Raw genomic sequence first — 57,046 nt, 5'->3', positions numbered from 1 at the left:
ATATTTCACCGAGCTGCCGCCCATATCCTGCAGCATCGCGATGGCGGTTTCGACCGGTACGATCCCGTCACGCTGTTTTGCGCTGCGCGGGCCGGTCGAGATTTTGACCTGACCCGGCGTGCCGGTCGGTGAGATCAGGCCATTCACCACCGTCTGCGACTGGCCCAGCAGGGCGCGGCTGGTGGCGACGCCGGTAAAGACCTGGTTTACATGCTGCGGCTGCAGCACCGCCGCGATCTCACTCACCATCTGTGACTGATTGGGATCGCCCGCGCCCAGCCCGATCGAGAGCGCGTTATCGATCAGCGCCGCGTACTCACGCATATCGGCGATCGCGGCCGCGTTGCTGCTGTAGTTTTTCGACAGCACGCCCACCAGCACATGCCCTTCTGCCGCCTGCCAGATGGCGCGCGCATTCTCTTTTGATCCTGCCAGCACATTGAGGCAGAGACGATCCTGATAAAAATGGGGGGTCAGCGTCATGCGTGGTTTTCTCCGTTTAACAGCGCCTGGATGCGGGTAAAGATGGTATTGAGCTGATCGGCGCTGACGCTGCGGACGTCGGCTTCGATAATCCCCTCGTTGGCTTTGTAACCGCGGAAGTAGATCGCCACGTCGCCCGTTTTCAGCGCCTGTACCAGATCGCCGGTGCGGTGCGGGATCGCGGCCTCATCGAAGGCGATCTCCGTGCGGGCGATATCGCGCCCGGCCCCGTCCCACACCACGCGGGCCGTCACGCCGTGCAGGCTGTTGAGCTGTTCGATGAACGGCGTCATTTTCTCCACCATCTGCGCGCCGCTGATCTTCGGCTGCGTCAGGTAACTTTCGATGGCCTGGGTCAGCCCCAGAATGCCCTCTTTGCCGACTTTCATCGCACGCCCAATGCCGTTGGTCTGACGCTTCACCCATTCGACATACTGATGCCTGCCGATCACCAGTCCGCTGGTCGGCCCTTCGATCGCTTTGGCACCGCTGTAGATCACCAGATCCGCACCCGCCGCGTAGTAGCAGTGCAGATCCTCTTCTGCGGCGGCATCGACGATCAATGGTACGCCGTGCTCGCGCGCAACGGCGGTAGCCTGCTCCACATCGAGATGGCTCTTCTGCACGCAGTGATGCGATTTCACATAGAGGATGGCCGCGGTCTGCGGCGTGATCGCGGCGGCGAGCTGGGCGGCTGAACATTCGTTGCTGTAACCGGCCTCGACCAGCGCTCCGCCGCCCAGCGCCACCATACTTCCTACCGGCGCGCCATAGTTCACGTTGTGCCCTTTCGGCACCACAATCTGATGCGGAACGGTCAGCGGCGCGGCATGCAGATTATCCAGCAGCCAGTCGTTGTCTTTAACAATCACCGCCGCCACGCTCTGGGCGATACCGGCCGAGGCGCAGGAGACCACCAGCGCGTTCTCCACCTTCAGCAGATCGGCGATAAAGGCGCCCGTCTTATCCACCAGATCTTTCATCTCGAAGTAGTGATTGAGGCCATATTTCACCGTATCGATCACCTCACTCGACGGCGTGGAGACGCCGAGGATCGTCATACGGCCAGAGGCGTTAATCACCGGCTTCAGGCCATACTTTTCATAAACTGAGTTCATGCGCGGCTCCTTCTTCAGTCGTAAACCACTCTCCGGCGACCACGGCCGCCAGCGGGATCAGATGTTTGTCACCGGCCACCTGTTCACCTTCTGAATCAATGAAGGGCCGGCTCTCCTGTTTAACGCTAAACACCGTCAGATCGGCGTCGTAACCCACTTTCAGCTGGCCCTTGCGCGTCAGGCGAAGTCCTGCGGCCGCCCTGACCGTAACGCAGTCGATTACCTGCGGCAGCGTCATGCCGACGCTGAAAAACTTCGACATGACATGCGCCAGACTGTGCACCGGCCCGGCCAGGCGATTGCGGCAGTAGATGTCCGAGCTGATGGTGTCGGGCAGAATGCCCTGCGCGATGGCCGCGCGGGCCACCGCAAAGTTGAAACTGGCGCTGCCGTGGCCGACATCGAGCCGGACGCCGCGCGCAATGGCCTGTTTTACCGCCACTTTCAGTTCGCCCTGCGGCGTGAGGATGCGGTTGGGCTTGCCGTTAAAGCAGTGCGTGATGATGTCGCCGGTGGTGAGCAGATCCACGATCTGATCGAGATCGGGCGGATTGTTACCGATATGCACCATCAGCGGCAGGCCGCCGCTCTCCTGCTGGATCGCCTTCGCCTTTATCAGCGGCTGCACGCCGTTTTTACCGACCACGCTGCTGCTGATACGCGCCTTGAGGCCGACAATAAAATCAGGCAGCCGCGTCACCGCCTGCTGCACTGCTTCGCCATCGATCTGTGTCATATCGGCCAGCTCGTTCTGGGTGACGATGCCGGTGCGGGCGATATTGATCAGCGCAAAGACCTGCGTCGTGGCCGTGCGCGTCAGCCGGTAAAAGTCATCAATATGATCTGCGCCGGTGCTGCCCGCATCGACCACCGTGGTGACGCCGTGCGCCACGCCAATCGCGTCCGCCTCATCATGATAAATCGGAGATTTGGGATAGCAGTGAACGTGGGAGTCGATCCAGCCTGCGCTGAGATAGAAGCGGCCCGCCAGGTTGCGCTCGTGCCGGGCGCTGCCCTGCACGCAGCCTATCGCCGCGATGCGGCCATCCTGCAGCGCAATATCGACCACCTGCTCATCGCAGAGGCGTGCGGCGCGGATAATCAAGTCGTACATGGTTTCTCCTTAACGGCAGCCCGCTGCCGGGCTGCCGGTGAGATCAGAGCGCAATCGGGTAAATCGCACCCAGGATCATTGCGCCCAGAATCGCGCCGCCGGTAATTGGTTTGTTCCAGAGATAGAACAGCAGTGCGCCCAGCAGCGACCCCAGCCCAATCGGAATAGAGGCGCCCATCGCGGAGAGAATGATGAGCGGCCCCAGGAAGCGCCCGGAGGCGTTACCCGCGCCCATCATCACGTCAGCGCCGTAGGTCGAGTCGCTCTGATTGATGGTGAATTTACGCGCCAGAATAATCAGGTAGCCAATGGCCAGGCCGATCACCAGCCCGGTCGCCAGCGAGGCGGCGAAGTTCGCCACCGGAAAGATGATGCCTGCGCCCAGCAGCAGCGCCGGAACACCCAGCCCGACGCCGGTCTGAATCGCGCCGCCGATGTCCAGAATACCCACCAGCGAGCCTTCGATAATGCGGGCAAAGAGGAAGCTGGCCCCAAAGGCGGCGACCGCGCCATAGACGCCGGTTTCCATGCCTGCTCGCAGCATCGAGACAAACGCCACTTCGTTAAACGCGCCGATGCCATAGAGGTAATACATGTGAGTCCCGGCAAAGACGCCCGCGGAGAGCAGACCAACAAAGATCGGGAAAGACCAGTCGGCGTACCAGAAGCCTTTATTTTCGTTCATCGCATCGCCCTCTATTTGCCGCTGACGGCGTTGTGGATCAGGTCAAGCCAGCCAGGAACGCCGAGCTGGAATGACTGCAGCAGTTTCATGTCGAATCCCCGGAAGAAGCCGCTCAGCACAAACAGCAGCACGATCGCGGTCATCATGACTTTGGTGACCCGGTTCCAGCCGCTCTCTTCCACGCCTTTACCGATCAGAATCCCCAGCACCAGGCCCGGCACGGCGTTGCCCATGATCAGCTGCGCCAGACCGCCAAAAATGGTGGCCCAGAAGCCCGACTTTCGGCCCGCGTCGATCGCCGCCAGCCAGAAGATGACCGGCATGACGGTGTTCACCAGCAGGTTTGCGGCGGGCACCAGCACTTTAACCGCCGTCACCTGCAGCGCAGCCGGTACCGCCGAGGCAGTCGAGTTAAGGAAGGCGACCACGATCATGCCGATGATGCCGCAGGCGATAGCCATTTTTTTCGGGTTGTGCAGCGTCTCCGCCACGTTGCGATTCTTCACCATCAGCGCCGCCGCGCCCCAGTTCGGGATGATGCGGTGATCCACATCCTGCGTGAAGGAACCGGCTGCAACAGAAGATGCCCAGGCATTGAAAAAGAAGCCAAGACCAAAGGAGAAGTGGGATGCCGGATCGCCTTCGCACGAGTTCAGCTCGCCCAGTGTGCGAAACGCGCCCATCCCCTGGGTCGTCGGCGCGTGGAACATGCGCGCGGCGCCTGCACCCACGCCGACGCCGACCAGCCCGCCAATGATCAACGACTTAAACAAAATGATTAAAAACATGTTGTTGTACCTTATTGTCGTTTTTTTACCCGTCCGGCCTCAGCCGCCGCCTCGCCCTGTCCGCCGCACAGTCGCGACAGCAGAAACGTGGCAGAACGGCCTGACGCTGACAGGCTTATGATGTTGTCGCGAACGCCACCTGCTCCGTGTCGAAAACGGTGACGCTGACGGTGATCTCCAGCGTGACGCTGAAGCTCCGGCGCTGGCGCGCCAGAAAGAAGAAGAGAAACTTCTCGGTTCTGACGCTCTCCTGCGCGCGCACCACCCGGATATCCTGAGGTTCGATGCGCAGCAGAATTTTTTGCGTTGCGCGCAGAACCTGGTTCTGCACACGGCTCAGGGCATCGGCAAAGGCTTTCGCTTTGGTGTCGCCTTTGCCGTCGACCGTCACCTGCGTCACGTAGTGTTCTTTCATGATCCGCTGCCGTGTTTCCTGTTCCAGGCCTGCACCAGCCGTTCGCCCAGCTCCTCCTTGTCCATAAAACCAAAGCCCAGCACCGTGGCGCCTTCGTTGATGGCGGTGACGCCCTCATCGACCGAACGCATACCATGTTTTGCTTTGTAGCCATGCTTGTTCTGCGCGGTGATCGCGCCTGCACCGCCGCTGCCGCAGAAGGAGATGCCGAAATCGGCGTTTTCAGCCTTCATGACGTCACCCAGCTTCATATCGGCCGCCACGCCCGGCACCACGATGGCCCGGCCACCGGCTTTTTCGATGCCAGCTGCCACTTTCTGCCCTTTACCTAACCGATCGCCAATAACGACTGTGACCATGTTCTGTTCCTCTTCAGTTGTTGGATCGCGCGACTTCAATATGGACTGACAGCAGCCACGCCTCTTCACGGGGCAGATTGCCAAACAGATCCACCACCTGCTGCGCCAGCGCTAACGTCTCCGGCGGAATATCCTCAAACAGCTCCGCTTCCACGTCCGGCAGCGGCTCCCCGCTCAGTGAGCGTGACGCCATTGCGGTGACATGGGACTGCAGCATCTGCTGCTGCACCGCATTCGGCTGAATGCCATGCTGCTGGTAAATCGCCTCGATCTGCCTCATCACGCGCTCAGCCAGCGCCTGCACTTTCTCCGGTGACGCTTCATACACCGGGACGCCGTTATTGCTCACCTTGCTGCTCCTTTAAGCCGGATAATTCGCGTTGAAAATAAATTAGCCCTCATCGCCCCGGCTGTGGAGAGGCAACATTTCCAGCAGCAAGTGGAAATCGAGGTGAAGGTTGTGCGTCAGATCGCAGCCTGCACGCTTAGTGCGGCAGATGTCACAGATTGCACAGAACGTGACGCGGAGCCGTCCTGAAACGGAAGGTTGTGCGGCACCGTGGCGCGCAGGCGGTCAGAGAAGAGGCGGTAATAAGCAGAGGTGATGATAAAAACCGCCGGTCAGGCTGACCGGCGATCTGATTAGCGGAATTTCTTATGGTTGGTATTGCGGATGTCATCAAATTTGGCGGCTTCGCGCTTTGCGCCATCCACGTTGTTCGCCTTCGCCAGCGCATTGACCACATCGATCTGAGCAATCAGCGAGTCCAGACCGGCGTGATACGCTTTTACCTGCGCGCTGTCAGCAGGCTGACCTTCCAGCTTATCCGGCGTGGACTGCTTCGCATCCTGCGCGGCGGTGCGCATCTTCGCTAACGCCTGCTGCATCTCCTGAGCATTGTCCGTTTTTTTGACGATTTTCAGGTTCGCATTCAGCGTGCCCATATCCTCTTCCAGATCCGCCGCAAAGAGGCTGACACTGGAGAACAGCAGAGAAGCCGACAACATTGCAATCACATGTTTACGCATCATTATTTCCTTTTTTATTGTGATGAAAAAAAAGCAGCCAGCTGGCTGCTTCAGGAATCCATCTTATTGTCCCGCTATCTTCATTTCAGGCAGCAATACGGAACCGCACTGAATGTTGCTGCGGGTTTCGATGTCGTCACCGATGGTCACCATGTTGCGCCACATCTCTTTGAGATTGCCCGCGATGGTGATCTCACTGACCGGATACTGAATCACGCCATTCTCAACCCAGAAGCCGGCTGCCCCGCGAGAGTAGTCGCCGGTAATGGCGCTGACGCCCTGACCCATCAGCTCGGTCACCACCAGGCCGGTGCCCATCTGCTTCAGCAGCGCATCGAAACTGTGCCCCTGCCCCGCGATACGCCAGTTGTGGATCCCGCCAGCGTGACCGGTGCTGGTCAGGCCCAGCTTGCGCGCCGAGTAGCTGGTCAGCAGCCAGGTCTGCAGGACGCCCGCTTTGATAATGTCGCGCGACTGGGTACGCACGCCTTCGCTGTCGAAAGGCGTTGAGGCCAGCCCTTTCAGCAGATGCGGCTGTTCATTGATGGTCAGCCACTCCGGCAGAATCTGCTGCCCCATCGCGTCCAGCAGGAAGGTCGATTTACGGTAGACGCTGCTGCCGCTGATCGCCCCCACCAGATGACCAAACAGGCCGGTCGCCACTTCGGCGGCAAAAATCACCGGGGCCTTCATGGTCGGCAGCTTGCGCGGCGCCAGACGGGAAAGCGTGCGGCGCGCGCACTCTGCGCCCACCCACTCCGGGCTTTTCAGATCCTCAAACGCGCGGCCGATGGTGTAGGCGTAGTCGCGTTCCATGTCGCCATCCTGCTCGGCAATCACGCTACTGGAGAGCGAGTGGCGGCTTGAGCAGTAGCTCTGCAACATGCCGTGGCTGTTGCCAAAAACTTTGATGCCGACGTGGCTGTTGAAGCTGCCGCCTTCGGTATTGGTAATCCGCTTGTCGGCACGCAGCGCGGCCTCTTCGGCCTGCGCCGCCAGCTCGATAGCGCGGTCGGCATCAATCTCCCACGGATGGTAGAGATCGAGATCCGGCGCATCATAGGCCAGCAGTGCTGCGTCGGCCGGACCGGCAAACGGATCGGGAGAGGTGTAGCGCGCGATATCAATCGCCGCCTGCACGGTACGTTTGATCGCGTCCGGGCTGAGGTCGGTCGATGAGGCGCTGCCTTTACGGTTCTGATGATAAACGGTGATGCCCAGCGCACCGTCGCTGTTGAATTCGACGTTTTCCACTTCGCCATAGCGGGTGCTGACCCCGATGCCGGTGGTTTTACTGACCGCGACTTCCGCGCTGTCAGTGCTTGCCTTAGCCAGTTCAAGTGCCTGCGCAATCGCCTGCTCCAGTACTTTTCGCTGTTCTGCAACCTGAGTAGATACGTTCATCGACCTGCCGTCTAATCTTATGTGTGAATGATTTGAGTCTATCAGAGTCAGAGAACAATTTCGCAGTCACCCGATAAACTGGTAGGATTAGCCTCTTTTTTTTGGGAGCCCGGAAATGACCAGAAAGCCCGATGAGTGGCTCGACGATGTGCCAGATAATGACGAAGAAGAAGATGAAGAGATTATCTGGGTCAGTAAGAGTGAAATTAAACGCGATGCCGAAGAGTTAAAGCGCCTGGGTGCCGAACTGGTCGATCTGGGGAAAAACTCGCTGGATAAGATCCCGCTGGATGAGCGCCTGCGCACCGAGATCGAACTGGCACAGCGCATTAAGAAAGAGGGTCGCCGCCGTCAGCTGCAGCTGATCGGTAAACTGCTGCGCAGTATCGATGTCGAGCCAATCCGCGTGGCGCTGGATAAGCTCAAGAACCGCCACAACCAGCAGGTTGCGCTGTTCCACAAGCTGGAAATGTTGCGCGATCGTCTGATTGAGGAGGGGGATGAGGCGATGAGCGACGTGATCGCGCTCTATCCTGACGCCGATCGTCAGCAGTTACGCAGCATGATCCGTAACGCGCAGAAAGAGAAAGCGGGCAACAAGCCGCCGAAATCTGCCCGTCAGATTTTCCAGTATCTGCGCGAGCTGGCCGAAGCCAACTAAAGCCCGGACTGACCGCGATCTCTGGCAGGTGAACGTGCGCCCGGATCGGTGCACACCGATCCCCTCTGTATATCGACGGCAAAAAAAAGCGCCCGATGCGGGCGCCTGTCGTGTTACTTCAGCCTGTCCAGCAGCTTCTGATGAATCCCCCCAAAGCCGCCGTTGCTCATGACCAGGATCGAGTCGCCTGGCTGCGCGGCTTTTGCCACCATCTCCACCAGCGTGTCGATATCCGCACTCCAGTGGGCTGGCGGGATACAGGCTTCGGCAACATCGGACACCTGCCACGGGATATGGTGCGGCTGGAACAGAAAGACCTCATCCGCGCGCGCCAGTGACGGTGCCAGGTCGTTTTTGCTGACGCCCATCTTCATCGTGTTAGAGCGCGGCTCCAGCACGGCCAGGATGCGCGCCCGGCCGCCGACCTTGCTGCGCAGTGCGGCCAGCGTCGCCAGAATCGCGGTCGGATGATGCGCAAAGTCATCATAGACCTTGATGCTGTTCACTTCGCCACGCAGCTCCAGCCGGCGACGGGCATTGATAAAGCTGTTCAGCGCCTGCCCGGCATCTTCCGGCCGGACACCGACATGACGCGCGGCCGCAATCGCCATCAGGCCATTGTGCATGTTGTGCTCGCCCACCAGCGCCCAGTTCACTTCACCCACTTTTTCGCCGTCGAGCCACACTTCCCAGTGTGAGGCGTCGGGCGTCAGTTTCTTCGCCTGCCAGCGTCCGTGGTCGCCCACGCTCTCCTGCTCGCTCCAGCAGCCCATCGCCATCACCTGCCTGAGGTTAGCATCGTGTTCCGGCAGCAGGATCTTGCCCTGCCCCGGTACGATCCGCACCAGGTGGTGGAACTGCTTCTGGATGGCGCGCAGATCGTCAAAGATATCCGCATGATCAAACTCAAGGTTGTTGAGGATCAGGGTGCGTGGCGCGTAGTGGACAAACTTGGAACGCTTATCGAAAAACGCACAGTCATACTCATCCGCTTCGATGACGAAGAATGGACTTTTTCCTAATTTTGCCGAGACATCGAAGTTTCCGGGCACACCACCAATAATGAAGCCCGGCTCCAGGCCGCAGGCCTCCAGAATCCACGCTGCCATGCCGGCTGTGGTGGTTTTGCCGTGGGTTCCGGCGACTGCCAGCACCCAGCGGTCGCGCAGCACGAAATCATGCAGCCACTGCGGGCCAGAAAGGTAAGGAATGTTACGTTCCAGCACCGCTTCCACACAGGGATTACCCCGCGTCATCGCATTGCCGATAATCACCAGGTCGGGTGCCGGGTCAAGCTGGCTCGCGTCGTAACCTTCAGTTAATTCAATACCTTGCTGTTCGAGCAGCGTGCTCATTGGCGGGTAAACGTTGGCATCTGAACCGGTCACCTGATGACCCAGTGAGCGAGCCAGCACCGCCAGACCGCCCATAAACGTGCCACAAATCCCGAGGATGTGAATGCGCATAACATGATCCATTACTCAAAAGTTCGGCGCACAGTGTAACCCTGCTCGCAGACGGAAGAAACGGATTAGGACTATGGTTTTTGAAGTTCAATCGGCTAAACTGCGTACGCATCCGTTGGCAGACTGTTACGCGTGCTGCCACTCCATCGCAGATTCAGGGAATGTGTTATGAAAACGTTGGGCGAATTTATCGTCGAGAAGCAGCACGACTTTCCGCACGCCACAGGTGAACTGACGGCACTGATCTCAGCTATCAAGCTGGGTGCCAAAATTATTCACCGCGACATCAACAAAGCCGGGTTAGTGGATATCCTCGGTGCCAGTGGTGTGGAAAATGTTCAGGGTGAACAGCAGATGAAACTGGATCTGTTCGCCAATGAAAAACTCAAGGCAGCCCTGAAAGCGCGTGGCATCGTCGCCGGTATCGCTTCTGAGGAAGAAGATGAGTTCGTGATCTTCGAAGGTGAGGAGAACGGCAAATATGTGGTGCTGATGGACCCGCTGGATGGTTCATCTAACATCGACGTGAACGTGTCCGTCGGCACCATCTTCTCTATCTATCACCGCGTCAGCGAACCGGGTACACCGGTGGTTGAAGCGGACTTCATGCAGCCGGGTAACAAGCAGGTCGCTGCGGGCTACGTGGTATACGGCTCCTCCACCATGATGGTCTACACCACCGGTGCGGGCGTGCATGCGTTTACCTACGATCCGTCGCTGGGTGTGTTCTGCCTGAGCCACGAACGCATGACCTACCCGGAGACCGGTTACACCTACTCTATCAACGAAGGTAACTACATTCGTTTCCCGCAGGGCGTGAAGAAATATCTGAAATTCTGCCAGGAAGAGGATCTGCCGACGCACCGTCCTTACACCTCGCGTTACATCGGTTCGCTGGTCGCGGATTTCCATCGTAACCTGCTGAAAGGCGGCATCTATCTCTATCCAAGCACCGCCAGCCATCCTCAGGGCAAGCTGCGTCTGCTGTATGAGTGCAACCCGATGGCCTTCCTGGCCGAACAGGCGGGCGGTAAAGCCAGCGATGGTCAGCGACGCATTCTGGATATTCCGCCGGTCACGCTGCATCAGCGCTGCCCGTTCTACTGCGGCAATGAGGCGATGGTGAACGACGTTGAGCGTTTCCTGGCTGAGTTCCCGGATTGCCGTCAGGGCTAATCCGGTCGCGGTTTAAGGCAGAAAAGCAAAAAGCCAGCGCGCGGTTAACGTGCGCTGGCTTTTTTGATCCGGCGTAACGATGGCCCGATCGGCAGACCGCCGCCGTTCGGGCCCGGAGGGCGGGTTGCTCCCCTGATCGTTATGCCGTCTGCAGCCTGAACTGCGCCATCGTGGCCTGAAGCTGATCGGACTGCGCTTCCAGCGACTGCGTCGCCGCAGTCGCCTGCTCTACCAGCGCGGCGTTCTGCTGCGCTGCCGCATCCATCTGCGTCACGGCCTGATTGACCTGCTCAATACCGCGACTCTGCTCGTCGGAGGCCATAGAGATCTCTTTCATCAGTGAGGTGACGCGCATCACCTCGCCCGAAATCTCATCCATGGTTTCTCCGGCGCGCGTCGCCATCTCGCTGCCCTCTTTCACCCGTGACTGCGAGTCGCTGATCAGCGTGCGGATCTCTTTGGCGGCGTTGGCGCTGCGCTGCGCCAGCGTGCGCACTTCGTTTGCCACCACCGCAAAGCCCCGTCCCTGTTCGCCCGCGCGCGCCGCTTCCACGGCCGCGTTAAGTGCCAGGATGTTGGTCTGGAAGGCGATGCCGTCGATCACGCTCAGGATATCGCCAATGCGATTGGCGCTGTCGGTGATCTCATGCATTTTTTCCATCACGTAGCAGACCACCTCAGCGCCGCGATCGGCGGTGTCGGAGACGGCGTTCGCCAGCTTGTGCGCCTGCTGAGCATTGCTGGCATTCAGGCGGACCGTCGCGGTGAGCTGTTCCATGCTGGCCGCAGTCTGCTCCAGCGATGCGGCGGACTCTTCGGTGCGCTGCGACAGGTTGACGTTGCCCGCCGCCAGTTCACGGCTGCCGATGTCGATCTGCATACTCGCTTCACGCACCTGGCTGACCGAGGTGCGCAGCGACGCCTGCATGTCGGCCAGTGCATGGTTAAGCCGTCCCAGTTCGTTGTTGCTGGAAGGTGGCAGCGCCTGTGACAGGTCGCCCATCGAGATCTGCTCAAGATGCACGATCGCCTGGTTCAGCGGCAGCAGCAGCATCCGGCGCAACAGTTGCCAGGCGAGAACCAGCAGCATCAGGGTTAAGATCACCGCCACGGCGATCAGGATTTTCATTTTGGTTTCGTTGTGGGCCGCCTGCGCCAGCTGGGCCTGCGTCACCTGTTCAGCGAACTGGCTGAAGTCGGTGACGGCCTTGTTGTATCCGGCCGCCAGCGTCGCCAGGTTGCCTTCCAGCAGCTGGTAATATTCGTCGGTGTACTGCTTATCCAGCGCGGTCATCATCGGCTTAATGCCCTGGTCGAGATAGGCCTTGTAGCTGGCCGCAATCGCATCCGCCAGCATTTTTCCGTGCGCCGTCACCGTTCCCGCATCCACAAAACGTTTCAGGTTCTGCTGGGATGACACCACATCGGCCTGCGACAGCCTGGTCACGGCCGCGCCCTCCTCCAGCATACCAATTTCGATTTTACGCACCGCCAGCGCCGCGTTGGCGCGGGCCCGCATCAGATCGGCGTTACTCTGATAAAGGCTGTTCAGCTCAATCCCCTGAATGCGGTTGATCACATCCAGCGAGCGGTTGCCTTTATTAATTGCCACGATCCCCATAAAACTCACCGCCAACAGCAGCAGTGTCATAAATGCCAGCAGTGCCAGCAACCCCGTGCGAAGTGATATCTGTTTCATCCTGATGATTTCCATGTATGAGAAAAGGCGAAAATTTAAGCGGCCCTAATGCGGAAGAGGTATCGGCAATAACGCTCCGAAACTTTAACCCTGATTAATAGAGTGTTAACGCCTTGATCATCCTGGAAACATCCAGCAAGCTGAACGCCGCCCTTTTTTATCCGGAGAAACCGATGAAATCAGGATTGTTTCTGATGCTGCTGCTTGTGAGCACCGCGACGATGGCCGAAGATCTGAAAACTGATGCCTCCCTCGACCGCTGCCTGGATAAGGCCTCGACCACCCTTGCCATGAACCAGTGCTACGCGGCGGCGACACGGGCCTGGGATCAGGAGATGAATGCGCAGTACAACACGCTGATGACACGCCTCAGCGGGGAGGAGGAGACGACGCTGCGGCGCGCACAGCGTGCGTGGCTGAGCTACCGCGATAGCTGGCTTGAGGCCAGCCGGAGCCGGCTCAAGACCCAGGGTTCGCTGGGCAGCGTGGCTCTGAGCGCCCAGGGGCTGAGCCTGGTGCGCAATCAGGCGCTGATGTTGCAGTCGCTGGGTAAAGGCAGCTGCGCTAATCCGGATGATTGCTGACCTCAGCGGCTTTGACGCTGGCGAGTCAGTGCGCCCACTCACTTTCAGGAAGACACCATGGCAGCTTACGCCTCGACCCTTATTCTTATCGGCCTCGCCCTACTGAGTTACTTCGTTCACAACACTGCGGTCACGATCTCCATTCTGGTACTGCTGGCGATCAAACTGACCCCGCTCTCCCAGTTTTTTCCCTATGTGGAAAAACAGGGCATTACCCTGGGCATCATTATCCTGACCGTGGCGGTGATGGCGCCGCTGGCCAGCGGTTCGCTGCCCGCCTCGTCGCTGATTAAGTCGTTTGCTAACTGGCAGTCGATCGTCGCGATTCTGGTCGGCATTTTCGTTGCCTGGCTGGGCGGACGGGGCGTGAATTTTATGAGCGCCCAGCCTTCGGTGATTGGCGGGCTGCTGATCGGCACGGTTATCGGTGTCGCGTTCTTCCGGGGAGTACCGGTAGGGCCACTGATTGCTGCAGGGATTGTTTCGCTGTTAGTGACCGCAAAGTAGCCTTTGGGCGCATTCCGAAACGCTAAAAAGAGGGCATACTTTCAGAGTCAGTTGGCTATAATAGCCGACACTCAACATACGACCATTGAAGGAATACCCGATGAGTTTGAACCAGGTGCCAGCAGGTAAAGACCTGCCAGAAGATATCTACGTTGTCATTGAGATCCCAGCGAATGCTGATCCGATCAAATATGAAGTTGATAAAGAGTCTGGCGCCCTGTTTGTAGACCGTTTCATGTCTACCGCGATGTTCTATCCGTGCAACTACGGCTACATCAACAACACCCTCTCTCTGGATGGTGACCCGGTTGACGTACTGGTTCCTACCCCTTATCCACTGGTTCCAGGCTCAGTGATCCGCTGCCGTCCGGTTGGCGTGCTGAAAATGACCGACGAGTCTGGCGAAGATGCCAAACTGGTTGCCGTTCCGCACACCAAGCTCTCTAAAGAGTACGATCACATCAAAGATGTGAACGACCTGCCAGAGCTGCTGCGCGCACAGATCACCCACTTCTTTGAGCACTACAAAGATCTGGAAAAAGGCAAATGGGTGAAAGTGGATGGCTGGGACAATGCCGAAGCCGCTAAAGCCGAAATCATCTCCTCTTACGAGCGCGCTCAGAAGAAATAATTCTGCTGCCGGTTAGTGAGTCGAAAAAAAAACACCGTCCATCTGGACGGTGTTTTTGTTCAGGCCTCTGGCTCCTCATCGCGCTTCAGCCAGTCACCACTCGTGATGTGCTGGCGTCCTGCCACTGAGCGTTGATAGACATAAAGCCATGCACTGCCAAACGGCGTCTGAGTCAGATAACGCTTGTACTCTCCCCCTTTGGTGCGGAGCGCATCCAGCTCCGCCAGGGTTGAGGCATCAATGCGGTACACTTCACAATGTACCGTTCCGTTGCCCTCAATTACGCCGGGATAATGGCCCAGACTGTAAAGCTCGAAGCCTTCAATCTGGTGATCACCCAGCCACTGCGCATTCGTCATCCAGTGACTGTTTCCCTGTTTGCGCCGTAAACTGCCGTAGACAATTATTCGCATTGCTAAAACTCAAACTGATAGAGCAAATCGAGAGCCTGATCCACACCGGACACGGCTTCCAGATAGAGTTTGGGCATCAGGCGGTAACGCAAGGTTAACGTCGCCAGTGAATCAAATATGCCAACACCGTATTTTACCTGCAGACCCGGCAGCACATAGCCACTGACCTGCACCTGCTGGCTGTCGCCAACACCCGCAGTATCAACGGCAAGATTGCTGACACCGAACGTCTCCCCGATTTTACCCACAACCTGACCACTTTGTGCAACCCCTAAGCCAACAAGGGCCGAAGTCAGTGCGTTACTGTCGCCGTCGCTGCCTAATCCCTGACCACGCAGCAGGTAGGAGAGCGCTTCCTGTTGCGACATCGCCGGATCGGAGAAGACTTCCGCCTTCGGCTCATCCGCCAGCCCGGTGACGCGCAGACCCGCCGTAACGCCATCTTCGGTGGCATCCGGATTACGAATCGCTTCGAGGTTAACGTAAGGCTGATCCGGCGGCCCGGCAAACTGCAGCTCCCCTTTACGCACGATCAGATCCTGACCATAGGCATGGAAACGACCGGAAGGGATGTTGATCTGACCGTTCAGGCCCAGGCCGGATTTATCCTGCACCATCTTCAGGTCGCCATTCAGCTTCGCCTTCAGGCCAAACGCCGAGAGCCGCACATCGTTGCCGACGTGGATCACCAGATTACTGTTAATCGGGATTGAGGCGGTTTTCGGTGCGATCGGCTTCAGCTGTTCATCCAGCATTACTTCATCGGACGAGACCCCGGTGGCGCTTTCCGGCACTTCCTGCACCGTGATGCGCGCCCACGGAATATCGACGCGGCCATCCAGGTTAAAGGCGGCTGGCGTCGCTTCAAACACCAGGTCCGGCGAGACATCCATACGCACCATCGGCGGCACCGTGACACGCACCCGGCTGCCCTGCGCCGCGATGCGCGCACGCCAGTTATCAAGCTGGCTCCAGTCGGCGTTGCCGCTGAGGTTGATGTTGCCCTGCGCGGTCTGCACCAGGCCGTTGAGGGTCGAACTCATACCGTTGAACACCAGGTTCAGGCTGGCATTGGTCAGATCCACCGGCATAAAGTTGCCATCCACATCCACGCCGGTCAGGCCCAGCTGACCGAATACCTGTGGCTGCTGAATGCTGCCGCCCAGACGCAGGGCGCTGTTCAGGCTGCCCTTGATTTTTTCGCCCTGCATCAGCGCCGGATTGAGCATCGCCAGCGAGAGATTGCGGATGTTCACGTTACCGCCCAGTGTGCGGCGGTTTTGCGGATCGTCGATCTGCACGTTGCCATCCAGCTGCCCGTTACCGGCGATGCGAATCAGCCAGTCGAGCTGCGCGCGGCCGTTGCGCAGCGCCGCGTTGAGGTTGAGCGTGTCAAAGGCGATCGGCAGGCTGTTGCCCTGCACATCCTGCACCACTTTGACGCCGTTACCCTTGAGCGCCACGGTTCCGGTCGGCAAGCCACCCTCTGCGGTCCAGTTTACGCGCACGTCTCCGCTGAACAGGCCGCTCAGCTGTGTGGCATCCGGCATAAAGGGTTTAACCATCGCCAGGTCAAAGCGGTTCAGCACCACATGCGCATGGCCGGCCGGTCCGGCTTCGACCGGCTCCGGTACGCAGAGCTGCGCGTTGGGGTTCTGCCAGCAGTGCGGGCCAATCGTCGCCGTCTGGCGGCTGTTGAGGTAGTCGATCGCCATCGCGCGGGTCAGACGCCACTCCCCGACCGGCGTGTCAAAGCGCGTGTCGTTGAGCGACCCTTTCCAGCGTTCGGTCTGGCGATCGAAGCTGCCGTTCAGCGCCAGCTGACCGGACACCGGCTTGCCCTGCACGTTGAGCTTCAGCTGATGCTGCTTTTCGTTGCCGTCGGCGTTCAGCGTCAGCAGGCTGATGTTCAGCGCATCCTGCTTCAGCTGCTCGACGCGCAGTTGCAGCTTGCCCGCCACCTGTTCGCCGGAACGCACATCGCCGTTCAGCGTGACGCGGTTAATCTGCATCTGCTGCCAGCGCAGCCCGCGACCATTGAGGTCGGCCAGCAGCTGCGGCGCTTTCAGGGTGCCGCGCGCCTTAATGGTGCCGTTGACGACGCCGCCCAGGCCCGGCAGCGCATTGTCGAGCTGCGGCGCGTTGATGCTGGCGTCGAGATCCAGGCTGTCGCCCAGCGCCCCTTTAACATCCAGATGGTTGCGGCCCAGCGCCAGTTTGATGCCCGGCACCGTCCACTGGTTGTAGCTGTTCCCGCTCAGTGAGCCGTCCGCGGTAACCGCGTTCTGCTTCACATTGCCTTTGAGCTGCAGCTGCGGCACGCTCAGCTGCCAGCTGCCGCCATACAGACTGCCACGGGTGGTGATTTTACCATCCAGCCGCGCGGGCCAGTCGGGATACTGTTTCGCAGTGTTGATGCCCGCCAGCGTCAGTTCACTGCGCCAGCTAATCGCTTTGCGCCAGTCCACCAGCGCGGTGAGGTCAATATTGCCCTGCAGCGCGGCAATGCGCAGGCGATCAAGGCTGAACTGTTCGACATTGCCCTTACCGGTCAGCGACACGCTGGCCGGCGGCACCGATTCCCCCTTCACGGCGGTCTGCAGTGACATCACGTAGTCGGTGGCTTTGCCTTTGAACTGATAGTCCAGCTTATCCGCCTGATACTGTACCGGGCCGGCTAACGGCCAGCGCAGCTGCGGACTGGTCAGCTGCAGCGACAGCGGCAGCCCCGCCACCGCCAGCTGCGTCGTGGCGTCCAGCTGCGCGTTGACCGGACCGGAGAGGTTCAGCCCCAGCTTCAGCTCGTCACGCATCGCGCCATTCAGTTTCAGCGCCAGCTTTTCGCCTTTGATCGGGTCGGTGTTGACCGTGCCGTTCAGGGTGAAATCGACCGGCCAGTTATCCGCCAGCGTCGCCTGTCCGCTGCCGTTGAGTTTGCCCAGATTTGAGTCCACTTCCAGCGTCGTCAGCTGCATCTGACGGTCGGCGGTTCTGGCTTTCAGCAGCAGCCGGCTGACCGAGATATCGGTGTCGCCGGTAATACGTAGCTGTTCACCCAGAATCTGCTGCACATCAATATCCAGCGGCAGACGGAAATCGGGCAACGCGGGCAACAGGGGTTGCGCAAACATTGCCTGCAGCGTTTCACCCAGCGGCTTCTCGGCGGGATGAGGCTGCTGCACTTTCGGCTGCACCACCTCTTCGTTCACGACTTTTGCCGCTTTGGGCAGCGCAATCAGCAGGCTTTGAATATGGGTCGGATTCAGCGTCAGCGCGCGATCCTGCCACTGCAGGCCGGTGGTGAAATCGAGCAGCGAGACCGCCGTGTCATCGACCTTCACATTGATATTGTGCAGGCCAAGATGAGTCAGCGTGACTGGATAAGGCGTGCTGAGGTTGGTGTTGCCACTCTCCTCTTCCGGCGCTGGCGCGGCAGGCGTCATCTTTTTGCTGTCGACCACCACGCTGATGTCGCGCAGGGAGATGTCGTCGACGCAGACCGACGAGTGCAGCAGGCAGTTAAGATTCACCGCCAGATGGATCTGCCCGGCATCCACGCTGACGCCCGGCATCTCGTAACGCAGGCCGTTGAGCGTCAGGTTGCGCCAGCCGCCGTCCACCTGTTTGATCGACAGGCCAGGCACCCAGCGCGATGCGCCCTTCAGCACCAGATGCAGCCCCGGCGTGGTGCCAATTAAAAACGCCACGCCGCCCAACAGCAATACCAGAAAGATCAGAATACCGATCAGGACCTTTTTCCACAGCTTCATAGTTCAGGCCCCAGTCCTACGTAAAATTGCAATCCATGCTCCTCGTCATCGCCAATGGGCCTGGCGATATCAAATTTGATGGGGCCGACCGGTGAAGACCAGCGCACGCCGACGCCCGCGCCGGTCTTGAAGTTGCTCTGTTTGATGTCGTTTACCGCTTCGCCGGAGTCCACAAACACGGCCCCCCACCATTTACCGGTCACGTTGTACTGATACTCCAGCGAGCCGGTGGCCAGCTTTGAGGCCCCCGTGAGTTTGCCATCCTCGTCGCGCGGGGAGATATTTTTGTATTTATAGCCACGAATACTGCGGTCACCACCGGCAAAGAAGCGCAGATCCGGCGGCACTTTTTCGAAATCGTTGGTTTCGATCCAGCCCAGATTGCCGCGGGCGACAAAGCGATGACTGTCACCCAGGGTGCGGATCCAGACGTTTTGCGCCTGCAGGATCAGGAAATCGACGTCAGATCCCCAGGTCGTATCTGAGACATCAACGGAGTAGCGCTGCGTGTCGCCCCAGGTCGGCATCAGGCCGCCACGCGAACGGGTGCGGTTCACGCTGACGCCCGGATAGAGCAGCATGGTGGTGTTGGTTACGTTGCCCTGGGTAAAGTGGTCCAGGCTCCAGCGCAGGTTGACGGCCTTCTGCCAGCCGCTGCTGCTGTCCCAGTTGCGCGATACGGCAAGCGTGCTGGTATCGGCTTTGGTGTCGTTGAGGTCGGTTCGCTTCAGGCCGCCGGAGAAGGTGTAGTACTGCTCCAGCGGGCTTTTCAGCAGGGGCACTTTGTAGCTCAGATCGACCTGCTGTTCCGGCGCAGAGACATAGGCGCTGGCCGTCAGGCTATGGCCCCGGTCGTTGACCCAGGGTTTCTTCCAGGTCCCCTTGAGGCGGGGGCCGACATCGGTGGAGTAGCCGACGCCGGTTTCGATGGTGTTTTCGACGCGGGGCGACATGGCGGCGTTCAGCGGCAGCACTTTGGTCTTCCGGCCCTTGCTGAACTCCGGCGCGACCACCACCGAATTAAACCAGCCGGTGGCGGAGAGGCGGCGGTTCAGCTCGGCCAGATCGCGGGAGTTGTAGTAGTCCCCCTCTTTAAAGGGCACCAGATTCTGCAGGTACTCTTCGCGGATCTGCGAGCCCTGGAAGGTCACGTCGCCGAAGCGATAGCGCTCGCCGCTGTCGTAATCGATATCCCAGAAGGCTTCATGCCGCTCAACCGACACGCCAAGCTGGCTCTTTTTAAAGGTGCCGTCAAAGTAGCCGTTGCGCAGGGCGAGATTCGAGAAGCCGCTTTTGAATTTGTCATACTGCCCGTGGTTGAGCTGGGTGCCCACTTTTGGCCGCCCCTGCTTTACCCAGGCTTTGTAATCGGCGTCGTTGCGCGCATCGCCTTCGACCACAATGGTACTGCCGCCGATTTTAACCGGCTGGCCGGGCGTCACTTTCGCCACCAGCACCGGGCGACCACCCTGCGCAGGCGCGGGGCGGGATTCGAAATCGATAGTGGGTTCGTAATAGCCGAGTGCGCGCAGCCCCTCTTTTATCGCGACGGAGACGCGTGCACGAAAACGGCCATCGTTTGAGACCTCATCGCTGCCAATGGTCGACAGGCGCGCCCTGACATTCTTTTGCAAATCCCCGGTCAAGCCGTCTACCTGCAATCGCACGGTCGCCGCCTCAAGGGCGGGCGCGGCAAGCAGCAGGCTGGCCATGCAATAAGTGTAAAATCGTGGCACCTGTACTCCTGTTAATCATGCCGGCCCCTTTTCCACGGGGCATTTATTAATCATCTTTGCCCGCACTACCGCAACGGCAACACCCTCATCATAGCCGCACTTTATGGCAAACGGCGACGCAACGCTGACATCTAAGTCAAATAACGCCATATTGTCGGTAAATGAAGAGGGGGATACAACTCCTGCGGACAGGAATGATCGATCCGGGATGATGCACGCAGATAAATCCGGAGCACGCTGGCCGCTCAGGCGTCATCACCGGGTGATTTTGCCCTCTGGCGGCACGATGAGCGCTCCTGCTATAATCGGCCACCACAGGCATCCCGCCTGTTTTCATTTCTGCCCCGACATCTCATTCTCTGTCGATATGGCGCAGACATTTTTGGCACGGATAGCTCTGTTTCATGGATAAACCCGCTCTGTTTGCGCTTACCCACGCTGCCCAGGCCAAAAATGACATGTGGATAACCCTTTGGATCTCATATGTTAGATAGCTTACTCGTCATTCTGTTGCTGATCGTAATCAGTGCTTTTTTTTCTCTGTCGGAGATCTCGCTGGCCGCTGCCCGTAAGATCAAACTGAAACTGCTGGCCGATGAAGGCAACGTCAATGCGCAGCGCGTGCTGAAAATGCAGGAAACGCCGGGCATGTTCTTCACCGTGGTGCAGATTGGCCTTAACGCCGTCGCCATCCTGGGCGGTATCGTCGGCGACGCGGCGTTTTCACCGGTCTTCCGCGGCCTGTTCGATCAGTTTGTCTCACCGGAGCTGGCCGAACAGCTCAGCTTTATCTGCTCCTTCACCATCGTCACCAGTATGTTTATTCTGTTCGCCGACTTAACCCCGAAACGGGTCGGCATGGTGGCCCCGGAAACCATCGCGCTGCGCATCATCAACCCGATGCGCTTCTGTCTGCTGGTCATGCGCCCGCTGGTGTGGCTGTTCAATGGCCTGGCTAACGTCTTCTTCCGTCTCTTTAAGCTGCCGATGGTGCGTAAAGATGACATCACCTCCGACGATATCTACGCGGTCGTTGAGGCGGGTGCGCTGGCCGGAGTGCTGCGTAAGCAGGAGCATGAGCTGATTGAAAACGTGTTCGAGCTGGAGTCGCGTACCGTTCCCTCTTCCATGACCTCGCGTGAGAACATCGTCTGGTTTGATCTGCATGAAGATGAAGCCAGCCTGAAAACAAAAATCGCCGAGCATCCGCACTCCAAGTTTTTAGTCTGCAGCGGCGATATCGACCACATCGTTGGCTACGTTGACTCGAAAGAGCTGCTGCTGCGCGTGCTGGGCAATCAGAGCATGGCGCTGAACAGCGGCCTGCAGATTCGCTCCGCGCTGATTGTGCCGGATACGCTGACCCTCTCCGAAGCGCTGGAAAGCTTTAAAACCGCCGGTGAAGATTTCGCGGTGATCATGAACGAATATGCGCTGGTCGTCGGCATCATTACCCTGAATGACGTGATGACCACGCTGATGGGCGATCTGGTCGGTCAGGGCATGGAAGAGCAGATCGTCGCCCGTGATGAGAATTCCTGGCTGGTTGAAGGCGGCACGCCGATCGATGACGTGATGCGTGTGCTGGATATCGACGAGTTCCCGCAGTCCGGCAACTACGAAACCATCGGCGGCTTTATGATGTATATGCTGCGTAAGATCCCGAAACGCACCGATTTTGTGAAGTTCGCGGGGTATAAATTCGAGGTGGTGGATATCGACAGCTACCGTATCGATCAGCTGCTGGTGACCCGCATTGATGAACGACCGCCGGTGCTGAGCATGACCAAAAACGAAGAAGAGTAGATTCACTCAGCGCCTGCTCTGGCAGGCGTCGGGTGTCAGACGGTGGGCGTCGGCGAAAGGGATGATATGTCCCGGTTCAGAGTGATGACGCAGACCCTCTGACGCCAGAAGCATCAAGGGCGCCATCGGCGCCCTTGTCTTTAGTTGAACTCAAGCTTGAGACGCACGACCTGGCGGTTAATTTCTGACATCACGCTCAGATGCTGTTTGTCTTTGACGCGCGGAATAAGGACTTTCCCCTTATCAAACTCGAACGCGCCAACGTCCTTGATGTACAACCTTCCTTTGAACAGCGTTTTTACATATTTCGCTATCTGCAGCGGATTATAGCGCTGGAAGATCTTCATACTGACTAACTCCTGTACATTTTTAAAGCACGCTTCGCTGTAACCAAATTTGGTGCCAGCCCATGAAGCGCGAATTCGCGATAACTATAGAACACTCAGGCTAAGTGATGTTTCAGAAACCGATTTTTTTTACTGAATTGACACATCATTACAGAACACTCTGTTATCAGGGTCACGCAACACAGTATAAACCTTCATTGGTAAAGGAATTGTGGCAGGCATAACAAACCTGACACCTTTCCAGGACAGGCGCATCATCCCTGCTTACTATTGCAGTAAAATGACTGACTGGTCTGATCACCTAAGGAAATAGCAATGCGAACAACTCTGGCCGCGCTGGCGCTCTCGTTTCTGATCCCGGCAGGCGTGATGGCACACGATCTCAGACAGGAGACGCGCGTCCCGGCGGTGGGCGTCAATGACAAAGGCGAACTGATTCTGCAGCAGGAGAAGTTTAGCTATAAAAACTGGAATAGCGCGCAGCTGAGCGGAAAAGTTCGCGTCATCCAGCACATTGCCGGTCGCTCATCGGCGAAGCAGATGAACGCGGCGCTGATAGAGGCGATCAAGGCCGCGAAGCTGCCCCACGATCGTTATCAGACCACCACTATCGTGAATACCGATGATGCGATACCGGGTACGGGCATGTTCGTGCGCAGCAGCATCGAAACCAATAAGCAGCAGTATCCGTGGTCGCAGTTTATCGTCGACAGCAAGGGCGAGGTGCAGCGGGCTTGGCAGCTTCAGCCGGGCAGCTCTGCGATTGTGGTGCTGGATAAAGAGGGCAAGGTGAGATTCGTGAAGGATGGGCCGCTGACGCAGGATGAGGTGACCCGGGTCATCGCGCTGGTCAACGCGCTGCTGAAGGCCTGATAGCAGAACCCCGGCGTGTCGGCCGGGGTTTTCAGGCTCAGCGCTGCCCTAGAACAGCGAAACGCGGAAGCCGGGATTGAGGAAGGATTCGCGCGGCGTGTAGTCCAGCGTTCTGCCCTGCCAGTCATGCACATGCGCGCCCGCCGCCATCGCCACCGCGTGACCCGCGCCCGTATCCCAGATGTTGGTCGGCCCGAAGCGGGGATAGAGCTGCGCTTTGCCTTCGGCTACCAGGCAGAATTTCAGCGAGGAGCCGGTTGCGACGGTCTGATGCTCACCGAGCTGCTTGAGATACTCTTTCATCTCGTCGTCGTCGCCATGAGAGCGGCTCACCACCACCAGCGGCGGCCGGGCGTCACGTACGTGAATCTGCTCACGCTGACCGCCCTCCTCTTTCCACGCTTTGCCTTCGGCCGCAGAGTACATCACGTCCAGCACCGGCGCGTAGACCACGCCCATCACCGGCTTGCCCGCCTCGATCAGCGCGATATTCACGGTAAACTCACCGTTGCGCTTGATAAACTCTTTGGTGCCATCCAGCGGATCAACCAGCCAGTAACGCTGCCAGTGCTGACGCACCTCCCAGGCGGGCGGATCCTCTTCTGACAGGACGGGGAGATCGGGCGTCAGCGCCCTCAGCCCCGCCAGGATCACCTTGTGCGCGGCGATATCTGCGGCGGTAACCGGCGAATCATCCGATTTGTGAGAAACGTCAAGCGGCGCGGCGCCGTCATAGACCTGCATAATCGCGTCGCCTGCTTCGCGTGCCAGCTGGCAGAGTTGCTCTAACATTTTTCACCTCATTATGTCGATCTGCTGCGGGAAGAGCTCAGCGTCAGATAGTGACATTTTAGCAGTTTCGCCTGATGCGCCGGTTAACGGGCAAATCAGCGAACCAATTTATAGATATATCAATATCATAGTTATCGGCTTATCGCCACGCCCGCACCCTAGTGCTGCTGTCGTATCGGACTCTGCCGCAGGCCGATCGGCCAAAACGTTATATCCATCACGATTTAAAATGACTATCTGTCATGCTTTTACATTATTTTGAGAGCCTTAAATTAATCTGCAGCAGGAGCAAGCATGTTTAAGCCCGGAATGATGTTACTGGCCCTGAGCGTTTCCGCCGCCACACAGGCCGCAACGGTGGATTTGCGGATACTGGAAACCACCGATCTGCACAGCAATATGATGGATTTCGACTACTACAAAGACACGCCGACCGAGAAGTTTGGCCTGGTGCGCACCGCTACGCTGATTCATGCCGCGCGCCAGGAGGTAAAAAACAGCGTGCTGGTCGATAACGGCGACATCATTCAGGGCAGCCCGCTGGGCGACTACATGGCCGCGAAAGGGTTGCGCGAGGGCGAGATCCACCCGGTCTACAAGGCGCTCAACACGCTGGACTACAGCGTCGGCAATCTCGGCAACCACGAATTCAACTATGGTCTGCCCTATCTGAAAAAAGCGCTGGCGGGCGCCCGCTTCCCTTATGTAAACGCCAACGTGATTGACGTGAAGAGCGGTAAACCCCTGTTCACCCCCTACCTCATCAAATCCACTCAGGTTGTGGATCGCGACGGCAATACGCAGACCCTGAAGATAGGCTACATCGGCTTCGTGCCGCCACAGATTATGGTGTGGGATAAAGCCAATCTGCAGGGTAAGGTGCGGGTCGATGACATTACAGAGACGGCGCGCCGCCTGGTGCCGGAGATGCGTGCGCAGGGCGCAGACCTGATCATTGCCATTCCCCACTCCGGTCTCAGCAGCGAGCCCTGGCACGCCATGGCGGAGAATTCGGTTTATTACCTCAGCCAGGTGGAGGGCATTAATGCCATCCTGTTTGGTCACGCGCATGCGGTCTTCCCTGGCAAAGATTTTGCGGCCATCCGGGGCGCCGATATCACCCAGGGTACGCTGAACGGGATCCCGGCGGTGATGCCGGGCATGTGGGGCGATCATCTCGGCGTGGTTGACCTGGTGCTCAGCAAGGAGGGCGATCGCTGGCAGGTAAGCAGTGGTAAGGCCCAGGCCCGGCCCATCTACGATACCGCCGCGAAGAAGTCGCTGGCGGCAGAAGATCCGGCGCTGGTCAACGTTCTGGCTGATGATCACCGCGCCACTCGCGAGTTTGTGGCGAAGCCCATCGGCCGCTCTGCCGGCGTGATGTACAGCTATCTGTCGCTGGTGCAGGACGATCCCACGGTGCAGATCGTCAACAATGCCCAGCGCGCCTACGTTGAGCACTTTATCCAGGGCGATCCCGATCTGGGTCGCCTGCCGGTGCTCTCTGCGGCCGCGCCGTTTAAGGCGGGCGGACGTAAGAACGATCCCGCCAGCTATGTGGAAGTGGAGAAAGGCGCGCTGACCTTCCGAAACGCCGCCGATCTCTATCTTTATCCGAACACCCTGGTGGTGATGAAGGTCAGCGGCGCGCAGGTCAAAGAGTGGCTGGAGTGTTCAGCCGGGCAGTTTAATCAGATCGATCCGAACAGCCCGAAAACGCAGTCGCTGATCAACTGGGATTTCCGCACCTATAACTTTGATGTGATCGATGGCGTCACGTATCAGATCGATGTCACCCAGCCCGCCCGCTACGATGCGGAGTGTCAGCTGATCCATCCGGAGGCGTCACGTATCCGTCAGCTGAGCTGGCAGGGCAAGCCCATCGACCCGCAGGCAACCTTCCTGGTGGCAACCAATAACTATCGCGCCTATGGCGGCAAGTTTGCCGGCACCGGCGATCGCTATATCGCCTTTGCCTCGCCGGATGAGAACCGCGCCGTGGTAGCCGCCTACATCAGCGCTGAAACTAAAGCGCACGGTGAAGTGCAGCCAAAGGCGGATAATAACTGGCGGCTGGCGCCGATAAGCGCCTCCACACCGCTCGACATTCAGTTCGAAACGGCGCCGGGTGAGAAAGCGACCGGGTTTATTCAGCAGCATGCGCAATATCCGCTGCAGCCCAAAGGGACTGATGCGACGGGCTTTGCGTTGTGGCAGGTGAATTTACAGCAGTAACAGGCGGGGAAACGCTGCAACCCGCGGGTTGCAGCGCTGAAGATTACAGAATTTCCAGCAGTTCGACTTCGAAGATCAGGGTGCTGAATGGCGGGATGGAGGCACCCGCGCCACGCTCGCCGTAGGCGAGGTTCTGTGGGATCACCAGTTCCCATTTCGAGCCAACCGGCATCAGGGTCAGGGCTTCAATCCAGCCTGGGATCACACCGCTTACCGGGAATTCTGCCGGTTCACCACGCGCAACGGAGCTGTCGAACACGCTGCCGTCGATCAGTTTGCCCGTATAGTGAACGCGAACGCGATCCTGGCGTGACGGGATTGGACCTTCACCCTGGGTAATCACGCTGAACTGCAGGCCCGACTCGGTGCTGTTCACGCCTTCACGCTGCGCATTTTCCTGCAGGAAGGCCTGGCCTTCTGCTGCCATCGCTTCGGTGCGCTCACGACGCACGCCTTCAGCACGTTCATGCACTTCACGCAGTGCGCGATGAACCACATCAACCGGAACGGCCGGCGAGTTCCCTTCCAGCGCGTCGCGCAGGCCCGCGAGCAGTGCTTCTGGTTGCAGCCCCTGCAGACCAGATTCCAGCAACTGCTGGCCAACCTGTAAACCAATACCGTAACTTGCTTGTGCTTCGACGCTGTCGAAAGAAGGGGTAGTCATCTTCGTTCCTTTCACTCTCGGATAAATTCGAACCGGCAGCATAGCAGCGCAGGCCGCTGGCGTAAAATGCCCTGCGTCGCAGATGACTTTTGCTGATGAAAAGGAAACAATAGAGTCGTCAATTTTATGAATGCTGGCAGGCACTTCGCGCCGGTATTGCCCATACTATAACTATGGACGGGATTTACCCCGTCTCAAGCATACTAATAAGAGAGTAAACATGGGCCAGATTGCCCCCCGCCGCCGCAGGATGCGTGCAACACAGACCGTTTCCCGGCTGCAGGCCTGGCTGGCCGCGCGCAGGCCACAGCGCCCTGCCGGAGAGGAGGAACCCCGAATGGCTTCAGACGCGTCGTCCCGCCTGCCAGCATGGCTTCAGCGTATCTGGCACTTTACCGACCACATCGGCTGGATGGATCCGCTGCCTGCACCGCACCGGCGCGGCATCGTGGCGGCCCTGCTGGTGATACTGGTGGCGTTTCTCTGGCCGACCAGTACGCTGCGCTATCCGGTCGAGCAGCCTGCGACGTCCCCGGCAGAAAAAGAGGTGCCGATGCAGGCGGATATCTATGATGACAACAGCAGTCGTCAGCCCTCGTCTTCTGCCTCACAGCAGACGCCAAAGGCCGATTCGCAGGGCGCATGGCGCAGCCTGACTATCGCCTCGGGTCAGACGCTGGCGCAGCTGTTTCGTGACAATAGCCTGCCGGTGAACGATGTGTTTGCGATGGCGCGGGTGGAAGGCAACGATCAGCCGCTCAGCTCACTGAAAAGTGGTCAGCAGGTGAAGATTCGTCAGGATGCACAGGGCACGGTGACCGGCCTGACGGTTGACAGCGCCAGCGGTCCGGTACTCTTTACCCGTCAGCCAGACGGCAGCTTTATCCGGGCGCAGTAAGCGGCGAACCGCGATGGGGTAAACGATAAAAACAAAAACGCCGGCACAGGGCCGGCGTCTTTTTTGTCGTGCTCAGTTAATCAGATTAACCAGCAACAACTTTTACGGTCAGCTTAGCGAATACATCGCTGTGAACCTGGAAGTCCACTTCATGCTCACCGGTGGTACGCAGAACGCCGTTCGGCAGACGAACTTCGCTCTTCGCTACGTCAACGCCAGCTGCAGTGACTGCATCAGCGATGTCGCGGGTACCGATTGAACCGAACAGTTTACCTTCATCGCCTGCTTTAGACGTGATGGTCACGGTGCCCAGTGCATTGATCTTCTCAGCGCGTGCAGTAGCTGCAGACTGAACGTCAGCCAGTTTGGCTTCCAGTTCAGCGCGACGTGCTTCGAAATACTCAACGTTTTTCCTGGTGGCAGGAACAGCTTTGCCCTGTGGTACCAGGAAGTTACGAGCGTAGCCCGCTTTAACGTTAACCTGATCACCCAGGCTGCCCAGGTTTGCTACTTTATCAAGCAGAATAACTTGCATTACCTTATCCTCTTAAAGTCGTTAATGGACAGTTGCCGATTACTGATGACGATCAGTGTACGGCAGCAGAGACAGGTAACGCGCGCGCTTGATGCAGCGAGCCAACTGACGCTGGTATTTTGCACGAGTACCGGTGATACGGCTCGGGACAATTTTACCGCTTTCGGTAATGTAATTTTTTAACGTTGCGATGTCTTTGTAATCGATCTCAACAACGCCTTCCGCGGTGAAACGGCAGAACTTGCGACGACGGAAATAACGTGCCATTAGGCTAGTCTCCAGAATCTATCAATTCAATCTGCTCGGCATGGAACACCACTTTGCTCTGGCCATTTCGTGCCTGATGGCAACTAATGAAACCGTCGAGTGTGAGTTGCGTGCCGACCGTTATATGTTGAGTAATCACCTGATGGGTGCTGCCGCTGATAATAACCGGCATACGACACCAGGCTTGCCGGTGAAACCCGGCCTCCTCCTGCACTGAGCGGTGCTCAAGCACAAACTGACAGTGCGGAATTCCTGACGGGCTAATTTTTCGAACCGGCGTCTTGCACACAGTGCCCGACAAGCGCAGTCGATTAACCGTCACGATGGATTACTCTTCAGAATCCCCAGCATCTGACTCATCAGCGGATTCGTTAGCAAAATCTTCGCGACGATCACGACGCTCATCTTTCGCTTTAACCATCGGTGATGCTTCAGTTACCGCGTGTTTAACGCGCATAACCATGCTACGGATAACGGCGTCGTTGAAGCGGAAGTTCGTTTCCAGCTCATCGATCGCTTCCTGCGGCGCTTCAACGTTCATCAGAACGTAATGCGCTTTGTGCAGTTTGTTGATCGGGTAAGCCAGCTGACGACGGCCCCAGTCTTCCAGGCGGTGAATCGTGCCCTGTGCACCAGTGATAGCACCAGTGTAACGCTCGATCATGCCAGGAACCTGTTCGCTCTGGTCAGGATGAACCATAAATACGATTTCGTAATGACGCATCGAAATTGCTCCTTACGGATTATTCAGCCTCCTGTCGGGGTCAGCCGCGGCCCATGGAAGCAAGGAACGTTATAGGCTGTGTCCCACAAACGTTCGCCAGGGCGAGCACTTGTGGGACACAGCCTGAGAATGCGGCTGAAAAATTGACGCGTAATCATACTGGCGACCGCGCCCGAACTCAAGCGCACATTTAAACAAATCGCAGGCGTCGTGCCACAACCTGTGGCTTTTTGTGCTAATGACGGGAATACAGCGGGTTAATCCGGGTTTGTTCAAAAAGGCTGATGATGAGGTTCAGCGGGGCACGCTGGCGATAATGTCTCCGATCGCTAAAATTAACTGAGACGCCGCAGATGCTCTGGTGGCGGCGTTCAGAGTGTGTTCCCTGAAGTGAGGAGTCGGACATGAAAAGGTTCGTCATCGCCACCCTCCTGGGTCTCTTCCTGTCTCTACCCGCTCTTGCCAGCCACGCTGACTGTGCGCAGCAGATGAGAAGTCACAGCAGCGAAGTGGCATCGGGTTATGTCTACGTCAACCGGCTCGATACGCCGGAAAGAAACCCGGTCGGCATGCCCGCCCGTGCCGCAGAAAAGGCGTCCGCGCACTGGTAAGGCCGTAACGTAACGGGCGGCAGCATTACGCGCCGCCCGTCTGTTTTACAGATGATGGGTGAAAAAACTCACCAGCGCCGTCAGGGCCGACGGGGTGATCTTGTGCCCGATGGCTTTTTCGGACAGCGCGGTCAGATGCTGGGCCAGCCCGTTGTCACGCAGCGCCCTCTCCAGCCGCACGCTTTCAGCCCAGGGCACGACCTCATCTGCCTCACCATGCCACAGCAGCAGCGGGCGGTCCGCCAGCGCCGCCAGCCGGTTGCAGGGATCATACTTCGCCAGCGGCGCCATGCGGGCGTCAAACGTTGCCTGTCCTGCCGGTGTATCGGCCACGCGCGGCGGAAACAGCGACTGGCTGAGCTGCATAAAATAGCCTGACCCCATCATACAGGCGACGCTGCGGATCTGCGGATAGCGCGCCATCGCGCCCAGCGCCGTCATGCCGCCCATCGACGCCCCCGCCACCGCAAAACGTTCCTCCGCGATCAGGTGACTGTCGCGCAGCGCGGCTTCCAGCTGCGGCAGCTCATCGATGTTCTGTTTCAGGATCTCCCAGAAGCGGTCGAGGCGGCTCTCTGCATCACCGTCATAACGTGCACCGTGCCGATCGGCGTCCGGCATCACCGCCCGGAATCCCGCCTGCGCCAGGGCCACGGCGAAGTAGGCATAGACCTCTTTAGACGAGGTAAACCCGTGATAAAACAGCACGGTGGGCAGCGGCTGATGCCGTTGTCCGGCGGGCGCGGCGTGCAGGCATTCGATACCGGCCAGCGTGTCGGTGGTGAGTTCGATCATGGTCTCTCCTGAAGGGGGAAAAACAGGGAGTTCAAGTGTACGCGCTGCACAGGCGTTTGCGAAATCGCCTGCGCGGCGGACGCCGCAGACATCGCGCTAAACTTTTCCCGCGCGTTGCCGTTGATGGTGTACCCCTCTAACTTATTCAAAGGTAATTTATGAAGCGTCTCTCTCTCAGCGGACTGAGTCTTGGCGTTAAGCTGTCAGTTATGACGTCCCTGAGCGTAGCGCTGTTGCTGCTGGTTCTGACACTGACTCAGAGCCACAACGCCTCGCGCCAGCTGGAAAATCTCGCCATCGATGACATGCACAATCAGGTGCAGGGCATCAGTGAAATGGCCTCTATGTTCAATGCCACCCTGACCGAAGAGGTGACACACTACACCAGTCTGTTTACCAGCTTCCTGCCTAAGCGTTTCAGCCTGGATGAAACCGCCAGGGTGCAGGTGGGCGACTTCTCAACGCCGGTGCTGCGCGCCGGATTAAAGACGCTGAACCTCGACCAGACCGCCGTCGACGAGTTCACCGAACGCACCGCCGCCGTCGCCACTATTTTCGTGCGCGACGGCGATGATTTTATCCGTATTTCAACCTCACTGAAAAAGCAGGATGGCAGTCGCGCGATTGGCACCCAGCTCGACCGCAGCGGCGCAGCATGGAAAAGTGTTCATCAGGGCAACGTCTATCAGGGTCTGGCAACCCTGTTCGGCCATCGCTACATCACACAGTATCAGCCGGTCAGAGATGAGAGTGGCCGCGTCGTCGCTATCCTGTTTGTCGGCGTAGGGATTGATAAACAATATGCGCTGATGCGTGAGAAGATCCTGGCGCGCCGGCTGAGCGACAGCGGTCGCTTCTTTGTGCTCAACGGCACCCCTGGCAAGACGCAGGGCGAGTATCTGTTCGCGCAGGAAAACGAAGGGAAACAGCCCGCGTGGGACAGCGCCATCTTAGCGCCGCTGCTGACGCAGCCGCAGGGGATGCAGCAGGTGGAGATCGACGGTGAGCAGAAGATCCTGGCGTGGCAGCATCTGCCGGGCTGGAACTGGGTGATTACCGGTGAAGTGAACCGGGCCAGCCTGCTCGCCCCGATCATGCAGAGCCGGAATCTGTTCCTGATTACCGGACTGGTGCTGGTGGTGATCTTTGCGCTGGGGTTTGTCTGGTACAGCCGTCGGGCGATCACCCGTCCGCTGCAGCAGGTCATTCACCTGGCGGAGCAGTATGCTGCCGGTAATCTGCAGGTCCATATGGCGACCCCACGCCGTGACGAAGTGGGCCAGCTGATCATCGCCATTAACGGCATTGGCAATGGCCTGGAGAAAATCGTCAGCCAGGTGCGCGGTGCCGCACAGGAGATCAGCCAGGGCACCGACACCATCGCGGCCAGCAGCCATAACATCAGCGAGCAGATCGGGCGTCAGGCCAGCAGCGTGGAGGAGACCTCCGCCAGCATGGAGCAGTTTGGCGCCACGGTTGAACACACCGCAGACAGCCTGCGGCAGGCGATGTCACTGGTGGCCGAAGCCAGCGAGATTGTCAGTCACGGCAGCCAGACGGTGATTCGCTCGGTCAGTACCATGTCAGCCATCAAGGTTTCCTCGCAAAGCATTGCGGATATTACTCACGTCATTGAGTCGATCGCCTTCCAGACCAATATCCTGGCGCTGAACGCCGCGGTGGAAGCCGCGCGTGCCGGTGAACAGGGGCGCGGTTTTGCGGTGGTCGCCGCCGAGGTGCGCGCGCTGGCGCAGCGCTCGGCGCAGGCCGCCAAAGAGATCGACGGGCTGATTGCCACCTCCATCGGCAACGTGGCGGAAGGTCATCAGCTGTCTGAGCAGACGCGCGAGGCGATGAGCAACATTGTGACGCACATTGAGCAGGTGCAGGCGCTGATGGGCGAAATCAACGTGGCGGCGCAGCAGCAGGCGGCGGGCATCGGTCAGGTTAATCTGGCAATGAACCAGATCAGCCAGGCCACGCATCAGAACAGTGAACTGGTGGCCCAGGCGGAGAACAGCGCGCAGAGCCTGAGCGATAAAGGGCATCACCTGACGCAGCTGGTCAGCGTTTTCAGCCTGAAATCCTGACGGCGTTCAGGGCGATGACGTACACTTACTGTTTCGTCCTGAACAGGGGTTTTACTATGCGTTCCGCTTATTTACTGGTGATAAGCCTGCTGCTGGCAGGCTGTTCCGCGCTGGAAACGACGCCCAAAGCGCCGCCCGCGCCCGCGTCGCAGGCGCAGGAGATCTCACGGGCGCAGAGTGGCGGTTTACCGAAGCTGGGCAACATTACCGTCAACGTGCACGGATCGCCGGATGATGCCCAGCGGGCCGTGGCCGCGCAGGCGAATCAGGCTGGTGCCGCCTACTATCAGATTGTGATGCTGAGCGAAACGGTCATGCCGGGCTTCTGGTACGCCAGCGCCATCCTTTATGGTGCCTCACCGGCCGCAGGCGCGCGCCAGTAGCCGTTCGGTCACAACCGGATCGAGCGGACGTAAACCACGGGGATCGAGCCACTGCTGGCACCAGGCATCGGCCAGCGGCGGTTCGGCATATTTCAGCAGCTGCGCGCCCGTCGCCAGCTGCAGCAGCGCGCGGGTCACTTCGCGCGCCTGCTCTTCGGGCACCTGACGGAGCTTCAGCCGCAGCTGACGCCAGCGGGCATCGAAGTGACGGTTGCTCCCTTTCACCGCTTCAAATTCCTGATTCAGCATCGTCATCACCCCGCCGTGACGGGCGAGCACGCGCAGGACATCCAGACACATGACGTTGCCCGATCCCTCCCAGATGCTGTTCACCGGCATATCACGATAGAGACGAGGCAGCTCGCTCGCTTCGCAGTAGCCGATGCCGCCCAGCACTTCCATCGACTCCGCCACAAACGGCATCCCCGCTTTGCAGATCTGATATTTCGCCGCTGGCGTCATGAGCCGGGCAAAGGCGACCTCGTGCGCGTTTGCCGGTTGTGACCAGGCGCGCGCCAGCCGCATCAGCAGCGCGGTCTGTCCCTCCAGCTGCAGCGCCTGCCGGGCCAGCACCTGACGCATCAGGGGCTGCTCCAGCAGACTCTTGCCCATAACCTGGCGCTGATGCGCATGCCAGAGCGCCACTGAGAAGGCGCGTCGCATCTGCCCATGGCTGCCGAGCGCGCAGTCGAAGCGCGTCATCCCGGCCATTTTCAGGATCAGCCGCACACCTTCGCCCTCTTCCCCCAGCAGCCAGCCGGTGGCGTCGCGGAACTCCACCTCGCCGCTGGCGTTCGAGCGATTGCCGAGCTTCGCTTTGAGCTGCTCAAGCTGAATGGCGTTGCGTGTTCCGTCGGGCAGCAGACGCGGCAGGAAGAAGCAGCTCAATCCGGCAGGTGTCTGAGCCAGCACCAGATGCGCATCGCTCTGCGGCACGGAGAAGAACCACTTGTGGCCGGTCAGCCGGTAGGCTTCACCGGGGCCGCGTGCCGCCAGCGGTTCCGCGCGGGTGGTGCTGATAAGCAGATCGCTGCCGCCCTGCTTTTCGGTCATCCCCATTCCGATCAGCAGCCCCCGCTTCTGGTCGCCGGGCTGGGCATGGGTGTCGTAGCGATCGCTGAGCAGCGGATCGAGCCAGCCCTCAAACCGGGCGGGCAGCCAGCGCTGAAGCAGCGGAATCGCCGCGTGCGTCATGGTCATCGGACAGAGCGTGCCCGCCTCTACCTGAGCGTGCAGAATAAAGCGCGCCGCGCGCGCCACAGTGGCCTGCTCCCGCACCGTCGGCTGCCAGCTGAGGTTATGCAGCCGGCTGGCACAGACGCCCTGCATCAGCAGGTGCCAGGCGGGATGAAAACGAACCTCATCCAGGCGTTCGCCACGGGCGTCGTAGCGCAGCAGCTCGGGCGGTTCCGCATTGGCAAGCCGGCCCAGCTCCAGCGACTCGGCGCTGCCCAGCTGCTGGCTCACCGACGCCAGCCACTCCCGGTCCCAGCCAGCGCCTTCGCGTGACAACGCCTCGCCAAGCGGCGTATCAGACAGGAAGAGGTTGCTATTGCTCAGAGGATGGGGCTGATTAAAAACGGTGTGTGTTGTCCAGGTCATAACCACTCCTCGCGGATGTCACTCAGTAAGTATGCGAATGACGCGCGGTTATGCCTGGTACAGAAACTAATTTGTGGCGAGGATCACAGGGGAAATCAGGCGTTACGCTGGCGCACCGCTTCGAACAGGCAGACACCGGTCGCGACCGACACATTCAGTGACGAGACGCTGCCCGCCATCGGAATGCTGATCAGCTCATCGCAATGTTCACGGGTCAGACGACGCATCCCTTCGCCTTCCGCGCCCATCACCAGCGCCATCGGGCCGGTCATTTTGCTCTGGAAGACCGTGTGGTCGGCTTCACCTGCGGTGCCGACCACCCAGATGTTGTACTCCTGCAGCAGACGCAGCGTCCGGGCCAGGTTAGTCACGCGGATCAACGGCACACTTTCGGCCGCACCGCTGGCCACTTTTTTGGCAGTGGCATTCAGCGGCGCAGAGCGATCTTTCGGCACGATGACCGCGTGCACGCCCGCCGCATCGGCGCTGCGCAGGCAGGCCCCCAGGTTGTGCGGATCGGTGACGCCATCCAGCACCAGCAGGAACGGTTTCTCCAGGCTCTGCAGCAGGTCCGGCAGATCGCCCTCCTGATACTGACGGCCAGGCTTCACCCGGGCGATGATGCCCTGATGAACACCGCCTTCGACCTGGCTGTCGAGCCATTTACGGTCCGCCAGCTGAATCACGATCCCCTGAGCTTCCAGCGCGGCGACCACGGGTTGCAGGCGACGATCGTCGCGGCCTTTGAGGATAAAGACTTCCTGGAAACGTTGTGGGTTACGTTCCAGCAGCGCCTGCACGGCGTGGATACCAAAAATAATTTCGCTCATCGATCTGCTCAGTGTTTGGATAGGAATGAATAACCGCCCTCTCTCCGGGAAGAGAGGGCGGATGCGCGTATCAGGTCAGGCTCAGCTCTCAGGCTCAGCCTTTTTCCTGGCGCGCTTCGCCTTTGTGGCGGCGGCGATTTTACGGGTTTTTTCCGAGACGTTTTTACTTTTTTTCCCGCCACTTTCGGCAGCAGGCTTGCCCTTGTTGCCGCGGAACGCAGCATCCGGCTCGAAATTCGACTTCCGGCTCACGTTACGGCGACGCTTCGCCGGCGCCTGATCGTCACGCTTCGCACGGTCACGCGCGGTTTTGCCTTCGCCGCGCACCTGGCGCTGGCTGGAGATCAGGGCGAAGTCGATCTTACGCTCATCCATATGGACCGCTTCCACCCGCACTTCGACCGCGTCACCCAGACGATAGGTGCGACCGCCGGATTCGCCGATCAGACGCTGACCTACCGGGTCAAAACGGTAGTAGTCGTTGTCGAGCGTCGAGACGTGGACCAGACCATCGATAAAGAGATCGCTTAAGCGGACAAAGAAGCCAAAGCCGGTGACGCTGGAGATCACGCCGTTAAAGACGTTGCCGACCTGATCCTGCATGAAGTCACACTTGAGCCAGTCCGCGACGTCGCGCGTTGCTTCGTCCGCGCGGCGTTCGGTCAGGGAGCAGTGCAGACCCAGCTGCAGCATCTGCGGCATGTCGTAGTGATAACCGCCGGTCGCCGTCGTCATGTCACTGGCTACGCTGCGCTCTTTCGGCATGAGGTATTTGATCGCACGCTGAACCAGCCCTTTCCCCTGATCCTGCTCTTTGGCCAGCAGATATTTGATGGCGCGGTGCAGCGTCAGATCCGGGTAACGACGGATCGGCGAGGTGAAGTGGGCATACGACGAGAGCGCCAGACCAAAGTGGCCACGGTTTTCCGGGTCATATACGGCCTGCTTCATGGAGCGCAGCAGCATGGTCTGCAGCATCTCCGCATCAGGACGGTCGGCCACCTGCTTCAGCAGGGCCGCATAGTCGACAGGCTGCGGTTTGTTGCCGCCCGGCAGGCTCAGACCCAGCTCGTTGAGCACGGTCCGGAAGCTCTTGATGCTCTCATCCGTCGGGCGATCGTGGTCGCGGAACAGCGCAGGCTCCTGGTTTTTCTCCACAAAGCGTGCCGAGGCGATGTTAGCCAGGATCATGCACTCTTCGATCAGCTTGTGCGCGTCATTGCGCGAGGCGCGTTCAACCCGTTCGATACGGCGCTCGGCGTTGAAAATAAACTTCGCCTCTTCCGTTTCAAAGGAAATGCCGCCACGCTCTTCGCGGGCCGCGTCCAGCACCTGATAGAGGTTATGCAGCTCTTCCAGGTCTTTGACCAGCGGCGCATAGTGCTGACGCAGCTCTTTGTCGCCCTGCAGGATGTTCCAGACTTTGTTGTAGGTCAGACGTGCATGGGAGTTCATCACCGCTTCGTAGTGTTTGAAGCCGGTGAGTTTCCCTTTGCTGGAAATGGTCATTTCACAGACCATACAGAGGCGGTCGACCTGCGGGTTGAGCGAACACAGGCCGTTGGAGAGCACTTCCGGCAGCATCGGTACGACCTGCGACGGGAAGTAGACCGAGGTGCCACGCTGATGCGCTTCGTTATCCAGAGGCGTGCCCGGACGAACGTAGTAGCTGACATCGGCGATAGCGACCCACAGACGCCATCCGCCACCGCGTTTCTTCTCGCAGTAGACGGCATCGTCGAAGTCGCGAGCATCTTCACCATCGATGGTGACGAGCGGCAGCTTACGCAGGTCGACGCGGCCTTTTTTCGCCTCTTCCGGGACCTCCTCTTTCAGCTGGCTGACCTGCGCTTCCACTTCCGGCGGCCAGGTGTGCGGGATCTCATGGGTGCGCAGCGCCATATCGACGGCCAGGCTGGTGCCCATGTCGTCGCCCAGGATCTCCGTCACTTTACCGATCGCTTTGCTGCGACGGTTCGGACGCTGAACCAGCTCGACCACCACCACGGAACCCATGCGGGCGTTCATCGTCTCTTCCGGTGGAATGAGAATATCGAAGCTCAGGCGGCTGTCGTCGGGCACCACGAAGCCGGCTCCGGCATCGGTAAAGTAGCGGCCAACGATCTGATTGTTGCGCGGCTCCTGCACGCGAACCACGCGCGCCTCGCGGCGGCCTTTGCGGTCGGCACCCAGCGGCTGCGCCAGGATCACATCCCCGTGCATACAGAATTTCATCTGTTCGGCAGAGAGATAGAGGTCATCTTTCTGACCTTCCGCGCGCAGGAAGCCATAGCCATCACGATGGCCGATCACTTTACCGCGCAGGAGATCAAGACGTTCTGGCAGCGCATAGCACTGACGGCGGGTGAAGACCAGCTGACCATCGCGCTCCATCGCGCGAAGGCGGCGACGCAGCGCCTCAAGGTGCTCTTCGTCGTGCAGATTCATCTCTTCAGCCAGCTCTTCACGGCTGGCCGGTTTTTCACGTTTCTCTAACAGCGCCAGAATAAATTCACGGCTTGGAATAGGGTTTTCGTATTTTTCAGCTTCTCTATCCTGAAAAGGATCTTTTGACATAACGGTTCCTCCGATGTCATTTAATATTTATTTCCGCTGGCGACAGGGACAGGATGATTTCATAAAGTGGTGTATTCCCTTCGACCAAATCTGCCAGCGTATAGCTATCCAGCTCCTGCAAAAATCGCTGTACTGCATCATGCAGCGCCTGCTTAAGACGGCAGGCTGGCGTAATAGCACAGGAGGCACAATCCACTAATTGCAGTGGCTCCATTTTTCGTACGACATCGCCAATCACAATCTGACGGGGCGACATCCCCAGGCGAATCCCGCCATTTTTACCGCGTGTGGCTGCGACATAGCCTTCCCGGCTCAGCTGATTAATGATTTTGACCATGTGGTTACGTGACAAACCGTAGGTGTTCGTCACTTCAGTAATATTGGTCTGCTGGCCTTCGGGCAGAGAGGCCAGATAAATCAGGGCCCGCAGGCCATAATCAGTAAAACTTGTGAGCTGCACAGTAACCTCAGTGAACCTTCAGGCACGCCATTGCGTCATTCGCCTTCGGGTTGATGTCAGGATTAAATCGGATCGTCATTCGATTAACTACGATGATAAACCAGAGTCTGATTTGACGTGCGTTTTTTTCAGCCAGCACAGGATTTGACAAGCGAAGGGAGATTAAGTGGCATCAGAGAGTGGAAAAAACAAGGGCCGGACAGTGTCCGGCCTGAATGATTACGCGTCAAACGGGTCGCGCAGAATCATTGTTTCACTGCGATCGGGACCGGTTGAGATGATGTCAATCGGCACACCGGTCACCTCTTCCACACGCTTGATGTAATCGCGTGCAGCCTGAGGCAGGCCTTCCAGCGTCTTCACGCCGAATGTTTTCTCGCTCCAGCCTGGCAGCGTTTCGTAGATCGGCTCAATGCCTTCCCAGTTCTCGGCAGCCAGTGGCGTGGTGGTGACTTCACGGCCATCCGGCAGACGGTAAGCCACACAGATTTTCACCTCTTTCAGGCCATCCAGCACGTCCAGCTTGGTCATGCAGAAACCTGACAGGGAGTTAATCTGGACCGCACGGCGCACGGCGACGGCATCCAGCCAGCCGGTACGACGACGTCGTCCGGTGGTCGCGCCAAACTCATGGCCCTGCGCACACAGGAATTCGCCGGTCTCATCAAACAGTTCGGTCGGGAACGGACCGGCACCCACGCGGGTTGAGTACGCTTTCACAATACCCAGCACGTAGTCGACATAACGCGGACCGATACCTGAACCGGTTGCCACGCCGCCTGCGGTCGTGTTGGACGACGTCACATACGGATAGGTACCGTGGTCGATATCCAGCAGCGTACCCTGCGCACCTTCAAACATAATCAGATCGCCACGCTTACGCGCGGTGTCCAGCAGTTCAGAGACGTCAACCACCATGCCTGTGAGGATGTCGGCAACGTCCATCACATCGCTGAGCACTTTGTCGAAGTCAACGGCTGGCTCTTTGTAGTACTCGACCAGCTGGAAGTTGTAGAAATCGACGACTTCTTTCAGCTTGGCAGCAAAGGTTTCTTTGTTGAAGAGGTCGCTGACGCGCAGTGCGCGGCGGGCAACTTTATCTTCGTAAGCCGGTCCGATACCGCGACCGGTGGTACCGATCGCTTTCGCACCGCGCGCACGTTCACGCGCCATGTCCATCGCAACGTGATATTGCAGGATCAGCGGACAGGCTTCAGAAATCAGCAGACGTTCACGTACCGGAATCCCGCGCGCTTCCAAACCTTTCATCTCTTTCATTAAGGCTTCAGGAGAGAGCACTACGCCGTTACCAATGATGCTGGTCACGTTATCGCGCAGAATGCCAGAAGGGATCAGGTGGAGGACGGTTTTTTCACCGTTGATGACAAGCGTGTGGCCCGCATTGTGGCCGCCTTGATAACGCACAACGTAATTCGCGCGCTCAGTCAGAAGGTCTACAATCTTACCTTTACCTTCGTCACCCCATTGGGTGCCCAGTACGACGACGTTCTTACCCATTTCTCAAAATCACCGATTGCTTAAAAAAGGATTCTACCATCTGATCCTGTGGTTTTCAGCACTTTTAGCATACGATTGCGCGCTTTTTTGTCTGCGTTTTGCTCACTACAAGATGTTGGGGATGCGCGCGGCAAAAGGCACAATTTAGCCGGTCTTACGTGTGCTTACAGATTGCCGTGCAGGCTGAGCATGCAGTAGATGACCATTCCTGCAACCACCAGCCCGCCACCAAAGCGATGCAGCAGACGGTCGGGCAGCCGGGAGAGCGTCAGTATCCAGCGTCGCCACGCACGCGGCATAAACATAGGCCCTAACCCTTCCAGCACCAATACCAGTGCCAGCGCCATCCAGATGCTTGTTTTCATGCTGATACCCAAAAAAAAGGCCGACAACATTGTCGGCCCACAGGTTATATCAGTTCTTAACGTGTCGCGTTAGAGGGCGCCTTCATATATCGGAAGAAGTCGCTATCCGGGCTTAACACCATCACGTCCTGATTTTCGCTGAAGCTGTTTTCGTAAGCACGCAGGCTACGGATAAACGCGTAGAAATCAGGATCCTTGCTGAATGCATCCGCAAACAGCCGGGCCGTTTCCGCATCGCCATCACCGCGGGTGATCAGCGCTTCACGCTGGGCTTCAGCCAGTGTACGCGTTACCTGGTAGTCCGCCTGAGCGCGCAGCTTCTCGGCCTCTTCCTGACCCTGCGAACGCTGGCTACGCGCGACCGCTTCACGCTCGGCACGCATACGGTTGAAGATCGCATCAGAGACTTCGGTCGGCAGGTTGATCTGCTTGATACGCACATCCACCACCTGAATACCCAGCGCGGCCATGCTGTTCGGGTTCGGCGCAGGCTCGTTGCTGTTGGTTTCACGCTCGACACGGGCCGCGGCGCTGGCAATCGCATCATCTGCTGCTGGCGTAGCGATCTCATCATCGCTGCCTGCCGAACCGGTGTTCAGCGCATCGCGGACATCCGTCGTCAGGCGACCACGGGAGTCGGTGACGATATCTTTTACATCCAGACGACCCATTTCAGAACGCAGGCGGTCACTAAACTTACGTTTCAGCAGCACTTCCGCCTGAGAGACATCACCGCCACCCGTTGCCAGGTAGTAGCGACTGAAATCGCTGATACGCCACTTGATGTAAGAGTCTACGATGAGATCTTTCTTCTCTTTGGTGACGAAGCGATCGGCCTGGTTGTCCATGGTCTGAATACGTGCATCCAGCGTTTTAACCGTTTCCAGGAATGGGATCTTGAAGTGCAGGCCCGGCGCAAAGACCTGCGGCTTGTTTTCGCCATCACGCAGGACTTTACCAAAGCGCAGGACGATGCCCCGCTGCCCTTCCTGTACCACAAACAGCGACGCATAGAGCGCCACCAGCACGACAATGATCAAAAATACTATTGGCTTACGCATCGATTACTCTCTCCCTTCGCGCTGGCTGTCGCTGCGCTGAGCATTGGCCCGACGCTGATCCATGATGTTGTCCGGACTGTATGACGACGTGTCATTGCGGCTTGCGCTGCGGTCGGAGATGGCAGGCAGAGAAGCACTGTTCGCGCCCTTCTGACCGTTCTGGCCTGAGGAAGCCTGACCGCCACGCATCAGCTGATCCAGCGGCAGCATCATCAGGTTGTTACCCCGATCGTTAACCAGGACTTTGCGGGTATGGCTGAGCACACGTTCCATGGTCTCGATGTAGAGACGCTCTTTGGTGATTTCCGGTGCGGCTTTGTACTCCGGCAGGATCTTGGCGAAACGCGCCACTTCACCCTGCGCTTCCAGAACGGTACGCTCTTTATACGCACGCGCCTCTTCCAGAATACGCTGCGCCTGACCGTTGGCACGCGGCTGCACTTCATTCGCGTAGGCTTCGGCTTCGCGGACGTACTGCTCACGGTTTTCGCGTGCGGCAATGGCGTCATCAAACGCGGACTTCACCTCTTCCGGCGGACGGGCCGCCTGGAAGTTAACGTCCAGCACCGCGATCCCCATGTTATAAGGGCGGATGGTCTCGTCGATTTCACGCTGTGTATCGCTACGGACGACGGTACGGCCTTCGGTCAGGATGCGATCCATGGTGGAACGCCCGATCACGCCACGCAGAGCACTGTCCGTGGCCTGACGCAGGCTGTCATCCGCGCTGGTCACCGCATAGAGATAGCGTTCCGGGTCGGTGACGCGGTACTGCACGTTCATCTCGACGCGAACCACGTTCTCGTCCGAGGTCAGCATCACGCCTGATGCCGCCAGTTCGCGCACCGATTCGACGTTCACCGCACGCACCTGATCGATAAAGGTCGGCTTCCAGTTCAGGCCCGGCTCGACCAGATGACTGAATTTACCGAAGCGCGTCACTACGCCGCGCTCCGCTTCTTTAATGGTGTAGAAACCGCTGGCAGCCCAGATGACCACCGCTGCAACCGCCACGATGCCCACGATTTTGCCGCCGCTGCCTGAGCCGCGCTGACCGTTGTCGCTCTGTTTGCCACCGCCCAGTCCACCAAGCTTCTTGCTCAGCTTACGGAAGATATCATCCAGATCAGGAGGCCCGGATTCCCGTCCTCCCTTATTCCCCCCAGAGTTGCCGCCTTGATTATTGCTGCTTCCCCACGGGTCGCGGTCCTGTCCGTTATTTCCGGGCTGATTCCACGCCATGTTTCTACTCCATTTATTGTAATTACGGTTTTTACCCTTCATTTTTCGGATTGCAGCAGTGTTGGCTGCCTTCGTTCACCCCGGCCACTTACCTGCGTAAGCGCCCGGCGGTACACGCCGTTGCCGCCTTGCTGAAATCCGAACGACCCGGGTAATCCTGCGTATTCGGTCATGCAACGAAAATGCGACAATCTTCCATTTTTAAGGTAAATGCGTTTGGGCAATCTCAAACAATGTAACTGGTCAGCGACGGTTCCTGTTTACATAAACGCATCCATTCAATAATGGGCATACGTATCTGCAATCCTACACTGCCGTCTTCTTCATTCCACTCTTTCTCAATCGCCTGCAGCTGATAGAAACGGCTGCGAAGTCGCCCCGCTTCCGGCGGCAGGCGTAATGCGTGCTGGGCAATTTCACCCGACAGACGCTCAGACAGCGCCTGCCACAGCAACGGAATGCCTTCACCCGTCTGGGCAGACAGCCAGACGCGGACGGGCAGATTCTCTTCGTTGCGATCGATACGCGGTTCGAATCCGTCGAGCATATCGATTTTATTCATGACCAGTAACGTCGGGATTTCGTCCGCTTCGATCTCTTCCAGAACGGTATCGACGGCGGCGATATTGTCCGTGACGCGCAGGTCTGCGCCATCAATCACATGCAGTAACAGCGTCGCCTGACGTGTCTCCTGCAGCGTGGCTTTAAAAGCGGCAACCAGATCGTGAGGAAGATGGCGAATAAAGCCGACGGTGTCCGCCAGAACCACATCCCCGACATCGGCCACATTCAGGCGGCGCAGCGTCGGGTCCAGCGTGGCAAACAGCTGGTCCGCCGCAAAGACGCTGGCCGACGTCATGGCATTAAACAGGGTCGACTTACCGGCGTTGGTGTAGCCCACCAGCGACACGGTCGGGATGTCCGCTTTGGCCCGCGACTGACGCCCCTGCTCACGCTGTTTTTCCACCCGCTCAAGACGGGACAGAATCTGACTGATACGACCACGCAACAGGCGGCGGTCGGTTTCTAACTGTGTTTCACCCGGACCGCGTAAGCCGATCCCGCCTTTCTGACGTTCAAGGTGAGTCCAGCCGCGCACCAGACGTGTGGCAAGATGGCGTAACTGCGCCAGCTCAACCTGCAATTTACCTTCGTGGGTACGTGCGCGTTGGGCAAAGATATCCAGAATTAAACCGGTGCGATCGATAACCCGGCATTCGCACAGACGCTCGAGGTTTCTCTCCTGAGCGGGCGTAAGGGCATGATCGAATAGTACGACCGATGCTCCAGTTGTTTTTACCGCATCGGCAATTTCAACGGCCTTTCCTTCACCGACAAAATACTTGGGGTGTGGCGCTTTACGACTGCCAGTGACCACTTGCAGCGCCTCAACGCCAGCAGAAGAGACCAGGGTTTCGAACTCCTGCAAATCTTCTACTTCTTTGTCTTGGGAGAACCAGATGTGTACCAGTACGGCCTGCTCACCGGCATCATAACGGTCAAACAAGCTATAACCTCGCTAAATAAAAGACCAGGACGGAAAACCGCGGTTCTCCGCACCTGGCTGTACGGCGCCGCGTTATTCTGCGTGATCACCGTCTTGTTGTGGCTGTGGCTGTGCAGGTGTGTTGCTGCCACCATGATGGTAATTGTTGCTGCCGCCACCGGTATTATTGCTATGGTGAGAAACCGGGCGCGAAGGAACAACGGTAGAAATGGCGTGCTTATAAACCATCTGACTTACCGTGTTTTTCAACAAAATGACGAACTGATCAAATGACTCAATCTGACCCTGCAACTTAATACCGTTAACCAGATAAATCGAAACCGGAACACGTTCACGACGCAGTGCGTTCAAAAACGGGTCTTGTAATGATTGCCCCTTAGCCATTCTATCTTTTCCTTATATGCTTGTTGTTTGTTGCTCGTAGAACCTATGGTTCTGAAAAAACTGCGTAAAAATTTGCGCACGATAACCCATCAATTGTACACAATCACCCATGCTTCGCACTAAGAACCTGTAACACTGTATCACGCGCCAGCCGGGGCTCGTCACTGTCAAGCCAGTGAACATTTTCCCAGCCACGTAACCATGTCATCTGTCGCTTAGCGAGCTGCCGGGTTGCGCAAATTCCCCGATAAACCATCTCGTCATAATCGATTTCGCCCGACAGGTAAGACCACATCTGACGATAACCGACACACCGGATGGAAGGCATGTCCGTATGCAAATCACCTCGTGCAAACAGGGCCCGAGACTCCGCTTCAAATCCTGACGCCAACATCTGCTCAAAACGCAACGCGATGCGCTGGTGCAGCAGTTCGCGACTCGCGGGGGCGATGGCAAACTGCTGCACGTCGTAGGGTAACGCTTCACCGGATGTTTTAGTCAGTTCCGTTAAAGTTTTACCCGAAATAAAAAAAACTTCCAGTGCTCGCGAAAGTCTCTGCGGATCATTCGGATGAATACGACTGCCGGCAACCGGGTCGATTTCACACAGCTGGCGGTGCAAAGCTTCCCAGCCTTTTTCACGCGCCGTTTGCTCTATCTGCTGACGAACCTCCGGATCGGCCGGGGGCAGCGGCGACAATCCTTCAAGTAACGCCTTGAAGTAGAGCATGGTTCCACCAACAAGCAGCGGTATTCGTCCGGCTGCAACGATCTCCGCCATTTCTGCTAACGCATCGCGCCGGAACTCCGCAGCCGAATAGGCCTCTGCGGGATCGCGAATGTCGAGCAGACGATGGGGCGCCACGGTTAACTCCTCAGCCGACGGTTTCGCCGTGCCAATATCCATCTGTCGATAGATTAAGGCAGAATCTACGCTGATTAGTTCCACGGGTAACTGCTTACGCAGCTCGATGGCTAATGCCGTCTTGCCAGACGCCGTGGGTCCCATCAAAAAAATAGCCTTTGGCCGGCCAGCCTGGTTTAGTTCACTCATGCTTCAACGCGTTCACCGCGCTCTCAATCTCTATGGGCTGTAATAAGCCTGAAGGCGGCGATTTCAGTAACTGTGGGCAGAGCCGTTCAAGCTCAGCCAGCAGGTTAATCGCCTGTGAGTGATTCCAGTCGGAGGACTCTGTATCCTGCTGTCGCGCCAGCCACTGGGCCAGTTGCGTCGCAGAGTTCTCCTGCTGCCGGGCGAGATAGCCTAACAGCTCAGGAATCAAGATTTGTAAATTTTGTGTTCGTAACGGTAAAGGCACTGCGCGCAGGGTGACGTGGTCGCCATCGGCCTGAAGTTCGATGCCCATCTGATTGAGCAGGCTGCTATTTTTGCGGGCCGCCTCGCGTTCATCTTTAGCCATTTTCAGCCGCACGGGAATCAGCAGCGGCTGCGGTTTCAGCCCCTCTTCGCCCGGTTCCAGCTGCGCCTGTTTCAGCCAGCGCGCCGCCACAGGCAGCGCCATCAGCGAGAGCGTCTGATTCTGTTCCAGCAGCGCATAGTGGTGCTGCAGCACGGTCAGTACCCGACCAAAACTCTGCGCATGGGCCGCCAGCGGTGAGGCCTTTTCGGTCCGGCGCGGTTCCGGCTCACGCGCGCCAGGCGGCGGCGCGCTGTCGGCGGGGGTTTTCAGCAGTTGCTGGTACACCGCGCCTTCACGCTGCCGGTAAAGATTCTCTTTGTTTTGCCAGGCCGGTGCCGCAGCGGGCGGCGTTTCCCGGGCGGGTGCGGCCGGTTTACGCTCACCGGGCGACGACGCAGGCTGGGCGAAATGATTGCCTCCGGCCGCCTGACGGTTTTCCGGCTGCCAGCGCGGGGCCGTTTCTTCAGCCTTCAGCGCGGGCAGCGCAGATGTCGCAATCGCCTGCAGCGCACTGACCACGCCCTGATAGATAAAGTCATGCACCAGGCGCGACTGGTGGAAACGGACTTCATGCTTGGCCGGATGGACGTTGACATCCACCTGATGGGGATCGATCTCCAGATAGAGTACGTAGGCGGGCTGCTGATCATCCTGAAGCTGGGTCTGGAAGGCCTGGCGGATAGCATGGTTAATCAGCTTATCGCGCATCATCCGGCCGTTAACATAGCAGTATTGCAGCTCGGTCACCTGGCGTGAACCGGCCGGATCGGCGACCCAGCCGCGCAGCGCGAGATCGTCATGTTGCCAGTCGATGCGCAGCGCGTGCTGCATAAAGGTGGTGCCGCAGATCGCGGCCAGCCGCCGTTCGCGCTGACTCTCTTCATTCACGGCGCGATACTGACGCATCATTTTGCCGTTATGGCTCAGCGACAGGGCGACATCAAAGCGGGCCAGCGCGATGCGACGAATCACTTCGTCGATATGCCCGAACTCGGTTTTCTCGGTGCGCATAAATCTGCGGCGTGCCGGCGTGTTGTAAAACAGATCCAGCACCTCCAGCGTGGTGCCACAGGGATGCGCCGCCGGTTTGACCGTCACCGCCATATCGCGCCCTTCGGCATACGCCTGCCAGGCTTCACTCTGATCGGCGGTGCGGGAGGTGAGCGTCAGACGGGAGACAGAGCTGATACTGGCCAGCGCTTCCCCACGGAAGCCCAGGCTCATGATCGCCTCCAGGTCGTCCAGCGAGGCGATTTTACTGGTGGCGTGTCGGGCCAGCGCCATCGACAGCTCGCTTTTCACGATGCCGCAGCCGTTGTCACGGATGCGGATCAGCTTCGCGCCGCCCTTTTCAATATCAATATCGATGCGCGTTGCGCCCGCATCCAGACTGTTCTCCACCAGCTCTTTGACAACCGAGGCAGGACGTTCAACCACTTCACCCGCTGCAATCTGGTTTGCCAGCTGAGGCGGTAAAATTTGTATCGGCATAGTGGATATCCTTTTAGCTGACAGCCCGGCGCAGCGGCCGGGCACACAATCAGGATGCAGGAATTTTCAGGTTCTGCCCCAACATGACGTTGGTCGACTTCAGATTATTGGTCTGCATTATCGCTTTCGGGCTGACGCCGTAGTGCGCCGCAATCCCGGTCAGGGAATCGCCGACGACGACCTTATGGCGAACCATACCGCGCGGCGCGGCGCGGGTGGTCCGGCTGGCGGCCGCACTGGCCGGGACTTTCAGCCGCTGGCCGACCCACACCACATCACGCTTCAGGGTGTTCATCTCACGCAGCGTGGCCATGCTGACACCATACTTCGCGGCAATGCCGGAGAGCGTCTCCCCGCGCGTCACGGTATGGCGCTGAGTGATGCCGGTATACTGCGTCACCCCGGTCGCCGGATTACTGGCGACGCTCACCGCTGGCGACGAGCCCAGCGGCAGGTTTTCCTCCTTTGGGATGGATTGCAGCGGGTGCGCCAGGAAATAAGTGCGCAGACCTTTATAGATCGACTGCGCAATCTTATCCTGGTGTGCGCTACTGCCTAGCAGTCGCTCCTCCGAGGAATTACTGATGAAGCCGGTTTCCACCAGCAGAGAAGGAATGTCCGGCGAGCGCAGGACCCCAAGACTGGCGTGCTCTGGCAGGCGCTTGTGCAGCGAGGTAACGCCGCGCAGCTGCTGCAGGACTTTCTGAGCGATGTCATAGCCGACGCGCTGCGAGTGACCGAACTGCAGGTCTAACACCGCCTGGCTGAGATAAGGATCGGCCTGGCTGTTGGCCAGCAGGTCACCGGCACCGCCCAGCAGCTCAGACTGCTTCTCTTTCTGCTCCAGCCAGTTAGCCATCTCGTTGTTGGCGCGACGGTTTGATAACACCCAGACCGATGCCCCGGTCGCCGCGTGGCTCGGCGCCGCATCCGCATGGATCGACACCAGCACGTTGGCGTTGGCTTTACGCGCCACATCGGAACGGCCCATGACCGAGATAAAATAGTCGCCATCGCGTGTCAGCACGCCCTTAAACATCGGATCGTTATTGAGCAGCACCCGCAGTTTACGGGCAATCGCAATCGTTACGTTCTTCTCTTTTAATCCGCGCTGGCCGATAGCGCCCGGGTCCTGGCCGCCGTGTCCGGCATCTATCGCCACGATCACGGTGTCATTCTGGCTGACGCGACTGCCGGGGCGCACGGTGCTGGCCGTGCTGGTCACCGAGGTCACCGGATTGGCATTAAACGGATTGGCCGCGGCGGCACTCTGGGTCGGCACGCGCGTCGGGGCGATGACCGGTGCGGGCTGGCTGCGCGTCACCACCGGCGCTTTACCGGTAATGGTAAAGACCACGCTGTAGTTGTTGCCGTCGCGCTGGGTGACCGCACGGGTTTTCCCCGCCTGGGTCAGTTCAAACACCAGCCGCACGCTCTGCTTGTCCTTTGGGGTACTGCTGCGAATGCGCCTGACGATGTTCTCACCGCTGAAGTTCAGCGGTAACCCCTGCACCACACCGCTCTGACGGACGTCGAGCACCACGCGATCGGGGTTGTGCAGCGGGAAATAGCCATAGACCGGCTGTCCGGAAAAATTCAGGGTGATGGTTGCCTGGCTGTCACCGTTCGCCACTTTGATATCTGACAGCGTGGCGGCGAACAGGGGAGCAGAGACCAGCAGCAGCAGTGACACCAGCGCGATTTTCATCCGTGACATCATGCCTGTTCCCTGCCCTGGCTGAACTGTTCAATCCACTGCTGGCCCGACGCAGACTGCGCCGTCAGCTCCGCTTCACGCGCCTCGCCCACATAGCGCAGCGTTAAGGTGAGGTCGGGCGACGGCAGGAATCCGGCACCCTGCTGCGGCCACTCGACCAGACAGATCGCCTCACCGCTGAAATAGTCGCGGATCCCCATGAATTCCAGCTCTTCCGGATCGGCGAGGCGATAGAGGTCGAAATGGTAAAGGGTGCGGTCGGCCAGCGCGTAAGGCTCCACCAGGGTATAGGTGGGACTTTTGACGTTGCCCTGATGGCCCAGCGCCTGCAGAAAGCCGCGGCTGAAGGTGGTTTTACCCGCCCCCAGATCGCCATAGAGATAAATGACTGCCGCGCTGCCACAGGCGCGCGCCAGCTGAGCGCCCAAACTGAGCGTAGCCGCCTCATCGGGCAAAGAGATAACACAGGTCTTCATGCTTCTTTATTCATCTCAGGATTAACAAACTGCCACAGGAGATCCAGTAAATCGGTTGCCAGCATACCGCGCGTGCCGCGTTGCACCGCGACCGCGTCGGCGGCGGCACCGTGCGCTACACAGCCCGCGCAGGCCGCCTCAAACAGCGTCAGTTTCTGACCCACCAGCGAGGCGATGATCCCGCTCAGGAGATCGCCCATTCCGCCCGATGCCATACCGGCATTGCCAACATCGGCAAAGGCCATCTCGCCCTGCTCGCTGGCAATCAGCGTTCCGGCACCTTTCAGAACCACCACGCCGCCATAACGCTGCGCCAGTGTCTGCGCTGCATGTAAGCGGTCACTCTCAATTTCACTGGTCTCAATATTCAGCAAACGCGCCGCCTCGCCAGGATGCGGCGTAATAATGCGATTCTGACGTTTCTCCGCACTGATTGCCAGCAGGTTAAGTGCATCCGCGTCCCAAAGCATCGGCTTTTCACTGCCTTCTACCCGCTTTAACGCCCGCTTTCCCCACTCCCGCTGACCCAGACCGGGACCGATAGCGATGACATCGGCCCACGCCAGCGCCTCCGTGAGCCGTTCGTCGGTCAGTTCATCGACCATAATTTCGGGGCGGGCGGTGAGAATCGGGATGATATTATCTTTGTGAGTAAGCACTCGCACTAATCCGCTGCCGCTGCGCAGCGCCGCCTCTGCCGTCATGCGCACCGCCCCGGCCGTACCGGCATCGCCTCCCACCACCAGCAGACGACCGTGACTGCCTTTGTGCGAGGTCGGCTTACGCGGTTTCAGCCAGCGGGAGAGTACGCTGGCGTCGTAACGGGCGATGGGGGCCGTCTCGCCCGCCAGAAACGCGGCCAGCCCCAGATCGGCAGCGAAGAGTTTGCCAACGTGGTCACGCGCCTTGCCGGTTATCTGTCCCGGCTTCAGCGCGACCAGGCTCAGCGTATGGCAGGCGTCTATGACCGCGCCGGGCGCCGTGCCGTTGCGGGCCGATAAGCCGGACGGGATATCGATGGCAAGAACCGGCGCTGCATGGGCATTAACGCGTGCGATCAGCGAGGCGTAAGGTTCGTCCGGCGCACGCTGGCAGCCGGTGCCCAGCAGCGCATCGACGATCACATCGACCTGCTCTGGCCAGACCGCATCGGCCGCATGGATTGCACCGCCCGCATCCAGCCAGGCATCGCGGGCCTGCTGCGCCTCTTCCGGTAACGCCCTGTCACTTTCGCACGCCAGCAGCGTCACCGTTTTGCCTGCCGCCTGCCCCAGCCGCGCCACCACATAGCCATCCCCGCCGTTATTGCCGTGACCACACAGAATCAGCCAGTGGCTGGCCTGCGGCCAGTGCGCAGTCAGATGCGTAAAGGCCGCCTGCCCGGCGCGCAGCATCAGCTCATGCAGGGTGATGCCGAGTGCGTCGGCCCCCTGTTGCTCAAGCTGCGCCACCGCCTGCGCAGGCCAGACAGAATATGGTAAACTGCGGCTGTTTTTCTTCGAATCCTGGTCACTCATGTCATACCCTCTCGATCTTCATCAACTCGCACAGCAGATTAAACAGTGGGGAGCCGAACTCGGTTTCCAGCAGGTCGGCATCACCGACACCGATCTCAGTGCCGAAGAGCCGCGTCTGCAGGCGTGGCTGGACAAGCAGTATCATGGCGAGATGGAGTGGATGGCGCGACACGGCATGATGCGGGCGCGTCCGCATGAACTGCTGCCCGGCACGCTGCGTGTGATCAGCGTTCGCATGAACTACCTTCCGGCCAAAGCCGCCTTTGCCAGCACGCTGAAAAATCCCCGTCTGGGCTATGTCAGCCGTTATGCGTTAGGCCGCGATTACCACAAAGTATTGCGCAATCGACTGAAAAAGCTCGGGGAAATGATCCAGGAGCATTGTGGTGCGCTTAATTTTCGCCCCTTTGTCGACTCCGCCCCGCTGCTGGAACGCCCGCTGGCGGCGAAAGCCGGGCTTGGCTGGACCGGTAAACATTCGCTGATTCTGAATCGCGAAGCGGGCTCGTGGTTTTTCCTCGGCGAACTGCTGATCGACATTCCGCTGCCGGTGGATACGCCGCAGCCGGAGCAGTGTGGCCGCTGTGTCGCCTGCATGACAATCTGCCCCACCGGCGCCATCGTAGAACCCTACGTCGTGGATGCCCGCCGCTGTATTTCTTATCTCACCATTGAGCTGGAAGGCGCAATCCCGGAAGCGTTTCGTCCACTGATGGGCAACCGGATCTATGGCTGCGATGACTGCCAGCTCATCTGTCCGTGGAATCGCTATGGTCAGCTCAGTGACGAAAGCGACTTTTCACCGCGCGCCGCGCTGCATGCGCCAGAGCTGATCGATCTGTTTCAGTGGGATGAAACGAAGTTTCTGCGCATCACCGAAGGCTCCGCGATTCGGCGCATCGGACATTTACGCTGGCTGCGCAATATCGCCGTCGCGCTGGGTAACGCGCCCTGGTCGGCCGACATCATGCCGGTGCTGGAACGGCGTCTCGGCGAGAGTGAATTGCTGGATGAACATATTCAGTGGGCGATCGCGCAGCAGCAGCAGAAACGCGAACAGCTCGTTGTCGACGTGCAGCCTGCCCAGCAGAAACGGCTGGTGCGTGCCGTTGAGAAAGGTTTACCGCGTGATGCGTGAATGACCAGCCCGGCGCAGATTATCGTTTTCCACATGCTGTGAATAAAAATAAAAAGTTGTTGTCATTCAACTGCAATAACCCTGATTCTGCGGGAAAATAACAAATTGAAATATTATCAAAAGCATAAATATCAAAGATTTATAAAAAAGTTGTGTTTATTTGATAATGAGACTAGCGCTTCGCTTAAAACGCAAAGCTGTGGATAACTCTGTTCAGAAATGATTTGCAGATCGCGCTAACGGGCGCTGAGAATGGGGTGTCGCGCTGTGGATAACCCTGAGGAAACCATTAAGGCGTTACGACGCAAAACAGCCGCAATTTTTGACTGAAACAGTGTGATGTTAAATCTGGAGCGGGAAACGAGACTCGAACTCGCGACCCCGACCTTGGCAAGGTCGTGCTCTACCAACTGAGCTATTCCCGCATAAGAAGGGTACTGCTTACACTTTAAATCTGGAGCGGGAAACGAGACTCGAACTCGCGACCCCGACCTTGGCAAGGTCGTGCTCTACCAACTGAGCTATTCCCGCAAAGAGGGTACTGCTTACATTTTAAATCTGGAGCGGGAAACGAGACTCGAACTCGCGACCCCGACCTTGGCAAGGTCGTGCTCTACCAACTGAGCTATTCCCGCGCCTTGTACCGTTACAAAATTCTTCACCGGTACGGGGTGCGCATTATACGAGAATTCGTTGCTGCTGCAAGCCTCTGAAAGCAAAAATTTTCGCTTTCTGCGCGTTTGCCGATTTAATCGCCAACATGGCGATTTCATGCGCACCCCCTGGCGATTAAAGCTGCAAAAAGTGTTCGCGGTAGTAAGCCAGCTCCGCCACGGACTCACGGATATCGTCCAGCGCCTGGTGCGTCCCGCCTTTTTTAAAGCCTGGCAGAATCGCCGGTTTCCAGCGGCGGGCCAGCTCTTTCAGCGTGCTGACATCCAGATAGCGATAGTGGAAGTAGGCTTCCAGCTCGGGCATATATTTAAACAGGAAGCGGCGATCCTGCCCGATGCTGTTGCCACAGATCGGCGAGGTATTGGCCGGCACCCACTGCTTCAGGAATTCGAGGGTTGCCAGCTCTGCGGCACGATCGTCTATCCTGCTCTCTTTGACCCGCGCCACCAGCCCGCTGTTGGTGTGGGTGCGGACATTCCACTCATCCATCAGCGCCAGCTGTTCATCCGACTGATGAACGGCCATAACCGGCCCTTCCGCCAGAATGTTCAGGTCAGCGTCCGTCACCAGGGTCGCAATCTCAATAATGCGATCGTGCGTCGGATCGAGTCCGGTCATCTCAAGATCAATCCAGATCAGATTCTGTTCATTTCCAGTAGCCATGCTGTTTCCTGCGGTTGCTATAGTCGTCATTCACAATGAATAAGGTGTATCATAGACGTTTTGCCCAGCCGGGCGAAATCTGGCTAACGCTGTGAGGGTGAGTGAGTAAAAATAAACTGTCGAAGGGCCAACAACGCCGCGTAAGCGCAAACCACGATCGCCGTCTCAATCAGCGCAGAGAGCGTCCGGAAGCGGATGACAACCTGTTTGGTGAAGCTGCAGATGGGGTCGTTGTCAGCCGTTTTGGCATGCACGCTGACGTTGAGGATAGCGCAGGCGTCACCCACCGCTGCAATATCCGCCGGACTATCCGTTCGCTGGTCACGGGCGATCGGGTGCTGTGGCGTCCGGCAACCAGCGGCGGCAAAGGGATCGTCGAAGCGGTGCATGAGCGCACCAGTGTCCTGACCCGCCCCGATTTTTATGACGGCGTGAAGCCGATGGCGGCGAATATCGATCAGATTATTATCGTCTCCGCCATTCTGCCGGAGCTGTCGCTGAACATCATCGATCGTTACCTGGTGGCCAGCGAAACGCTGGAGATTGAACCGCTGCTGGTTCTGAACAAAACCGATCTGCTGGATGAGGCGGCGCGTCTTCGCGTTGACCAGCAGATGGATATCTATCGCCAGATTGGCTATCGCGTAGTGATGGTGTCCAGCCGGGCGAAAAATGGCCTGGACGATCTGGAAGCGGCGCTCACCGATCGCGTCAGTATCTTTGCCGGTCAGTCGGGCGTCGGAAAATCGAGCCTGCTGAATGCCCTGCTCGGCTTCGACAAAGATGAGCAGGCCGCTATCCTGACCAACGACGTGTCTGACGGTTCAGGCCTGGGCCAGCACACCACCACCGCTTCCCGGCTTTACCACTTCCCGCACGGCGGCGACGTGATCGACTCTCCGGGCGTGCGGGAGTTCGGTTTATGGCATCTGGAGCCGGAGCAGGTTACCCGCGGGTTCGTCGAGTTCCGCGCTTTCCTGGGCGCGTGCAAATTCCGTGACTGTAAGCACGGCAGCGATCCGGGCTGCGCCATTCGTGAAGCGGTCGAAGAGGGAAAAATCAACCGCTCCCGCTTCGATAACTACCACCGTATCCTGGAGAGCATGGCGCAGGTAAAAACGCGTAAAAATTTCCCTGACGGTGAGAGTTAATCGGTATAACCGCCTCTGCGCCCTCCGCCGCTGCATTTTGCGAGGTGCATTCCAGTCGTGCACACGGAACGTGCAGCGCGCCGGAAATCGGATATAGTCGCGATCTGAACGGGGCACTGCTACAATCCGCCCCCTTTTTTATAACGTCATAAATAGCCAGGAGGCTAAGGTGTTTGATCGTTTAAAACTCGGCTTGAATCATATTCTCCCGAAGAAATGGCTGACTGAACTTGCCGGATGGGGCGCCAGTCGCCGCGGTGGTTGGTTGACCAAACTGGTCATTGACATCTTTGTCTGGTTCTACAAGGTCGACATGGCAGAAGCCCGCAAGCCGGATACGGCCAGCTATCGCACCTTCAATGACTTTTTCGTGCGTCCGCTGAAAGATGACGCGCGCCCCGTCGATGCCGACGCCAGCCTGATCGCCCTGCCCGCGGATGGCGCTATCAGCCAGCTCGGTCATATCGATGGCGATCAGATCTTCCAGGCTAAAGGTCATCACTACTCTCTGGAAGCGCTGCTGGCGGGTGACGAGCGCATGGCCGCCCGCTTTGTGGACGGCGAGTTCGTCACCACCTATCTGGCACCGCGCGACTATCACCGCGTCCATATGCCGTGTAACGGTATCCTGCGTGAGATGATCTATGTGCCTGGCGACCTCTATTCGGTCAACCCGCTGACCGCGCGTAATATCCCGAACCTGTTCGCCCGCAATGAGCGCGTGATCTGCTACTTCGAAACCGATATCGGCCCGATGGTGCAGATCCTGGTCGGTGCCACCATCGTCGGCAGCATCGAAACCGTCTGGGCGGGCACCATCACGCCACCGCGTGAAGGGGTGATTAAACGCTGGCACTACCCGGCAGCCGAAGATGAAGGCGCCGTGGTCCTGCTGAAAGGTCAGGAGATGGGCCGCTTTAAGCTTGGCTCGACCGTGATCAACCTGTTCGCACCGGGCCGCGTCAAACTGGCAGAAAGCCTGGAAGCGGAAAGCAAAACCCGTCTCGGCCAGCCGCTGGCGATTGCGCTGCCGGTCGCCACGGACATGTCTGACGTCATCACTGACTAAATTGAGAGTCCTCTGTGCGCCCGATTCTCCTCCTGCTGCTGAGCCTCTGGCTCAGCAGCCCGGCCTCTGCGGCCAGCCTTCCTGACGCCAGCCAGCTTAAACAGCAGCTGGAAGAGATCAAATCGGCCAAAAGCTCCCCGACGCAGGCGGAGCAGATCCAGACGATCGAAGCCGCCCTGAATTTCCTCTCTGAACGCGATGAATCGCTGGAGCGCGCCGCGCAATATCAGCAGGTCATTGACGATTTCCCGCGTCTGGCGCGTGAACTGCGTCAGCAGATTGCGACGCTGAGCGACAGCGGGAAGACCGTGCGCAGCAATATGAGCAGCGCCGAGCTGGATCAGGAGATCCTGCAGGTCAGCAGCCAGCTGCTGGAAGAGGGTCGTCAGGCGCGGCAGGAGCAGGATCGGGCGCGCGAGATCAGTGACTCCCTGTCTCAGCTGCCACAGCAGCAGACCGATGCCCGCCGGGCGATGACGGAGAGCGAGCGCCGTTTGCAGGGCGTCAGCAGCAGTTCACCGCAGGGTCAGCTGCAGCTGGCGGCCCGTCAGGCTGAAAATGCCGCCGATAAGGCGCGCGTCGATGAACTGGAACTGGCGCAGCTCTCCGCCAATAACCGCCAGGAGCTGGCGCGGATGCGGGCGGAGGCCCACCAGCGTAAAGCGACTCAGCTGGATAACTATCTGCAGGCGCTGCGCAATCAGCTCAACGACCAGCGGCAGCGTGAGGCAGAAGTTGCGCTGGCGCGTACCGAACAGCTGGCCGAAAACAGCGGCGATCTGCCGCCCGCCATCAGCGATCAGTTCCGGGTTAACCGCGAACTCTCGGGTGCGTTGAATCAGCAGGCGCAGCGCATGGATCTGGTGGCGTCGCAGCAGCGTCTTGCCACCAACCAGATTATTCAGGTCCGTCAGGCGCTCTCTACCCTGCGCGAACAGTCGCAGTGGCTGGGTGCCTCGAATCTGCTGGGGGAAGCGCTGCGGGCGCAGGTCGCGCGTCTGCCGGAGATGCCGAAATCGCAGCAGATTGATAATGAGATGGCGCAGCTTCGCGTGCAGCGTCTCTATTACGAAGATCTGCTGGAGCGCCAGGAGTCCCTGCGCAAAGGCCACCAGGCCGATGGT

55 protein-coding genes and 3 tRNA genes (2 of these 58 running past the window's edge) are annotated in these 57,046 nt (G+C 58.6%); 16 read left to right on the top strand and 42 right to left on the bottom strand.

The features are described from left to right. The 10 genes from dagF to pmbA all read right to left on the bottom strand — a co-directional run. Positions 1-483 carry the 5' portion of a 2-dehydro-3-deoxy-phosphogluconate aldolase gene (dagF, locus tag J1C59_RS02750; protein WP_128085077.1) on the bottom strand. Its footprint begins 258 nt before the window's first position, so 483 of the gene's 741 nt are visible here — the first part of the coding sequence; the start codon lies at positions 481-483; its stop codon lies beyond the left edge, outside the window. Next, positions 480-1,601 (bottom strand): DgaE family pyridoxal phosphate-dependent ammonia lyase, encoded by a 1,122-nt coding sequence (locus J1C59_RS02745; RefSeq protein WP_128085078.1) that lies wholly within the window; start codon positions 1,599-1,601, stop codon positions 480-482. Before J1C59_RS02745 ends, dagF begins: the two co-directional genes overlap by 4 nt. Continuing rightward, positions 1,585-2,715, bottom strand: a complete 1,131-nt coding sequence (locus J1C59_RS02740) for an amidohydrolase/deacetylase family metallohydrolase (RefSeq protein WP_128085079.1) — start codon at positions 2,713-2,715, stop codon at positions 1,585-1,587. Before J1C59_RS02740 ends, J1C59_RS02745 begins: the two co-directional genes overlap by 17 nt. Before the next feature lie 43 nt (positions 2,716-2,758). Further along, positions 2,759-3,400 carry a DUF4310 family protein gene (locus tag J1C59_RS02735; RefSeq protein ID WP_128085080.1) on the bottom strand — a complete coding sequence of 214 codons (642 nt, stop codon included), beginning with the start codon at positions 3,398-3,400 and terminating at the stop codon, positions 2,759-2,761. A gap of 11 nt (positions 3,401-3,411) precedes the next feature. Beyond that, on the bottom strand, positions 3,412-4,188 hold the full coding sequence (locus J1C59_RS02730) for a DUF4311 domain-containing protein (protein ID WP_140917323.1): 777 nt from the start codon (positions 4,186-4,188) through the stop codon (positions 3,412-3,414). A gap of 115 nt (positions 4,189-4,303) precedes the next feature. Continuing rightward, positions 4,304-4,603 (bottom strand): DUF4312 family protein, encoded by a 300-nt coding sequence (locus J1C59_RS02725; protein ID WP_128085081.1) that lies wholly within the window; start codon positions 4,601-4,603, stop codon positions 4,304-4,306. After that, a complete protein-coding gene (locus J1C59_RS02720) occupies positions 4,600-4,962 on the bottom strand; it encodes an SFCGS family glycine-rich protein (RefSeq protein WP_111139243.1) in 363 nt (120 codons plus the stop codon). The genes J1C59_RS02725 and J1C59_RS02720 overlap by 4 nt, the downstream gene beginning before the upstream one ends. 13 nt (positions 4,963-4,975) lie before the next feature. Then, positions 4,976-5,311, bottom strand: a complete 336-nt coding sequence (locus J1C59_RS02715; protein WP_128085082.1) for a glycine dehydrogenase — start codon at positions 5,309-5,311, stop codon at positions 4,976-4,978. 293 nt (positions 5,312-5,604) lie between these two features. Next, positions 5,605-5,991, bottom strand: a complete 387-nt coding sequence (gene cybC / locus J1C59_RS02710) for a cytochrome b562 (protein ID WP_128085099.1) — start codon at positions 5,989-5,991, stop codon at positions 5,605-5,607. Positions 5,992-6,054: 63 nt separating this feature from the next. Beyond that, a complete protein-coding gene (pmbA, locus tag J1C59_RS02705; RefSeq protein WP_128085083.1) occupies positions 6,055-7,395 on the bottom strand; it encodes a metalloprotease PmbA in 1,341 nt (446 codons plus the stop codon). Positions 7,396-7,510: 115 nt separating this feature from the next. Here pmbA and yjgA point away from each other — a divergent pair, with 115 nt between their 5' ends. Beyond that, complete coding sequence (yjgA, locus tag J1C59_RS02700; protein ID WP_128085084.1) at positions 7,511-8,056, top strand: ribosome biogenesis factor YjgA; 546 nt, start codon at positions 7,511-7,513, stop codon at positions 8,054-8,056. Between the two features lie 113 nt (positions 8,057-8,169). Here the strand turns inward: yjgA and mpl are convergent, their stop codons facing one another. After that, positions 8,170-9,522, bottom strand: coding sequence for a UDP-N-acetylmuramate:L-alanyl-gamma-D-glutamyl-meso-diaminopimelate ligase (gene mpl / locus J1C59_RS02695; RefSeq protein WP_128085085.1), 1,353 nt, complete (start codon positions 9,520-9,522; stop codon positions 8,170-8,172). Positions 9,523-9,690: 168 nt separating this feature from the next. On the opposite strand from mpl, the gene fbp reads away from it, so the two are divergent. Then, positions 9,691-10,698 (top strand): class 1 fructose-bisphosphatase, encoded by a 1,008-nt coding sequence (gene fbp / locus J1C59_RS02690; RefSeq protein WP_009087416.1) that lies wholly within the window; start codon positions 9,691-9,693, stop codon positions 10,696-10,698. Positions 10,699-10,837: 139 nt separating this feature from the next. Here the strand turns inward: fbp and J1C59_RS02685 are convergent, their stop codons facing one another. Beyond that, positions 10,838-12,397: a methyl-accepting chemotaxis protein gene (locus J1C59_RS02685; RefSeq protein ID WP_128085086.1), complete on the bottom strand. Its 1,560-nt coding sequence runs from the start codon at positions 12,395-12,397 to the stop codon at positions 10,838-10,840. A 173-nt stretch (positions 12,398-12,570) separates the two neighbouring features. Here J1C59_RS02685 and J1C59_RS02680 point away from each other — a divergent pair, with 173 nt between their 5' ends. The 3 genes from J1C59_RS02680 to ppa all read left to right on the top strand — a co-directional run bounded on the left by J1C59_RS02680 (position 12,571) and on the right by ppa (position 14,119). Beyond that, positions 12,571-12,981, top strand: a complete 411-nt coding sequence (locus J1C59_RS02680; protein WP_128085087.1) for a lysozyme inhibitor LprI family protein — start codon at positions 12,571-12,573, stop codon at positions 12,979-12,981. A 57-nt stretch (positions 12,982-13,038) separates the two neighbouring features. Then, positions 13,039-13,488, top strand: a complete 450-nt coding sequence (locus J1C59_RS02675) for a DUF441 domain-containing protein (RefSeq protein ID WP_128085088.1) — start codon at positions 13,039-13,041, stop codon at positions 13,486-13,488. A 100-nt stretch (positions 13,489-13,588) separates the two neighbouring features. After that, complete coding sequence (ppa, locus tag J1C59_RS02670) at positions 13,589-14,119, top strand: inorganic diphosphatase (RefSeq protein ID WP_111139235.1); 531 nt, start codon at positions 13,589-13,591, stop codon at positions 14,117-14,119. 59 nt (positions 14,120-14,178) lie between these two features. Here ppa and J1C59_RS02665 read toward each other — a convergent pair whose 3' ends face one another. The 3 genes from J1C59_RS02665 to tamA are packed head-to-tail and all read right to left on the bottom strand — an operon-like array spanning position 14,179 to position 20,014. Next, complete coding sequence (locus J1C59_RS02665) at positions 14,179-14,532, bottom strand: gamma-glutamylcyclotransferase family protein (protein WP_128085089.1); 354 nt, start codon at positions 14,530-14,532, stop codon at positions 14,179-14,181. Positions 14,533-14,534: 2 nt separating this feature from the next. Next, a complete protein-coding gene (gene tamB, locus J1C59_RS02660; RefSeq protein ID WP_128085090.1) occupies positions 14,535-18,302 on the bottom strand; it encodes an autotransporter assembly complex protein TamB in 3,768 nt (1,255 codons plus the stop codon). Beyond that, the gene (gene tamA, locus J1C59_RS02655) at positions 18,299-20,014 is read right to left on the bottom strand and encodes an autotransporter assembly complex protein TamA (RefSeq protein ID WP_208721883.1); all 1,716 of its coding nucleotides are present in this window, start codon (positions 20,012-20,014) and stop codon (positions 18,299-18,301) included. The genes tamB and tamA overlap by 4 nt, the downstream gene beginning before the upstream one ends. 507 nt (positions 20,015-20,521) lie before the next feature. Between tamA and paeA the strand changes: the two genes are divergently transcribed. Next, on the top strand, positions 20,522-21,844 hold the full coding sequence (gene paeA / locus J1C59_RS02650) for a polyamine export protein PaeA (protein WP_128085092.1): 1,323 nt from the start codon (positions 20,522-20,524) through the stop codon (positions 21,842-21,844). Positions 21,845-21,984: 140 nt separating this feature from the next. Here paeA and J1C59_RS02645 read toward each other — a convergent pair whose 3' ends face one another. Beyond that, entirely contained in the window at positions 21,985-22,191 is a 207-nt protein-coding gene (locus J1C59_RS02645) for a DUF1107 domain-containing protein (protein ID WP_003855513.1), read from the bottom strand. Between the two features lie 315 nt (positions 22,192-22,506). Between J1C59_RS02645 and J1C59_RS02640 the strand changes: the two genes are divergently transcribed. Further along, complete coding sequence (locus J1C59_RS02640; protein ID WP_128085093.1) at positions 22,507-23,064, top strand: YtfJ family protein; 558 nt, start codon at positions 22,507-22,509, stop codon at positions 23,062-23,064. Positions 23,065-23,112: 48 nt separating this feature from the next. Here the strand turns inward: J1C59_RS02640 and cysQ are convergent, their stop codons facing one another. After that, complete coding sequence (gene cysQ, locus J1C59_RS02635) at positions 23,113-23,856, bottom strand: 3'(2'),5'-bisphosphate nucleotidase CysQ (RefSeq protein WP_128085094.1); 744 nt, start codon at positions 23,854-23,856, stop codon at positions 23,113-23,115. 294 nt (positions 23,857-24,150) lie between these two features. Here cysQ and J1C59_RS02630 point away from each other — a divergent pair, with 294 nt between their 5' ends. Further along, positions 24,151-26,091 carry a bifunctional 2',3'-cyclic-nucleotide 2'-phosphodiesterase/3'-nucleotidase gene (locus J1C59_RS02630; RefSeq protein WP_128085095.1) on the top strand — a complete coding sequence of 647 codons (1,941 nt, stop codon included), beginning with the start codon at positions 24,151-24,153 and terminating at the stop codon, positions 26,089-26,091. A gap of 43 nt (positions 26,092-26,134) precedes the next feature. Here J1C59_RS02630 and fklB read toward each other — a convergent pair whose 3' ends face one another. Further along, positions 26,135-26,755, bottom strand: coding sequence for a BamJ family beta-barrel-assembly machinery protein (gene fklB / locus J1C59_RS02625; protein ID WP_128085096.1), 621 nt, complete (start codon positions 26,753-26,755; stop codon positions 26,135-26,137). Positions 26,756-26,975: 220 nt separating this feature from the next. On the opposite strand from fklB, the gene J1C59_RS02620 reads away from it, so the two are divergent. Then, the gene (locus J1C59_RS02620; protein ID WP_158086873.1) at positions 26,976-27,653 is read left to right on the top strand and encodes a LysM-like peptidoglycan-binding domain-containing protein; all 678 of its coding nucleotides are present in this window, start codon (positions 26,976-26,978) and stop codon (positions 27,651-27,653) included. A gap of 85 nt (positions 27,654-27,738) precedes the next feature. Here J1C59_RS02620 and rplI read toward each other — a convergent pair whose 3' ends face one another. Genes rplI through rpsF form a run of 4 tightly spaced genes read right to left on the bottom strand, consistent with a single transcriptional unit; the run spans position 27,739 to position 29,179 of the window. Continuing rightward, entirely contained in the window at positions 27,739-28,188 is a 450-nt protein-coding gene (gene rplI, locus J1C59_RS02615) for a 50S ribosomal protein L9 (RefSeq protein ID WP_046102603.1), read from the bottom strand. 39 nt (positions 28,189-28,227) lie between these two features. After that, a complete protein-coding gene (gene rpsR, locus J1C59_RS02610) occupies positions 28,228-28,455 on the bottom strand; it encodes a 30S ribosomal protein S18 (protein WP_002210155.1) in 228 nt (75 codons plus the stop codon). A 4-nt stretch (positions 28,456-28,459) separates the two neighbouring features. Continuing rightward, the gene (gene priB, locus J1C59_RS02605; RefSeq protein ID WP_162287374.1) at positions 28,460-28,777 is read right to left on the bottom strand and encodes a primosomal replication protein N; all 318 of its coding nucleotides are present in this window, start codon (positions 28,775-28,777) and stop codon (positions 28,460-28,462) included. A 6-nt stretch (positions 28,778-28,783) separates the two neighbouring features. Further along, positions 28,784-29,179 carry a 30S ribosomal protein S6 gene (rpsF, locus tag J1C59_RS02600; RefSeq protein ID WP_009087450.1) on the bottom strand — a complete coding sequence of 132 codons (396 nt, stop codon included), beginning with the start codon at positions 29,177-29,179 and terminating at the stop codon, positions 28,784-28,786. A gap of 404 nt (positions 29,180-29,583) precedes the next feature. On the opposite strand from rpsF, the gene J1C59_RS02595 reads away from it, so the two are divergent. Beyond that, on the top strand, positions 29,584-29,790 hold the full coding sequence (locus J1C59_RS02595) for a hypothetical protein (RefSeq protein WP_111139224.1): 207 nt from the start codon (positions 29,584-29,586) through the stop codon (positions 29,788-29,790). 45 nt (positions 29,791-29,835) lie between these two features. On the opposite strand, the gene yjfP is transcribed toward J1C59_RS02595, so the two are convergent. After that, positions 29,836-30,585, bottom strand: coding sequence for an esterase (yjfP, locus tag J1C59_RS02590; protein ID WP_128085098.1), 750 nt, complete (start codon positions 30,583-30,585; stop codon positions 29,836-29,838). A 158-nt stretch (positions 30,586-30,743) separates the two neighbouring features. Here yjfP and J1C59_RS02585 point away from each other — a divergent pair, with 158 nt between their 5' ends. Continuing rightward, positions 30,744-32,675, top strand: coding sequence for a methyl-accepting chemotaxis protein (locus tag J1C59_RS02585; RefSeq protein ID WP_140917322.1), 1,932 nt, complete (start codon positions 30,744-30,746; stop codon positions 32,673-32,675). A gap of 56 nt (positions 32,676-32,731) precedes the next feature. Further along, complete coding sequence (gene bsmA, locus J1C59_RS02580) at positions 32,732-33,058, top strand: biofilm peroxide resistance protein BsmA (protein WP_128086220.1); 327 nt, start codon at positions 32,732-32,734, stop codon at positions 33,056-33,058. Here the strand turns inward: bsmA and J1C59_RS02575 are convergent. The 15 genes from J1C59_RS02575 to nnr all read right to left on the bottom strand — a co-directional run bounded on the left by J1C59_RS02575 (position 33,032) and on the right by nnr (position 51,226). Beyond that, complete coding sequence (locus tag J1C59_RS02575) at positions 33,032-34,660, bottom strand: isovaleryl-CoA dehydrogenase (RefSeq protein WP_140917321.1); 1,629 nt, start codon at positions 34,658-34,660, stop codon at positions 33,032-33,034. The two genes, bsmA and J1C59_RS02575, sit on opposite strands and share 27 nt — an antisense overlap. 95 nt (positions 34,661-34,755) lie before the next feature. Then, positions 34,756-35,490, bottom strand: coding sequence for a 23S rRNA (guanosine(2251)-2'-O)-methyltransferase RlmB (rlmB, locus tag J1C59_RS02570; protein WP_111139219.1), 735 nt, complete (start codon positions 35,488-35,490; stop codon positions 34,756-34,758). A gap of 81 nt (positions 35,491-35,571) precedes the next feature. Then, positions 35,572-38,067 carry a ribonuclease R gene (rnr, locus tag J1C59_RS02565; protein WP_140917320.1) on the bottom strand — a complete coding sequence of 832 codons (2,496 nt, stop codon included), beginning with the start codon at positions 38,065-38,067 and terminating at the stop codon, positions 35,572-35,574. A 16-nt stretch (positions 38,068-38,083) separates the two neighbouring features. Beyond that, positions 38,084-38,527, bottom strand: coding sequence for a nitric oxide-sensing transcriptional repressor NsrR (gene nsrR, locus J1C59_RS02560; protein WP_128086221.1), 444 nt, complete (start codon positions 38,525-38,527; stop codon positions 38,084-38,086). Positions 38,528-38,746: 219 nt separating this feature from the next. Next, complete coding sequence (locus J1C59_RS02555; protein WP_128086222.1) at positions 38,747-40,045, bottom strand: adenylosuccinate synthase; 1,299 nt, start codon at positions 40,043-40,045, stop codon at positions 38,747-38,749. 164 nt (positions 40,046-40,209) lie between these two features. Then, positions 40,210-40,410, bottom strand: a complete 201-nt coding sequence (locus J1C59_RS02550; protein WP_111139215.1) for a DUF2065 domain-containing protein — start codon at positions 40,408-40,410, stop codon at positions 40,210-40,212. Positions 40,411-40,466: 56 nt separating this feature from the next. Then, positions 40,467-41,471: a protease modulator HflC gene (hflC, locus tag J1C59_RS02545; RefSeq protein ID WP_128086223.1), complete on the bottom strand. Its 1,005-nt coding sequence runs from the start codon at positions 41,469-41,471 to the stop codon at positions 40,467-40,469. Positions 41,472-41,474: 3 nt separating this feature from the next. Beyond that, positions 41,475-42,713: an FtsH protease activity modulator HflK gene (hflK, locus tag J1C59_RS02540; protein ID WP_128086224.1), complete on the bottom strand. Its 1,239-nt coding sequence runs from the start codon at positions 42,711-42,713 to the stop codon at positions 41,475-41,477. Positions 42,714-42,939: 226 nt separating this feature from the next. After that, complete coding sequence (gene hflX / locus J1C59_RS02535) at positions 42,940-44,220, bottom strand: ribosome rescue GTPase HflX (RefSeq protein ID WP_128086225.1); 1,281 nt, start codon at positions 44,218-44,220, stop codon at positions 42,940-42,942. A gap of 72 nt (positions 44,221-44,292) precedes the next feature. Beyond that, the gene (gene hfq, locus J1C59_RS02530; RefSeq protein WP_128086226.1) at positions 44,293-44,604 is read right to left on the bottom strand and encodes an RNA chaperone Hfq; all 312 of its coding nucleotides are present in this window, start codon (positions 44,602-44,604) and stop codon (positions 44,293-44,295) included. 103 nt (positions 44,605-44,707) lie between these two features. Continuing rightward, a complete protein-coding gene (gene miaA, locus J1C59_RS02525; protein ID WP_128086227.1) occupies positions 44,708-45,658 on the bottom strand; it encodes a tRNA (adenosine(37)-N6)-dimethylallyltransferase MiaA in 951 nt (316 codons plus the stop codon). Further along, entirely contained in the window at positions 45,651-47,516 is a 1,866-nt protein-coding gene (mutL, locus tag J1C59_RS02520; protein ID WP_128086228.1) for a DNA mismatch repair endonuclease MutL, read from the bottom strand. The genes miaA and mutL overlap by 8 nt, the downstream gene beginning before the upstream one ends. Positions 47,517-47,565: 49 nt before the next feature. Continuing rightward, a complete protein-coding gene (gene amiB, locus J1C59_RS02515; protein ID WP_140917319.1) occupies positions 47,566-49,236 on the bottom strand; it encodes an N-acetylmuramoyl-L-alanine amidase AmiB in 1,671 nt (556 codons plus the stop codon). Next, entirely contained in the window at positions 49,233-49,709 is a 477-nt protein-coding gene (gene tsaE / locus J1C59_RS02510; protein ID WP_128084827.1) for a tRNA (adenosine(37)-N6)-threonylcarbamoyltransferase complex ATPase subunit type 1 TsaE, read from the bottom strand. The genes amiB and tsaE overlap by 4 nt, the downstream gene beginning before the upstream one ends. Next, positions 49,706-51,226, bottom strand: coding sequence for a bifunctional ADP-dependent NAD(P)H-hydrate dehydratase/NAD(P)H-hydrate epimerase (gene nnr / locus J1C59_RS02505; RefSeq protein ID WP_128084828.1), 1,521 nt, complete (start codon positions 51,224-51,226; stop codon positions 49,706-49,708). The genes tsaE and nnr overlap by 4 nt, the downstream gene beginning before the upstream one ends. Here nnr and queG point away from each other — a divergent pair. Then, complete coding sequence (gene queG, locus J1C59_RS02500) at positions 51,225-52,364, top strand: tRNA epoxyqueuosine(34) reductase QueG (protein ID WP_128084829.1); 1,140 nt, start codon at positions 51,225-51,227, stop codon at positions 52,362-52,364. The two genes, nnr and queG, sit on opposite strands and share 2 nt — an antisense overlap. 349 nt (positions 52,365-52,713) lie before the next feature. Here the strand turns inward: queG and J1C59_RS02495 are convergent. The 4 genes from J1C59_RS02495 to orn form a co-directional block, all read right to left on the bottom strand. Continuing rightward, positions 52,714-52,789, bottom strand: a tRNA-Gly gene (locus J1C59_RS02495). A gap of 30 nt (positions 52,790-52,819) precedes the next feature. Further along, positions 52,820-52,895 (bottom strand) — tRNA-Gly (locus tag J1C59_RS02490). Between the two features lie 28 nt (positions 52,896-52,923). Next, positions 52,924-52,999 (bottom strand) — tRNA-Gly (locus J1C59_RS02485). Positions 53,000-53,153: 154 nt separating this feature from the next. After that, the gene (orn, locus tag J1C59_RS02480) at positions 53,154-53,702 is read right to left on the bottom strand and encodes an oligoribonuclease (RefSeq protein ID WP_128084830.1); all 549 of its coding nucleotides are present in this window, start codon (positions 53,700-53,702) and stop codon (positions 53,154-53,156) included. A gap of 101 nt (positions 53,703-53,803) precedes the next feature. On the opposite strand from orn, the gene rsgA reads away from it, so the two are divergent. The 3 genes from rsgA to mscM form a co-directional block, all read left to right on the top strand. After that, entirely contained in the window at positions 53,804-54,853 is a 1,050-nt protein-coding gene (gene rsgA, locus J1C59_RS02475) for a small ribosomal subunit biogenesis GTPase RsgA (protein ID WP_128084831.1), read from the top strand. 169 nt (positions 54,854-55,022) lie between these two features. Beyond that, entirely contained in the window at positions 55,023-55,922 is a 900-nt protein-coding gene (asd, locus tag J1C59_RS02470; RefSeq protein WP_128084832.1) for an archaetidylserine decarboxylase, read from the top strand. A gap of 14 nt (positions 55,923-55,936) precedes the next feature. Then, positions 55,937-57,046, top strand: the beginning of a protein-coding gene (gene mscM / locus J1C59_RS02465; protein WP_128084833.1) for a miniconductance mechanosensitive channel MscM. 2,220 nt of this gene lie beyond the right edge of the window; the window shows 1,110 of its 3,330 coding nt (coding positions 1-1,110); its start codon is at positions 55,937-55,939; its stop codon lies beyond the right edge, outside the window.

The organism is Pantoea deleyi (assembly GCF_022647325.1).
GTDB lineage: Bacteria > Pseudomonadota > Gammaproteobacteria > Enterobacterales > Enterobacteriaceae > Pantoea > Pantoea deleyi.
Note: the sequence above shows the minus strand (reverse complement) of the source record. Positions and strands in the feature narration are given on the sequence as shown.

Coding starts and splice junctions, on each gene's coding strand:
- J1C59_RS02745 (WP_128085078.1), bottom strand. CDS start 1,601: ATGAACTCAGTTTATGAAAAGTATGGCCTGAAGCCGGTGATTAACGCC.
- J1C59_RS02740 (WP_128085079.1), bottom strand. CDS start 2,715: ATGTACGACTTGATTATCCGCGCCGCACGCCTCTGCGATGAGCAGGTG.
- J1C59_RS02735 (WP_128085080.1), bottom strand. CDS start 3,400: ATGAACGAAAATAAAGGCTTCTGGTACGCCGACTGGTCTTTCCCGATC.
- J1C59_RS02730 (WP_140917323.1), bottom strand. CDS start 4,188: ATGTTTTTAATCATTTTGTTTAAGTCGTTGATCATTGGCGGGCTGGTC.
- J1C59_RS02725 (WP_128085081.1), bottom strand. CDS start 4,603: ATGAAAGAACACTACGTGACGCAGGTGACGGTCGACGGCAAAGGCGAC.
- J1C59_RS02720 (WP_111139243.1), bottom strand. CDS start 4,962: ATGGTCACAGTCGTTATTGGCGATCGGTTAGGTAAAGGGCAGAAAGTG.
- cybC (WP_128085099.1), bottom strand. CDS start 5,991: ATGCGTAAACATGTGATTGCAATGTTGTCGGCTTCTCTGCTGTTCTCC.
- pmbA (WP_128085083.1), bottom strand. CDS start 7,395: ATGAACGTATCTACTCAGGTTGCAGAACAGCGAAAAGTACTGGAGCAG.
- yjgA (WP_128085084.1), top strand. CDS start 7,511: ATGACCAGAAAGCCCGATGAGTGGCTCGACGATGTGCCAGATAATGAC.
- mpl (WP_128085085.1), bottom strand. CDS start 9,522: ATGCGCATTCACATCCTCGGGATTTGTGGCACGTTTATGGGCGGTCTG.
- fbp (WP_009087416.1), top strand. CDS start 9,691: ATGAAAACGTTGGGCGAATTTATCGTCGAGAAGCAGCACGACTTTCCG.
- J1C59_RS02685 (WP_128085086.1), bottom strand. CDS start 12,397: ATGAAACAGATATCACTTCGCACGGGGTTGCTGGCACTGCTGGCATTT.
- J1C59_RS02680 (WP_128085087.1), top strand. CDS start 12,571: ATGAAATCAGGATTGTTTCTGATGCTGCTGCTTGTGAGCACCGCGACG.
- J1C59_RS02675 (WP_128085088.1), top strand. CDS start 13,039: ATGGCAGCTTACGCCTCGACCCTTATTCTTATCGGCCTCGCCCTACTG.
- ppa (WP_111139235.1), top strand. CDS start 13,589: ATGAGTTTGAACCAGGTGCCAGCAGGTAAAGACCTGCCAGAAGATATC.
- J1C59_RS02665 (WP_128085089.1), bottom strand. CDS start 14,532: ATGCGAATAATTGTCTACGGCAGTTTACGGCGCAAACAGGGAAACAGT.
- tamB (WP_128085090.1), bottom strand. CDS start 18,302: ATGAAGCTGTGGAAAAAGGTCCTGATCGGTATTCTGATCTTTCTGGTA.
- tamA (WP_208721883.1), bottom strand. CDS start 20,014: ATGGCCAGCCTGCTGCTTGCCGCGCCCGCCCTTGAGGCGGCGACCGTG.
- paeA (WP_128085092.1), top strand. CDS start 20,522: ATGTTAGATAGCTTACTCGTCATTCTGTTGCTGATCGTAATCAGTGCT.
- J1C59_RS02645 (WP_003855513.1), bottom strand. CDS start 22,191: ATGAAGATCTTCCAGCGCTATAATCCGCTGCAGATAGCGAAATATGTA.
- J1C59_RS02640 (WP_128085093.1), top strand. CDS start 22,507: ATGCGAACAACTCTGGCCGCGCTGGCGCTCTCGTTTCTGATCCCGGCA.
- cysQ (WP_128085094.1), bottom strand. CDS start 23,856: ATGTTAGAGCAACTCTGCCAGCTGGCACGCGAAGCAGGCGACGCGATT.
- J1C59_RS02630 (WP_128085095.1), top strand. CDS start 24,151: ATGTTTAAGCCCGGAATGATGTTACTGGCCCTGAGCGTTTCCGCCGCC.
- fklB (WP_128085096.1), bottom strand. CDS start 26,755: ATGACTACCCCTTCTTTCGACAGCGTCGAAGCACAAGCAAGTTACGGT.
- J1C59_RS02620 (WP_158086873.1), top strand. CDS start 26,976: ATGGGCCAGATTGCCCCCCGCCGCCGCAGGATGCGTGCAACACAGACC.
- rplI (WP_046102603.1), bottom strand. CDS start 28,188: ATGCAAGTTATTCTGCTTGATAAAGTAGCAAACCTGGGCAGCCTGGGT.
- rpsR (WP_002210155.1), bottom strand. CDS start 28,455: ATGGCACGTTATTTCCGTCGTCGCAAGTTCTGCCGTTTCACCGCGGAA.
- rpsF (WP_009087450.1), bottom strand. CDS start 29,179: ATGCGTCATTACGAAATCGTATTTATGGTTCATCCTGACCAGAGCGAA.
- J1C59_RS02595 (WP_111139224.1), top strand. CDS start 29,584: ATGAAAAGGTTCGTCATCGCCACCCTCCTGGGTCTCTTCCTGTCTCTA.
- yjfP (WP_128085098.1), bottom strand. CDS start 30,585: ATGATCGAACTCACCACCGACACGCTGGCCGGTATCGAATGCCTGCAC.
- J1C59_RS02585 (WP_140917322.1), top strand. CDS start 30,744: ATGAAGCGTCTCTCTCTCAGCGGACTGAGTCTTGGCGTTAAGCTGTCA.
- bsmA (WP_128086220.1), top strand. CDS start 32,732: ATGCGTTCCGCTTATTTACTGGTGATAAGCCTGCTGCTGGCAGGCTGT.
- J1C59_RS02575 (WP_140917321.1), bottom strand. CDS start 34,660: ATGACCTGGACAACACACACCGTTTTTAATCAGCCCCATCCTCTGAGC.
- rlmB (WP_111139219.1), bottom strand. CDS start 35,490: ATGAGCGAAATTATTTTTGGTATCCACGCCGTGCAGGCGCTGCTGGAA.
- rnr (WP_140917320.1), bottom strand. CDS start 38,067: ATGTCAAAAGATCCTTTTCAGGATAGAGAAGCTGAAAAATACGAAAAC.
- J1C59_RS02555 (WP_128086222.1), bottom strand. CDS start 40,045: ATGGGTAAGAACGTCGTCGTACTGGGCACCCAATGGGGTGACGAAGGT.
- J1C59_RS02550 (WP_111139215.1), bottom strand. CDS start 40,410: ATGAAAACAAGCATCTGGATGGCGCTGGCACTGGTATTGGTGCTGGAA.
- hflC (WP_128086223.1), bottom strand. CDS start 41,471: ATGCGTAAGCCAATAGTATTTTTGATCATTGTCGTGCTGGTGGCGCTC.
- hflK (WP_128086224.1), bottom strand. CDS start 42,713: ATGGCGTGGAATCAGCCCGGAAATAACGGACAGGACCGCGACCCGTGG.
- hfq (WP_128086226.1), bottom strand. CDS start 44,604: ATGGCTAAGGGGCAATCATTACAAGACCCGTTTTTGAACGCACTGCGT.
- miaA (WP_128086227.1), bottom strand. CDS start 45,658: ATGAGTGAACTAAACCAGGCTGGCCGGCCAAAGGCTATTTTTTTGATG.
- mutL (WP_128086228.1), bottom strand. CDS start 47,516: ATGCCGATACAAATTTTACCGCCTCAGCTGGCAAACCAGATTGCAGCG.
- amiB (WP_140917319.1), bottom strand. CDS start 49,236: ATGATGTCACGGATGAAAATCGCGCTGGTGTCACTGCTGCTGCTGGTC.
- tsaE (WP_128084827.1), bottom strand. CDS start 49,709: ATGAAGACCTGTGTTATCTCTTTGCCCGATGAGGCGGCTACGCTCAGT.
- queG (WP_128084829.1), top strand. CDS start 51,225: ATGTCATACCCTCTCGATCTTCATCAACTCGCACAGCAGATTAAACAG.
- nnr (WP_128084828.1), bottom strand. CDS start 51,226: ATGAGTGACCAGGATTCGAAGAAAAACAGCCGCAGTTTACCATATTCT.
- orn (WP_128084830.1), bottom strand. CDS start 53,702: ATGGCTACTGGAAATGAACAGAATCTGATCTGGATTGATCTTGAGATG.